The 48,059-nt window shown below is 71.1% G+C and carries 41 protein-coding genes (1 of these 41 only partly in view); 8 read left to right on the top strand and 33 right to left on the bottom strand.

Going from position 1 to position 48,059, the window contains the following annotated elements; translation table 11 throughout:
- On the bottom strand, positions 1–1,632 hold the 5' portion of the coding sequence (gene leuA / locus ACFRMN_RS01820) for a 2-isopropylmalate synthase (protein ID WP_383011696.1). 129 nt of this gene lie to the left of the window's left edge; the window shows 1,632 of its 1,761 coding nt (coding positions 1–1,632); the start codon lies at positions 1,630–1,632; the stop codon falls past the left edge of the window.
- Positions 1,633–1,926: 294 nt separating this feature from the next.
- Here leuA and ACFRMN_RS01825 point away from each other — a divergent pair, with 294 nt between their 5' ends.
- A complete protein-coding gene (locus ACFRMN_RS01825; RefSeq protein WP_383011699.1) occupies positions 1,927–2,979 on the top strand; it encodes a M4 family metallopeptidase in 1,053 nt (350 codons plus the stop codon).
- 62 nt (positions 2,980–3,041) lie between these two features.
- Positions 3,042–3,308 (top strand): protealysin inhibitor emfourin, encoded by a 267-nt coding sequence (locus ACFRMN_RS01830; protein ID WP_383011702.1) that lies wholly within the window; start codon positions 3,042–3,044, stop codon positions 3,306–3,308.
- A gap of 29 nt (positions 3,309–3,337) precedes the next feature.
- Here the strand turns inward: ACFRMN_RS01830 and ACFRMN_RS01835 are convergent, their stop codons facing one another.
- From ACFRMN_RS01835 to hrcA, 19 genes are all read right to left on the bottom strand, one after another.
- Positions 3,338–4,582: a sensor histidine kinase gene (locus ACFRMN_RS01835; protein WP_383011705.1), complete on the bottom strand. Its 1,245-nt coding sequence runs from the start codon at positions 4,580–4,582 to the stop codon at positions 3,338–3,340.
- Positions 4,579–5,244 carry a response regulator transcription factor gene (locus tag ACFRMN_RS01840; protein WP_383011708.1) on the bottom strand — a complete coding sequence of 222 codons (666 nt, stop codon included), beginning with the start codon at positions 5,242–5,244 and terminating at the stop codon, positions 4,579–4,581. The genes ACFRMN_RS01835 and ACFRMN_RS01840 overlap by 4 nt, the downstream gene beginning before the upstream one ends.
- Before the next feature lie 115 nt (positions 5,245–5,359).
- Complete coding sequence (locus ACFRMN_RS01845) at positions 5,360–6,562, bottom strand: ABC transporter permease (protein WP_383011710.1); 1,203 nt, start codon at positions 6,560–6,562, stop codon at positions 5,360–5,362.
- Positions 6,559–7,269, bottom strand: a complete 711-nt coding sequence (locus tag ACFRMN_RS01850) for an ABC transporter ATP-binding protein (protein WP_383012039.1) — start codon at positions 7,267–7,269, stop codon at positions 6,559–6,561. Before ACFRMN_RS01850 ends, ACFRMN_RS01845 begins: the two co-directional genes overlap by 4 nt.
- 50 nt (positions 7,270–7,319) lie before the next feature.
- Positions 7,320–8,330 carry an efflux RND transporter periplasmic adaptor subunit gene (locus ACFRMN_RS01855; protein WP_383011713.1) on the bottom strand — a complete coding sequence of 337 codons (1,011 nt, stop codon included), beginning with the start codon at positions 8,328–8,330 and terminating at the stop codon, positions 7,320–7,322.
- Between the two features lie 125 nt (positions 8,331–8,455).
- A complete protein-coding gene (locus tag ACFRMN_RS01860; protein WP_383011716.1) occupies positions 8,456–8,809 on the bottom strand; it encodes a hypothetical protein in 354 nt (117 codons plus the stop codon).
- A 710-nt stretch (positions 8,810–9,519) separates the two neighbouring features.
- A complete protein-coding gene (gene era / locus ACFRMN_RS01865; protein WP_383011719.1) occupies positions 9,520–10,491 on the bottom strand; it encodes a GTPase Era in 972 nt (323 codons plus the stop codon).
- 97 nt (positions 10,492–10,588) lie between these two features.
- Complete coding sequence (locus ACFRMN_RS01870) at positions 10,589–10,954, bottom strand: cytidine deaminase (RefSeq protein ID WP_383011722.1); 366 nt, start codon at positions 10,952–10,954, stop codon at positions 10,589–10,591.
- Between the two features lie 109 nt (positions 10,955–11,063).
- Positions 11,064–11,423, bottom strand: a complete 360-nt coding sequence (locus ACFRMN_RS01875; RefSeq protein WP_383011724.1) for an MmcQ/YjbR family DNA-binding protein — start codon at positions 11,421–11,423, stop codon at positions 11,064–11,066.
- Complete coding sequence (locus ACFRMN_RS01880) at positions 11,420–12,709, bottom strand: hemolysin family protein (RefSeq protein WP_383011727.1); 1,290 nt, start codon at positions 12,707–12,709, stop codon at positions 11,420–11,422. The genes ACFRMN_RS01875 and ACFRMN_RS01880 overlap by 4 nt, the downstream gene beginning before the upstream one ends.
- Entirely contained in the window at positions 12,706–13,203 is a 498-nt protein-coding gene (ybeY, locus tag ACFRMN_RS01885) for an rRNA maturation RNase YbeY (RefSeq protein ID WP_383011729.1), read from the bottom strand. The genes ACFRMN_RS01880 and ybeY overlap by 4 nt, the downstream gene beginning before the upstream one ends.
- Positions 13,204–13,217: 14 nt before the next feature.
- On the bottom strand, positions 13,218–14,237 hold the full coding sequence (locus ACFRMN_RS01890) for a PhoH family protein (RefSeq protein ID WP_383011732.1): 1,020 nt from the start codon (positions 14,235–14,237) through the stop codon (positions 13,218–13,220).
- A 232-nt stretch (positions 14,238–14,469) separates the two neighbouring features.
- Positions 14,470–15,582: a carbohydrate kinase family protein gene (locus tag ACFRMN_RS01895; protein ID WP_383011735.1), complete on the bottom strand. Its 1,113-nt coding sequence runs from the start codon at positions 15,580–15,582 to the stop codon at positions 14,470–14,472.
- 86 nt (positions 15,583–15,668) lie between these two features.
- Positions 15,669–16,577: a ribonuclease Z gene (locus ACFRMN_RS01900; protein ID WP_383011738.1), complete on the bottom strand. Its 909-nt coding sequence runs from the start codon at positions 16,575–16,577 to the stop codon at positions 15,669–15,671.
- 5 nt (positions 16,578–16,582) lie between these two features.
- Entirely contained in the window at positions 16,583–16,942 is a 360-nt protein-coding gene (locus tag ACFRMN_RS01905) for a histidine triad nucleotide-binding protein (protein ID WP_383012042.1), read from the bottom strand.
- Between the two features lie 152 nt (positions 16,943–17,094).
- Positions 17,095–17,832 (bottom strand): 16S rRNA (uracil(1498)-N(3))-methyltransferase, encoded by a 738-nt coding sequence (locus ACFRMN_RS01910; protein WP_383011742.1) that lies wholly within the window; start codon positions 17,830–17,832, stop codon positions 17,095–17,097.
- Positions 17,829–18,908, bottom strand: coding sequence for a nitronate monooxygenase (locus ACFRMN_RS01915; protein ID WP_383011745.1), 1,080 nt, complete (start codon positions 18,906–18,908; stop codon positions 17,829–17,831). Before ACFRMN_RS01915 ends, ACFRMN_RS01910 begins: the two co-directional genes overlap by 4 nt.
- A gap of 155 nt (positions 18,909–19,063) precedes the next feature.
- Positions 19,064–20,200, bottom strand: coding sequence for a molecular chaperone DnaJ (gene dnaJ, locus ACFRMN_RS01920; protein WP_383011747.1), 1,137 nt, complete (start codon positions 20,198–20,200; stop codon positions 19,064–19,066).
- Complete coding sequence (gene hrcA / locus ACFRMN_RS01925; protein WP_249949309.1) at positions 20,201–21,217, bottom strand: heat-inducible transcriptional repressor HrcA; 1,017 nt, start codon at positions 21,215–21,217, stop codon at positions 20,201–20,203.
- Positions 21,218–21,389: 172 nt separating this feature from the next.
- Between hrcA and ACFRMN_RS01930 the strand changes: the two genes are divergently transcribed.
- A complete protein-coding gene (locus tag ACFRMN_RS01930) occupies positions 21,390–22,109 on the top strand; it encodes an MBL fold metallo-hydrolase (RefSeq protein WP_383011750.1) in 720 nt (239 codons plus the stop codon).
- Positions 22,110–22,218: 109 nt separating this feature from the next.
- On the top strand, positions 22,219–23,043 hold the full coding sequence (locus tag ACFRMN_RS01935) for a DUF3097 domain-containing protein (RefSeq protein WP_383011753.1): 825 nt from the start codon (positions 22,219–22,221) through the stop codon (positions 23,041–23,043).
- Here the strand turns inward: ACFRMN_RS01935 and ACFRMN_RS01940 are convergent.
- The 3 genes from ACFRMN_RS01940 to ACFRMN_RS01950 all read right to left on the bottom strand — a co-directional run bounded on the left by ACFRMN_RS01940 (position 23,021) and on the right by ACFRMN_RS01950 (position 27,115).
- Positions 23,021–23,608 (bottom strand): Uma2 family endonuclease, encoded by a 588-nt coding sequence (locus tag ACFRMN_RS01940; RefSeq protein WP_383011756.1) that lies wholly within the window; start codon positions 23,606–23,608, stop codon positions 23,021–23,023. The two genes, ACFRMN_RS01935 and ACFRMN_RS01940, sit on opposite strands and share 23 nt — an antisense overlap.
- 101 nt (positions 23,609–23,709) lie before the next feature.
- Entirely contained in the window at positions 23,710–24,942 is a 1,233-nt protein-coding gene (gene hemW / locus ACFRMN_RS01945; protein ID WP_383011759.1) for a radical SAM family heme chaperone HemW, read from the bottom strand.
- A gap of 76 nt (positions 24,943–25,018) precedes the next feature.
- Positions 25,019–27,115, bottom strand: a complete 2,097-nt coding sequence (locus tag ACFRMN_RS01950) for a SpoIIE family protein phosphatase (RefSeq protein WP_383011762.1) — start codon at positions 27,113–27,115, stop codon at positions 25,019–25,021.
- A 271-nt stretch (positions 27,116–27,386) separates the two neighbouring features.
- On the opposite strand from ACFRMN_RS01950, the gene ACFRMN_RS01955 reads away from it, so the two are divergent.
- Positions 27,387–27,971, top strand: a complete 585-nt coding sequence (locus tag ACFRMN_RS01955) for a two-component system response regulator (protein WP_383011765.1) — start codon at positions 27,387–27,389, stop codon at positions 27,969–27,971.
- 63 nt (positions 27,972–28,034) lie between these two features.
- Here the strand turns inward: ACFRMN_RS01955 and ACFRMN_RS01960 are convergent, their stop codons facing one another.
- The gene (locus ACFRMN_RS01960; protein WP_383011768.1) at positions 28,035–29,924 is read right to left on the bottom strand and encodes an AMP-dependent synthetase/ligase; all 1,890 of its coding nucleotides are present in this window, start codon (positions 29,922–29,924) and stop codon (positions 28,035–28,037) included.
- 229 nt (positions 29,925–30,153) lie between these two features.
- Positions 30,154–32,022, bottom strand: coding sequence for a translation elongation factor 4 (lepA, locus tag ACFRMN_RS01965; RefSeq protein ID WP_383011771.1), 1,869 nt, complete (start codon positions 32,020–32,022; stop codon positions 30,154–30,156).
- Positions 32,023–32,225: 203 nt separating this feature from the next.
- Between lepA and rpsT the strand changes: the two genes are divergently transcribed.
- Positions 32,226–32,492 carry a 30S ribosomal protein S20 gene (gene rpsT / locus ACFRMN_RS01970; RefSeq protein ID WP_030352331.1) on the top strand — a complete coding sequence of 89 codons (267 nt, stop codon included), beginning with the start codon at positions 32,226–32,228 and terminating at the stop codon, positions 32,490–32,492.
- 280 nt (positions 32,493–32,772) lie between these two features.
- Here the strand turns inward: rpsT and holA are convergent, their stop codons facing one another.
- From holA to leuS, 8 genes are all read right to left on the bottom strand, one after another.
- On the bottom strand, positions 32,773–33,759 hold the full coding sequence (gene holA / locus ACFRMN_RS01975) for a DNA polymerase III subunit delta (RefSeq protein WP_383011774.1): 987 nt from the start codon (positions 33,757–33,759) through the stop codon (positions 32,773–32,775).
- Positions 33,760–33,837: 78 nt separating this feature from the next.
- On the bottom strand, positions 33,838–34,083 hold the full coding sequence (locus tag ACFRMN_RS01980; protein ID WP_383011777.1) for a hypothetical protein: 246 nt from the start codon (positions 34,081–34,083) through the stop codon (positions 33,838–33,840).
- 20 nt (positions 34,084–34,103) lie between these two features.
- Entirely contained in the window at positions 34,104–35,006 is a 903-nt protein-coding gene (locus ACFRMN_RS01985; protein WP_383011780.1) for a YceI family protein, read from the bottom strand.
- A 180-nt stretch (positions 35,007–35,186) separates the two neighbouring features.
- Positions 35,187–37,781 (bottom strand): ComEC/Rec2 family competence protein, encoded by a 2,595-nt coding sequence (locus ACFRMN_RS01990; RefSeq protein WP_383011783.1) that lies wholly within the window; start codon positions 37,779–37,781, stop codon positions 35,187–35,189.
- Complete coding sequence (locus ACFRMN_RS01995; RefSeq protein WP_383011786.1) at positions 37,778–38,860, bottom strand: helix-hairpin-helix domain-containing protein; 1,083 nt, start codon at positions 38,858–38,860, stop codon at positions 37,778–37,780. The genes ACFRMN_RS01990 and ACFRMN_RS01995 overlap by 4 nt, the downstream gene beginning before the upstream one ends.
- Before the next feature lie 214 nt (positions 38,861–39,074).
- Complete coding sequence (locus ACFRMN_RS02000) at positions 39,075–39,920, bottom strand: DegV family protein (protein ID WP_383011789.1); 846 nt, start codon at positions 39,918–39,920, stop codon at positions 39,075–39,077.
- A gap of 198 nt (positions 39,921–40,118) precedes the next feature.
- Positions 40,119–40,865, bottom strand: coding sequence for a hypothetical protein (locus ACFRMN_RS02005; RefSeq protein ID WP_383011792.1), 747 nt, complete (start codon positions 40,863–40,865; stop codon positions 40,119–40,121).
- Between the two features lie 212 nt (positions 40,866–41,077).
- A complete protein-coding gene (gene leuS / locus ACFRMN_RS02010) occupies positions 41,078–43,978 on the bottom strand; it encodes a leucine--tRNA ligase (protein WP_383011795.1) in 2,901 nt (966 codons plus the stop codon).
- Positions 43,979–44,582: 604 nt separating this feature from the next.
- Here leuS and ACFRMN_RS02015 point away from each other — a divergent pair.
- Both ACFRMN_RS02015 and ACFRMN_RS02020 read left to right on the top strand, forming a co-directional pair.
- On the top strand, positions 44,583–46,259 hold the full coding sequence (locus ACFRMN_RS02015) for a hypothetical protein (RefSeq protein ID WP_383011798.1): 1,677 nt from the start codon (positions 44,583–44,585) through the stop codon (positions 46,257–46,259).
- Positions 46,256–47,851: an NADH-ubiquinone oxidoreductase-F iron-sulfur binding region domain-containing protein gene (locus ACFRMN_RS02020; RefSeq protein WP_383011800.1), complete on the top strand. Its 1,596-nt coding sequence runs from the start codon at positions 46,256–46,258 to the stop codon at positions 47,849–47,851. The genes ACFRMN_RS02015 and ACFRMN_RS02020 overlap by 4 nt, the downstream gene beginning before the upstream one ends.
- Positions 47,852–48,059: the final 208 nt, after the last annotated feature.

The following is a 48,059-nucleotide window of genomic DNA, read 5'->3' on the forward strand; positions in this document are numbered from 1 at the left end:
GCTCGCGCCCTCACTCATGGTGTGCTCCTGGTAGTCCAGCAGCCGGGCGTCCACCCCGACCGCCGCCAGAGCCTCGAAGAAGGCCGAAATCGGACCGTTGCCGGTACCGGTGAGCACGGTCTCCGTACCGTCCACGACGGCCTGGACGGTCAGCGTGTCCTTGCCGTCCGTGTCGGTCGTGGTCTGGCCGGAGCGCAGCTGGAGCCTGCCCCACGCGTTGTCCGGGTTGGGCAGGTACTCGTCCCGGAAGACCGACCAGATCTGGCCGGGCGTGACCTCGCCGCCCTCGGCGTCGGTCTTGGCCTGGATGATCCGGGAGAACTCGATCTGCATCCGGCGCGGCAGGTCCAGCTTGTGGTCGTTCTTCAGTACGTACGCGATCCCGCCCTTGCCGGACTGCGAGTTGACCCGGATGACCGCCTCGTACGAACGGCCCACGTCCTTCGGGTCGATCGGCAGATACGGCACGGCCCACTCGATCTCGTCGACCGGCTTGCCCTGCGCGGCGGCGTCGGCCTCACGCGCGTCGAATCCCTTCTTGATGGCGTCCTGGTGGGAGCCGGAGAAGGAGGTATAGACCAGATCGCCCGCGTAGGGGTGGCGCGGGTGGATCTCCATCTGGTTGCAGTACTCGCTGGTACGACGGATCTCGTCGATCTGCGAGAAGTCGATCTGCGGGTCGACGCCCTGCGAGAAGAGGTTCATGCCCAGCGTCACCAGGTCGACGTTGCCGGTGCGCTCGCCCTGCCCGAACAGACAGCCCTCGATACGGTCCGCCCCGGCCATGAGCGCCAGTTCGGCGGCGGCGACGGCCGTACCGCGGTCGTTGTGCGGGTGCACGGACAGGCACACGTTCTCGCGGCGGGAGAGATGGCGCGACATCCACTCGAAGCGGTCCGCGTGCGTGGACGGGGTCGAACGCTCCACCGTGGCGGGCAGGTTGAGGATGATCTCGCGGCCGGCCTCGGGCTGCCAGACGTCCATGACGCCTTCACAGACCTCCAGCGCGAAGTCCAGCTCGGTGTCGGTGAAGATCTCCGGGCTGTACTGGTAGCCGAAGACGGTCTCAGGGCCGAGGATCTTCTCCGCGTACTCCATCACCAGCCGGGTGCCGTCCACGGCGATCTGCTTGACCTGCTCCTTCGTACCGCGGAAGACGACCTTGCGGAAGGTGGGAGCGGTGGCGTTGTACAGATGGACGGTCGCGCGGTGGGCGCCGCGCAGCGCCTCGACGGTGCGCTCGATCAGCTCCTCGCGGGACTGGGTCAGGACGGAGATCGTCACGTCCTCGGGGATCGCGCCCTCTTCGATGATCGACCGTACGAACGCGAAGTCGGTCTCACCGGAGGACGGGAAGCCGACCTCGATCTCCTTGTAGCCCATGCGGACCAGCAGATCGAACATCTCGCGCTTGCGGACCGGTGACATGGGGTCGATCAGGGCCTGGTTGCCGTCGCGCAGATCGGTGGAGAGCCAGCGGGGGGCGACGGTGATCCGGTTGTCCGGCCAGGTGCGGTCGGGGATCTCCACCGCCTCGTAGCGGCCGTACTTGTGGATCGGCATCCCGGACGGCCGCTGGGTGTGGGTCGCGTTGGTGATGGGCGTGGCGCGACCGACGGAAGAATCAGACATTGCGCAGGGCTCCTCGTGTGTCCACTGGGGGTGGCCGACGGGCGTGATCGCCGCAACGCCAGACTCCGCGGGGAGGGGGTCGGCCTACGACTACAGACCCTCGCCGCGGCAGCTAAGGAGAAGCAGCCCGAAACGCATGATGTGAGGCAGCCTAGCCGAGCGGTGCCGGACGCGCGGGTCCGTATCAGAATGCGGGATCGGATAAGTAAAGACCGAACCGCCGCGAATCACTCCATCTCAGCAATTCCTGTCGCGATGAGTGACAGAGGGGTGACGCACTGCCACCGTGCTCGTATGAACGCCATCGCTCCCGTCTTCTGCACCATTGTGCCGCCCCATGTCCTCGACAAGCTCGCCCAGGCCGAGGACCCCCGTCTCTCCGGGCCCGCCCGCCGCACGCTGGAGGTGGACTCCGCCCACCGCACCCGCCGCCGGATCACCGGTCTCCGCGCCATCGACCCGCCCACGGCCGCCGCCACCGGAAACCCGCACCGCACCCTCCACGACTGCGAGCACCGCACCACGCTGCCGGGAAGGAAGGTGCGCGGCGAGGGCGACGCGCCCGGCCGCGACGCCACGGTCAACCGCGCGTACAGCGGTCTCGGCGCCACGTTCGAGCTGCTGCGGTCGGCGTACGGACGCGACTCGCTCGACGGCGCCGGGCTGCCACTGGTCGCCAGCGTCCACTACGACGAGGGGTACGCGAACGCCTTCTGGGACGGCGAACAGATGGTCTTCGGCGATGGTGACGGCGAGGTCTTCCTCGATTTCACGCTGCCCGTCGATGTGATCGGCCACGAGCTGGCGCACGGCCTCACCCAGTACACCGCCAACCTCGACTACCAGGGGCAGCCGGGCGCCCTCAACGAGTCCGTCTCGGACGTCTTCGGCTCGCTGGTCAAGCAGTACACCCTGGACCAGACCGCCGACCGGGCCGACTGGCTGATCGGCGCGGGCCTGCTCGCTCCCGGGGTCACCGGAGAGGCGCTGCGCTCCATGAAGGCGCCGGGCACCGCGTACGACGACGATGTCCTCGGCAAGGACCCGCAGCCCGCCACCATGGCCGGCTTCGTACGGACGAACCAGGACAACGGCGGGGTCCACATCAACTCCGGCATCCCCAATCACGCCTTCTATCTGCTGGCCGCGGCGCTCGGCGGAAAGGCGTGGGAGCGGGCGGGACAGATCTGGTTCGACGTGCTGACCGGCGGCGAGCTGGCGGCCGACGCGCAGTTCGCGGAGTTTGCCCGGCTGACCGTCGCGGCGGCGCGTTCCCGCTTCGGGGACGGCGCGGAGCTGGAGGCGGTGACCAAGGCGTGGTCCCAGGTCGGGGTCCCCGCGGTGTGAAGCACCAGGTGTGGCACGAGCGGCGGCTACCGCCGCCGCCCGTCACGTACTAGACAGGACCCATGCGTATCCAAGTACGGCGCACAGGCGGCTTCGCGGGCATCGAGCGCAGGGCCGAGATCGATACCTCGGGCCTGCGCGATGCCGGTGACTGGCGGGAACTGGCCGAGCGGGCGACGGCGGACGGCGCGGACACACCGTCCCCCGGCGTACCGGACGGCTACCACTACGTGATCACCATCGATGACCACGCGGTCCATTGCGCGGACCCGGGGCTGACGGACGCGCAGCGCGCGCTGATCTCGCGGGTGCTCAAGGAAGGCGCTTAGGCCGCGCTCAGGCAGCGCTTGGGCCGCGCTCAGGCCCTGTCCGGACGAGAGCCTGTCGTCCGGATCACGCCGGGCAGGTCGACCGACACCTCCAGCCCGCCCGGTTCGAGCGGCGCCGCGCCGAGCGTGCCGTTGTGGGCGCGGACGATGGACTGGACGATGGCGAGACCGAGGCCGTATCCGGCCGGACGGCCGGCGGAACCCCCCTTCCGGGTGTCCAGGCGGTGGAAGGGCTCGAAGGCGCGGTCGACCGCGCCCTGGTCCAGACGCGGACCGGAGTTGCGTACGGTGAGGGTCACCCGGCCGTCCTCCGGCCGCTCCAGGGTGAGCGTCGCGGTGCCACCGCGGTGGTTGTGTCTGAGGGCGTTGTCGATCAGGTTGCCGATGAGTTGCCGCAGCAGGGTCCGGTCTCCCCTCACCGGGGCCTCGCCGATCGGCCCGGTGAGGTCCACACCGGCCTCGCGCGCCTGCGGGCCGGCCTGGACGCAGAGTTCCCGCGCCATCTCACCCAGGTCGACCGGCTCCTGGGCGATCGCTCCGTGATCGGCCCGGGCCAGGGTCAGCAGGGCCTCGGTGATCTCGGTGGAGCGCTTGTTGAGGATGAGCAGCCGGTCCCCGGCGGCCCGCAACTCGTCCGGTTCCGGTGAGGCGAGCGCCACTTGGAGGATGGTCCGCATGCTCGCCAGCGGGGTGCGCAGCTCGTGCGAGGCGTTCGCCGCGAACCGCCGCTGGGCCTGGAACGCCTGGTCGAGGCGGCGCAGCATGGAGTTGAAGGTGCCGGCGAGTTCCCTGATCTCGTCCTGCGGTCCGGCCAGGACGATGCGCTCGTGCAGCGTGGAGTCGGCGATGCCCCGCGCCGTGGCCGTGATCTGCTGGAGCGGCGCCAGCATCCGGCCGGCGACGAACCAGCCGACGACGACGGAGAGCAGCAGCACGAGCAGAAAGAGGACGGCGCTGAAGACAAGGAGCGCCTGGAGGAAGTCGGCCTTCGTGGCCACCCGCATCGACAGCAGACCTTGGGTGGGCTTGGCGTCGTACGAGACGGTGCCCGCCGAATCCGGGGTGGGGGGGACGGGTTTCACCGGCGGGTTGAAGGCGCTGTCGAATGTCTCGCCGACCGTCGAGGTCAGGGGTATGGAGTAGCTCGGGCCGTACCTCATGAAGAAGTACAACAGCCCGACCATGACCACGGCCGATGCCGCGAACAGTGCCGCGTACGTGAAGGTGAGCCGGGCGCGCATGGTCACCCGGGCACGGGTGGGGAAGATCTTCACAAGGAATGCCCCAGGTAGTAGCCGGCCCCGGTCCGGTTGTGGAGGAGGGCCGGCTCGCCGAGTTTGCGGCGCAGGGTGGACACGGTGACGCGCACCGCCTGGGTGAAGGGGTCCGCGTGCTGGTCCCACGCCTTCTCCAGCAGCGTCTCGGCGCTCACCACACCTCCTTGAGCGGTCATGAGCAGGTGGAGGACGGCGAATTCCTTGCGGGTCAGCCGCAGATACCGGCCGTCGCGGTACGCCTCACGGCGGAAGGGGTCCAGCCGTATGCCGCAGTGGTCGAGTACGGGCGGCGGCGGTGCGCCCGACCTGCGGTGCAGGGCGTGCAGCCGGGCGACGAGTTCGGGGAAGTCGAACGGCTTGGGAAGGTAGTCGTCCGCGCCCAGGCGCAGTCCGTCGACGCGGTCGTCGAGGGAGGACGCGGCGGTCAGCATGAGGACCCGTACGGAGCGGTGGTCCTCGGTGATGCGCCGGCACACCTCGTCGCCGTGCACACCGGGCAGGTCACGGTCCAGGACGACCAGGTCGTAGTCGTGACACCTGAGCTGCTCCAGGGCCGTCTCCCCGTCGGCCGCGTGGTCGACGGCTATGGCCTCCCGGCGCAGACCGGTCACCAGAGCCTGCGCCATGAACGACTCGTCCTCGACAATCAGCACACGCACGTGCGCTCCTCCCTGTACCGCCCCCGATGTGGTGATGTGCGTCGGGCGGCAGCGGCCCGAGTCCGGATGTCCTCACGGCGACCCTCATGAGGAAGGGCCGCCGGGGCAGTGTTGGTTATGGGGCGGCCAGGGCGACCGTCGGAGGGGTGCGTGCCGCCCGCAGGGCCGGATACAGCCCCGCCACCGCTCCGATAAGGGCTGTCGCGCCGACACCCGCGGCCAGTGCGGCGAAAGGAACCGCGGTGGGCCAGCCCTGGCTCAGAGCATAACCCGCGGTCACGACCGTGCCGAGGGCCGCTCCGCCCAGCCCGCCGAGGCAGGACAGGAGCAGTGCCTCCACGAGGAACTGCCGGGAGATGTGCCGCCGCGCCGCGCCCAGCGCGCGTCGCAGCCCGATCTCGCCACGTCGTTCCATGACCGCGATGACCATGGTGTTGGCCACGCCGATCCCGCCGACGAGCAGGGCCACCGCCCCCAGACCGACGAGCAGCCCGGTGAACGAGGAGTCCGCGGCCTGTCGGGCCTTCAGCGCGTCCGACGGCCGGCTGACGGTGACGTACTGGGGGTTCTCCGGGTTGGCGGCGCGCGGCAGCAGCCTGCGTACCTTCTCCACGATCTCGTCGGCGGAGCGCTCGTACACCATGGTGGGACGGCCGTCGAAGCCCAGCAGGCGTGCGGCCGCGGTGTTGTTGACGAGCACGGCCGTGTCGAGCTCGGGGGCCAGGGGTACCGGATCGAGGACGCCGAGCACGGTGAAGTACCGGTCGCCGACCCATACGCGTTCACCGGCGTCCGTGACTCCCAGCCGGGACGCCGCGCGGTGGCCGAGGACGGTCGTCGGATAGCGGTCGGGGGCCCGGTTCAGCCAGCCTCCCCGGCCCATGGTCGCCTTCAGGGTTCTGAGCAGCCGGGTGTCGGTGGCGAGTACGGCCAGTTCGTTCGTCTCCGCAGGATCGACACGTGGATTGCGATAGGCGTCCACGTCCTCAAGCTTTCCCGTTCCGCTGACGGAGTCCACGCCGTCGGCGCGGGCCATGGTCGGCACCGCGGTCACGGGCAGCGGGACGATTTTTCCTGTTTCGGGGTCCTGGCCCGGCTCCACCGTCAGCATGTTGGTGCCGAGCTTGTCCAGTTGAGCGTCGAGATAGGCCCGGCTGGAGGCGGAGATGCCGATGACGGCGATCATCGCGGCGATACCGATGGCGATACCGGCGGCGGAGAGCACGGCGCGCAGCGGCCGGGTACTGAGTCCGTTGGCACCGAGCCGCAGCAGATCCCCGCCCCGCAGGCGCGAGCGTCCGGTGGCGTCGCGGTTCATCCGAGCTCCTTGGCCGGTCGTGGTTGGATCGCGGGGGCTGCGGCGTCCTCCACGAGCCGTCCGTCGCGCATGACCAGCCGGCGCGGCAGGCTCGCCGCCAGCTCGGTGTCGTGGGTGATGACCACGACGGTGGTACCGGAGTCGTGCAACTCGCGCAGCAGTCGAACGACCATGGCGCCGGAACGGGTGTCCAGTGCCCCGGTCGGCTCGTCCGCCAGCAGGATCGCCGGATCGCCCACCACGGCGCGGGCTATGGCCACCCGCTGCCGTTCGCCGCCGGACAGCTCGTGGGGCCGGTGATGCAGGCGGTGGCCGAGACCGACCCGGTGCAGGGCGGCGGCGGCGCGCTCCCGGCGTCGGCGCCGGGGCAGGCCCGTGTACAGCAGGCCGTCGGCGACGTTGTCCAGGGCCCGGGTGCCGTTGGAGAGGTGGAACTGCTGGAAGACGAAGCCGATGCGATGCGCGCGCAGCGCCGACAGCCGGCGGTCGTCGAGCCGGTCCACCCGCTTCCCGTCCACCACGACGCGGCCCGAGGTGGGACGGTCCAGGGTGCCGATCAGATTGAGCAGGGTCGACTTGCCGGAACCGGAGGGTCCGACGACGGCGACCAGTTCACCGGGCGCGATGGCCGTCGTCACCCCCGTCAGCGCGTGCACCCGGTGCGGTCCTTTGCCGTAGGAGCGGCCGGCCTCGGTCAGGCTCACCACGGGAACCGGTGAGCCGGTCGCGAGCCGCCCGTCGTCCTGGAGAAGGGCGGTCACAGCCTGGGCACCCCCACACGCACGCCTTCCTCGATGCCGGGGCCGCTGACCTCTGCCCGTCCGTTCCCGAACGCTCCCGTCGTCACCGCGACCCGGCGCGTCCTGCCGTCCTTCACCAGCTGCACCGAGTAGCCGCCGCCGTCAGCCGGAATGAGTGCCGTGACCGGTACGGAGAGTACGTCCTCGGCCTCCGTCCGCGTCAGCAGCACCACGACGTCCGCGCTCTGAAGCTTCTCAAGCGTCTTCGCGGAATCCGGCTCCACGGTGATCGGGACGACCTTCTTGTTCTCCTCGGCGACCTTCTCGGCGCCGACGGAGGAGACGGTTCCCTTCATCCGTCTGCCGTCGAGGAGTTCGATCTCCGCCTTCGCGCCCTTGACGGCCAGATCCTGTTCCTCGGAAGGAACCTCCGCCGACACCCGCTGACGGAATCCGGTGACCCGCAGCACCTCCTGGTCGGGCGCGACCGAGTCACCCGACCGCGCCGTGGTGCTCGCGATCCGCAGCGGCCCCGGGGCGAAGACCACCCGGCCCAGCTCGATCTCGCCGCTCTGCTTCAGACCGTTGTTCTTCTGCCAGCGTTTCACCGCGGCCTCGGTCTTCTCGGTGAACTCCTCGTCCACGGTGAAATCGGTGTAGCCGAGTTCCGCGAGGTTCTCCTCCAGCATGCGGACGTCTTCACCGTCCGGCATGGCCGACTTGAAGGCCCGCCATGCCGGGAGGGAGCCGCGCAGCAGGAACACGGGGGTGTCGTTGACGGCATAGAGGCGCTTCCCCTGTGTGACGAGGGTGTTCGCCGACGGCACCCATGTGACGATGCCCTTGAGATGGTTCTTGACGGCGCGGGAGCCGGAGAACTGCACCGAGCCCGTCGCGCGCACCTCGGAGACCAGATCACCCCGGGTGATCCTCTCCGTGCTGGGAGGCAGCCGCTCCCTCGGCGGCGGGGACTGTTCGGGGGCGGTGGCCCGTACGTAGGCCACGCCGGCGAGCGACGTCGCCAGCACGGCTCCCACCGCGACGGCGACGAGAACCCCGCGGCGCCGGCCTCCGCGACGCCTCCGACGTGGTGGTCCGTCGTCCGCCCCGGCGGGGAGCAGCGGCGGGACGGCCGTGCCGGGACCCTCCCGCGTCACTGACCCATCACCCCCTCGACGTAATCGTCGAGGGCCTTGCCAGTCGGCTTGCAGGCCTTCTTGGCCTTGTTGAGTACGGGGTTGTTCAACTCGGGAGTGACCGCGATGTTGTCGCCCTTGGGCTTCTTCATCTCCCAGCCGTTCTCGCGCAGGCACTTCTGGTTCTTGAGAAAGAGCTCCTGGAACTTGGGGTCGTCCTTGAACTCACCACCACCGGCCCGCGCCTGCGAACCGGGCGCCTCGCCGCATTCCTTCTTGGCCTTGTCCAGGACGGACCGCGGGACTCCGGTCGGCAGCTGCGGTACCCCACCCGGCTCCGGGTCCGCGACATCGACACCGTTCTTCCGCATGCACCCCGCGTACGTGACACCGGATGCCCCGGAGGATCCGTCAGCCGCGGACGACCCGTCCGATCCAGAAGATCCAGAAGATCCGGACGACCCGGATGACCCCGAAGACGCGGAATCCCCCGTCGAGCTCCCGCCCGCGGCGGGCTTCTCCTGACCGCCGCAGGCAACCGCGCCCGCCCCCAGCAGCACAACCGCCGCTGTGGTGGCGAAGCCACGGCGCCAGGCGTGAACCGACGATTTCATGAGCGCCTCCATGAGCAGGCTCCTCTCCGGGAGCCGCGAAGTGAGAAGTTGGCGCGACCGGTACCGGGCCGCCGGGGGGAAAGCGAGCGCCCGGCAACCGGTCACGAGCGCAATTCCAGCGGATCACCCATTGCGTGCTGGTGAGGGATTTTCCTTACCTTTACGCAACATGCCCCCAGGCGTGGTCGAGGAGGCTCTCGACCACGCCCGGGGGCATGGGTACGGGAAGGAGGTCACCGGGCAGCGCGTCGCTTGTGCGGGCGGTGAAGGGGGGCGCGCAGGGGGGCGTGTCCGGGACGCAGAGCGTGATTTGTGGCGCGCGACCGCCCGTTTCCTGACTGTGGCCCGTTACGCGCCGTAAATCATGCGGTCCCCGGCGCGAGCCCGGAGCGCCACCCGGCGACAACCCGCACCGCACCACCGGCCCCAGCCGAAACGCACCCCGGGCAACGCGAGTGAGGCGCCGGTCAGAACCCGAGCTTGCGCAGCTGCTTCGGGTCGCGCTGCCAGTCCTTGGCGACCTTCACATGCAGGTCGAGGTAGACGGGGGTGCCGAGCAGCGCCTCGATGTGCTTGCGGGACTTCGTCCCGACCTCCTTGAGACGCTTGCCCTTCGGGCCGATGATGATGCCCTTCTGGCTGGGGCGCTCGATATAGACGTTCGCGTGGATGTCCAGCAGCGGCTTGTCCGCCGGGCGGTCCTCGCGCGGCAGCATCTCCTCGACGACGACCGCGATCGAGTGCGGCAGCTCGTCCCGTACGCCTTCCAGCGCGGCCTCGCGGATCAGCTCGGCGACCATGACCTGCTCGGGCTCGTCGGTGAGGTCGCCCTCCGGGTAGAGCGGCGGGCTCTCCGGGAGGAGCGGGACGAGCAGATCGGCGAGCAGGCCGACCTGCTGGTCGCCGACCGCCGAGACCGGGACGATCTCCGCCCACTCCAGGCCGAGTTCCTTGCCGAGCTGGTCGATCGCGATGAGCTGTTCGGCCAGCGTCTTGGAGTCGACAAGGTCCGTCTTGGTGACGACGGCGACCTTCGGCGTCTTCTTGATCGCGGCCAGTTCCTTGGCGATGAACCGGTCGCCGGGGCCGAGCTTCTGGTCGGCGGGCAGACAGAAGCCGATCACGTCGACCTCGGCCCAGGTCGTCCGTACGACATCGTTGAGACGCTCACCGAGCAGCGTGCGCGGCTTGTGCAGGCCCGGGGTGTCGACCAGGATCAGCTGCGCCTCGGGCCGGTGCACGATGCCGCGCACGGTGTGGCGCGTGGTCTGCGGCCGGTTGGAGGTGATGGCCACCTTCTGGCCGACCAGAGCGTTCGTGAGGGTGGACTTGCCCGCGTTGGGGCGGCCGACGAAGCAGGCGAAGCCGGCCCGGTGGGGGGCTTCGGTTGCCTCGGGTGAAGTCTCGGGCGAAGAGGTACGAGCGCTCATGGCGCCCATTGTCCCCGATCGTTTACCTCGCGCCGACCAGACAGCCCCACACGGCCGCTGTGCCGCCACTTTCCACGCACTGATCGCGCGCCCGGGGGCCCGCCGCTCAGCCGGCCGTAACGGTCACCCGGAGCGTGCCGTCCGGCCCCGCCACCAGGACCGGGGTCGCGGGCCCGCCGAGGTCGCGTACGGCCGCGCGGTCCTCGTCCGACACGCTCTGCTCCGCCGTGACCACGGCCGCCGCCTCCAGCGAGGTGGCACCACTGGCCACGGCCATCGCGACCGCCGTACGCAGCGCGCTGAGCTTGAGCGAGTCCAGCCGCACGCTGCCGGCGACATACGTACGCCCGGTCTCGTCCCGTACCGCCGCGCCCTCGGGCACGCCGTTACGCGCGCGGGCGCTGCGGGCGAGCGTAATGATCTTGCGGTCCTCGGCGGAGACGCCGGTGCCGGGGTCGGTGCTCTCAGTCATACGCCGAGCATAGGCATCACGGCCACCACGCCCTTCAACGGGCTATGCCAGGGCGCGGTCTTCGGGAACGGCCCGGGAACGGACGCCCGCAGGTCCTGGGCCGTCGCGGTCAGGGCCGGTCCAGTCTGAGTCGTTCCCGCTTCGGGAGGCCCGCCACCACCAGGTCGTACGAGTCCTCGATCAGCTCCCGCACCATCCGGGCCGGCAGCGGGCCGACCGTCACCGTGTTCCAGTGGCGTTTGTTGAGGTGCCAGCCCGGGACGATTTCCGGGTGGGTCTCGCGGAGGCGGATCGCTTCCTCCGGGTCGCACTTGAGGGAGACCTTCAGCGGGCGGTCCTCCAGGGAGCAGATCGCGAAGATCTTCGCGGCGACCCTGAAGACGGTGATACCCGGGTTGCGCGGGAACGGGACGTCCGAGGATGTTCCGTTCAGTGCCAGGCAGCACGACGTCAGCTCCGCCGGGGTCACGACGTCTGGGCTTCCTTCCGCACCGGTTCCGCGAGGACCGTGACGATCTTGTTCCGGCGGCCGGCCGGGGATTCGGCCGTGAGCCGGAGCGTGCGGCCGTCCGGCAGGTCGACGCTGGCTGTGGCGCCGGCGATCGGGACGCGGCCCAGGGCCTTCGCCAGGAGGCCGCCGACGGTCTCCACGTCCTCGTCGTCGTACTCGTCCAGCCCGAACAGCTCCCCGAGGTCACCGATGTCCAGCCGGGCCGTGACGCGGTACGAGCCGTCGCCCAGCTCCTCGACCGGCGGGAGCTCGCGGTCGTACTCGTCGGTGATCTCGCCGACGATCTCCTCCAGGATGTCCTCGATCGTGACGATGCCGGCCGTGCCGCCGTACTCGTCGATCACGACCGCCACATGGCTGCGCTCCTGCTGCATCTCGCGCAGCAGATCGCCCGCGTTCTTCGTGTCGGGCACGAAGGCGGCGGGGCGCATCGCCGTGGAGACCAGATCGGCTTCGGAGTCCCGGTTGATATGGGTTTTCCTGACCAGGTCCTTGAGGTAGACGATGCCGACGATGTCGTCCTCGTTCTCCCCCGTCACCGGGATACGGGAGAAGCCGGAGCGCAGCGCCAGCGTGAGCGCCTGACGGATCGTCTTGTACCGCTCGATGCAGACCAGGTCCGTACGCGGGACCATGACCTCCCGTACGAGGGTGTCGCCCAGCTCGAAGACGGAGTGCACCATCCGGCGCTCGTCGTCCTCGATAAGGGACTCCGACTCGGCGAGGTCGACCATCGCCCGCAGTTCGGCCTCGCTGGCGAACGGTCCCTTGCGGAAGCCCTTGCCGGGGGTGAGCGCGTTGCCCAGCAGGATCAGCAGCTGGGGGATCGGGCCCATGATCCTGGCGAGCGGCAGCAGCACATACGCCGAGGCCGTCGCCGTGTTCAGCGGATGCTGGCGGCCGATCGTACGGGGCGAGACTCCCACCGCGACGTACGAGACGAGCACCATCACGCCGATGGCGACGACCAGCGCCGCCCAGGTCTCCTTGAACTCCTTCAGGCAGACGTAGGTGACAAGCACCCCGGCCGCCATCTCGCAGGCGACCCGTACCAGCAGGGCCACATTCAGATAGCGCGTCGGGTCGGCGGCGACCTGTGCCAGCTTGGCCGCGCCCCGGCGCCCCGAGCGGACGGCCTCGGCCGCCCGGAAGCCGGCGACCCGGGCGAGGCCCGCCTCGGCGGAGGCCGCCAGCCAGGCCACGACGACCAGGGCGACCGCTCCGACGATCAGTTGCGCGGTCATGAGACGGTCGGCGCGGGCGACGGGCCCGTGAGCCCCTGCTCGGACCGCCAGCCGTCGACGATGGCCGCCTGGAGGCCGAACATCTCGGCGCGCTCGTCCGGCACTTCGTGGTCGTAGCCGAGGAGATGCAGCACACCGTGGACGGTGAGCAGTTGAAGCTCCTCGTCCATGGAGTGCTGCGTCGGGGCCTCCTCGCCCTGCTTCTTCGCCACCTCGGGACAGAGCACGATGTCACCGAGGAGGCCCTGCGGGGGCTCCTCGTCGTCCTTGACCGGCGGACGCAGCTCGTCCATCGGGAAGGACATGACATCCGTCGGGCCCGGCAGATCCATCCACTGGATGTGCAGCTGTTCCATCGCGGCCTCGTCCACCACGATCACCGACAGTTCGGAGAGCGGGTGGATACGCATCCTCGTGAGCGCGTAGCGGGCGACGTCGAGGATCGCCTGCTCGTCGACCTCGGTGCCTGACTCGTTGTTGACGTCGATCGACATGGTGCGCGGTCGCTCTACTTCCCGTTTTGGCTGTCGTACTGTTCGTACGCGTCGACGATACGGCCGACGAGCTTGTGCCGTACGACATCCTGGGATGTGAGCCGGGAGAAGTGAATGTCGTCGACGCCGTCCAGGATGTCCTGGACCTGGCGCAGACCGCTCTTCGTGCCGCCCGGCAAGTCGACCTGGGTGATGTCGCCGGTGATGACGATCTTCGAATCGAAGCCGAGCCGGGTCAGGAACATCTTCATCTGCTCGGTGCTGGTGTTCTGCGCCTCGTCGAGGATGATGAACGCGTCATTGAGCGTCCTTCCCCTCATATACGCCAGCGGCGCCACCTCGATCGTGCCCGCCGCCATCAGACGCGGGATCGAATCGGGGTCGAGCATGTCGTGCAGCGCGTCGTAGAGCGGCCGCAGATACGGGTCGATCTTCTCGTAGAGCGTGCCGGGCAGGAAACCGAGCCGCTCGCCCGCCTCGACCGCGGGCCTGGTCAGGATGATCCGCGTGACCTGCTTGGACTGCAGGGCCTGGACCGCCTTGGCCATGGCGAGATAGGTCTTGCCGGTACCGGCGGGACCGATGCCGAAGACGATCGTGTGCTTGTCGATCGCGTCGACATACCGCTTCTGGTTGAGGGTCTTGGGGCGGATCGTCCGGCCGCGGCTGGACAGGATGTTCTGGGTGAGCACCTCGGCGGGCGTCTCGGGACCGTCCGCTCCGCCGTTCTCGCTCGCCCTGAGCATGGCGATCGAACGTTCCACTGCGTCCTCCGTCATCGGCTGACCGGTGCGGAGCACCAGCATCATTTCGTCGAACAGGCGTTGGACCATCGCGACATCCGCCGCGCTGCCGGTCGCACTGATCTCGTTTCCCCGGACATGGATGTCCGCGGCCGGGAACGCCTTCTCGATCACCCGCAGGAGGGTGTCTCCGGAGCCCAGGACCGTCACCATGGGGTGCTTGGCCGGAACGGTCCACTGGGCACGTGCCTGCCCCGACGCGGGGGTTTGGACTGTAGGTGTCTGAGTCATGGGCCGGCGCTGTGGCCTGCACATACCTCCCGTTGCAGGGTTCTCGCTGCTCGACAACCTCTGGGGTACCAGCGTACGACCCCGCACTGACAAGGCCCTAGGGCTTTTCCATGTGCCGTTGGCAAAGCCCGCGGGTCCGGCCGGCGAACCCGTCGGTGCCGCCGACGAAACACGCCCGGCGAAGCACGCCCGGCTCGGACCCGGCTCGGACCCCGGCTCGGACCCGCCCGGCTCAGGCCGAGCGGCCGAAGCCGATGGTCGGTACGGCCCTGCGCAGCGGCCACGGCCTGCTCGGCGCGGGCAGCAGCTCCTCCAGGAAGGCGTAGCGCCGCAGCGCCGCCGGGTCCTGGTCCGGGGAGGTCCGTACGTACTGCCACCAGGTCGCGACCTCCGACCAGCCGGGCGCGGAGAGCGAGCCGCCGAACTCCTGGACCGAGAGCGCGGCGGTCAGCCCCGCGAAGGCCAGCCGGTCCGCGAGCGGCCAGCCGGCGAGCGTGCCGGTGACGAATCCGGCCACGAAGACATCGCCCGCGCCCGTCGGATCAAGGGCCTCCACCGCGATCGCCGGGACCTCGGCGGTCTCCCCGGTGGCGCCGTCCACCGCGTACGCGCCGTCCCCGCCGAGCGTGACGACGGCCAACGGCACCCGCTCGGCGAGCACGCGCGCGGCGGCCCTGGGGCAGTCGGTACGGGTGTAGCGCATCGCCTCCTCGGCGTTGGGCAGGAACGCCTCGCAGTGCTCCAGATCGGCCAGTCCCGCCAGATCCCAGCGGCCGGTCTCGTCCCAGCCGACATCGGCGAAGATGCGCGCTCCGTGGCGGGCGGCGCGGGCGATCCACTCGTCGCGGCGGCCGGGGGTGAGCGCGGCGACGGCGGCGCGGGCGCGCGGCGGGCACTCGGGCAGGGCCCCTTCGGGCGGCGGGGCCTCGTGGCCGTGCGAGACCATCGTGCGCTCGTCCTCGTACGCCATCGAGACGGTGACCGGCGAGTGCCAGCCGGGGACCGTCCGTGACCGGGACAGATCGATGCCCTCGCCCTGCTCCAGCGCGTCCCAGCAGTACTCGCCGTAGTGGTCGTCGCCGAAGGCCGCCGCGAGTGAGGTGTGCAGGCCGAGGCGGGCCAGGGCGGTGGCCATATTGGCGATCCCGCCGGGGCTCGACCCCATGCCCCGCGCCCAGGACTCCGTGCCGCGTACGGGCGCGCTGTCCAGCCCGGTGAAGATGATGTCGAGGAAGACCGTGCCCGTCAGATACACATCGCAGTCGGGATCGTCCGGGGCGCGCACGGCGCGCAGCGGGTCGATATGGGCGGAGTGTTCCTGCGGGTCTCCGTTGGATGTGATCACGGCGGGCTCCCGGTCGCGTGCGGATCCGGACAGTCTGCCCGATCGGCCGGGCGCGGGCGGGCGGTCCCGCCGCGGCGGAGCGGTTCTCAGCGGGAACGCTTGGGCAGCGGTACCCGTACGAGGTCGGCCGCGACCGTCAGTTCGCCCTCGAATCCCGCCGCGCGTGCCTGCCGCTCGAACTCGTCCGGGTCGCCGTAGCGCTGCGAGAAGTGTGTGAGCACCAGATGCCCCACGCCCGCGTCCCGCGCGGCCCGCGCCGCCTGGCCGGCGGTGAGATGGCCGTGGTCGGTGGCCAGCCGCTCGTCGCCGTCGAGGAAGGTCGACTCGATGACCAGCAGATCGCACCCCTCGGCCAGCGCGTGCACGCCGTCGCAGAGCCGGGTGTCCATGACGAAGGCGAACCGCTGTCCCCGGCGCGTCTCACTGACCTCCGCCAGCGTGACGCCGTTCAGCACGCCCTCGCGCTGGAGCCGGCCGATGTCCGGGCCCGCGATGCCGTGCGCGGCCAGCCGCGCCGGGTCCATGCGGCGCCCGTCGGGCTCGGTGAGGCGGTAGCCGTACGACTCGACGGGGTGGGAGAGCTTGTGCGCCTCCAAGGTGTACGCGGGGGTACGCGCGAGCACGCCGTCGCCGGTGACCGGCGCTTCGGTCAGCTCGACGGACTCGCGGTAGGCCGTGGCGTACCGCAGCCGTTCGAAGAAGCCCTGCCCGCTCGCCGGGTAGTGCGCCGTGATCTCGTGCGGCACCTGGTCGAGATTGATGCGCTGGATGACCCCGGCCAGTCCGAGTGAGTGATCGCCGTGGAAGTGCGTGACACAGATGCGGTTGATGTCGTGCGCGGCGACCCCGGCGCGCAGCATCTGGCGCTGGGTGCCCTCGCCCGGGTCGAAGAGCAGGCCCTCGCCGTCCCAGCGCAGCAGATAGCCGTTGTGGTTGCGATGGCGGGTGGGCACCTGGCTCGCGGTGCCCAGCACGACCAGTTCCCGTACGGACAAGACGCCTACCCGGGGGGCCAGTTGAAGCCGCGTCCGCCCAGGACATGGGCGTGCGCGTGGAAGACGGTCTGGCCCGCGCCCGCGCCCGTGTTGAAGACGATCCGGTAGCCGCTGCCGTCGGTCTTGTCGCCGACGGCGACCGCGGCGGCCTCGCGCAGCACATCGGCGGCGATCGTGGGCTCCGCCGCGGCGAGGGTGCCCGCGTCCGGGGAGTGCACCCGCGGGATGACCAGGACATGGGTCGGGGCCTGCGGGTTGATGTCACGGAAGGCGAGGGTGGTCTCGGTCTCGCGGACGACGGTGGCCGGTACGTCCCCCGAGACGATCTTGCAGAACAGGCAGTCGGCCTGTGGTTCTCCCGCCATGGTCCGGGCCTCCTCGACACCACTGGTGATCAGTTGAGTACGTCGCATGCTATCCGGTGCGGTCGGGGCCCGAGGCCGTCACCACCCACGGCCCGGCGGCCCGTCACCATCCATGGCCAGGCGGCCCGTCACCGCCCATGCCAGGCGGCCCGTCAGGACCAGCGGCCGGTGCGGCCGAGCAGGAGCGCCGTGGCCGCCGTCCCCGCGGTGGAGGTGCGCAGTACGCTGCGGCCCAGCCGGTACGGCCGCGCGCCCGCCTCCGCGAAAGCCGTCAACTCCTGCGGGGACACGCCCCCTTCCGGCCCCACGACCAGCACGATCCGGCCCTCCGTGGGCAGCGGCGCGGTGGCCAGCGGCTCGCTGCCTTCCTCGTGCAGTACGGCGGCGAAGTCCGCGTCCGCGAGCAGCGCCGCGACCTGCTTGGCCGACAGCGCGTCGGTGACCTCGGGGAAGCGGAGCCTGCGCGACTGCTTGCCCGCCTCGCGCGCCGTGGCCCGCCACTTGGCGAGCGCCTTGGCGCCGCGCTCGCCCTTCCACTGCGTGATGCAGCGCGCGGCCTGCCAGGGCACGATCGCGTCGACACCGGTCTCGGTCATCGTCTCGACGGCCAGTTCCCCGCGATCGCCCTTGGGCAGCGCCTGGACGACGGTGATCAGGGGCGTGGGCTCCGGCTCGGTGCGTACCTCGGTGACGGCGACGTCCAGCCGGTCCTTGCCCTCGACCGCCGCGACCGTCCCGTGGGCGCCGGTGCCCGCGCCGTCCGTCAGGACGATCTCCTCGCCGACGCGCAGCCGCCGTACGGAGACGGCGTGCCGCCCCTCGGGGCCGTCCAGCGTGACCGTACCGGCCCGCAGTCGGCCGCCCTCTACGACGAAGACAGGAGCGGTCACGAGACGTTGCCCAGACCCGGCATCAACGAGGCGCGGGTCGCTTCGAGTTCACCGTTCAGCACCTCGACCAGCTGTCCGGCCGGCAGATCGCGGGCCATCCGGTGGCCCTGTCCCGCCCAGAGCGCCATGCCCTGCGCGTCGCCCACCTTGGCGGCGGCCTTGCGCAGCCCGGAGGTGAGGTGGTGGATCTCCGGGTAGGCGGGCGGGGCGTACGGGCCGTGCTCACGCATGAAGCGGTTCACGAGGCCGCGCGCGGGGCGCCCGGAGAACGCCCGGGTCAGCTCGGTCCGTACGAACAGCGGATTGGTCATGGCCTGCTTGTGCAGTGCGTTCGCCCCGGACTCCGGGCACACCAGGAACGCCGTACCGAGCTGCGCCGCGTCCGCGCCCGCCGCGAGCACCGCCGCGATCTGGGCCCCGCGCATCAGCCCGCCGGCGGCGATCACCGGGAGCTCCACGGCCTCCTTGACCTGGGTCACCAGCGAGAGCAGCCCGATCCCCGCGCCGTCGGTGGCCGGATCGTCGCGGTGCGTGCCCTGGTGGCCGCCGGCCTCGATGCCTTGGACGCAGATGGCGTCGGCGCCGGACCACTGCGCGGTCTGGGCCTCCTCGGGGGTGGTGACCGTGACCACGGTGTACGTTCCGGCCTGGGCGAAGGCGTCGAGTGTCGTCCTGGTCGGGCAGCCGAACGTGAACGACACGACGGGCACCGGGTCGTCGAGCAGTATCGCCAGCTTCGCCTCGTAGCCGTCGTCCCGTCCGGCGTCGGGATCGCCGAGGGGCGTCTCGTACCAGGTCGCCTCACCGGCGAGCTGGTTGCGGTAGACCTCCACGGCCGCGTGGTCGGCGTAGCGCGGCTGCGGCATGAAGAGGTTGATGCCGAAGGGCCGGCCGGTCAGCCCGCGCAACTGTTTGACCTCTTCGTACATGCCGTCCGCCGTTTTGTACCCGGCGGCGAGGAACCCGAGACCGCCGGCCTCGGAGACGGCCGCGGCCAGCTGCGGGCAGGAGGCGCCGCCCGCCATGGGGGCCTGCACGATCGGATACCGGCAGAGATCGGTCAGTGCGGAGGACATGCAGGCATCGTGCCATGCCTTGTATGACAGCTACGAATCGGTGCCGCGTCGGGCATGTGACAGAGGAATGCGCGGCGGATCACGGGCGTCACGCCGGGGGACAACGCGAATGGCCCGGGGAGCGGTCCCCGGGCCATTCACCGAAACCCGTACCGTCAGCGGCCGTTGAAGGCGTCCTTCAGCCGCGAGAACAGCCCCTGCTGCCCCGGCTGGAACTGGCCCGTGGGCCGTTCCTCGCCGCGCATCTTCGCCAGCTCCCGCAGCAGCCGCTCCTGCTCGGGGTCCAGCTTCGACGGGGTCATCACCTCGACGTGCACGATCAGGTCGCCCCGGCCGCCGCCCCGCAGATGCGTGATGCCCCGGCCGTGCAGCGGAATCGACTGGCCCGACTGCGTGCCAGGACGTACGTCGATCTCCTCCAGGCCGTCCAGCGTCTCCAGCGGACACTTCGTGCCGAGCGAGGCCGCGGTCATCGGGATCGTGACCGTGCAGTGCAGATCGTCGCCGCGCCGCTGGAACACCGCGTGCGGCAGCTCGTGGATCTCGACATACAGATCACCGGCGGGGCCGCCGCCGGGGCCGACCTCGCCCTCGCCCGCGAGCTGGATGCGCGTGCCGTTGTCGACCCCGGCCGGGATCTTGACGGTGAGCGTCCTGCGGGACCGGATCCGGCCGTCGCCCGCGCACTCGGGGCACGGCGTCGGCACGACCGTACCGAAGCCCTGGCACTGCGGGCACGGCCGCGAGGTCATGACCTGGCCCAGGAAGGACCGGGTGACCTGCGAGACCTCGCCGCGGCCTCGGCACATGTCACAGGTCTGCGCCGAGGTGCCCGGCGCCGCGCCCTCGCCCGAACACGTCGTACAGACCACGGCCGTGTCGACCTGGATGTCCTTGGTCGTGCCGAAGGCCGACTCGTTGAGGTCGATCTCCAGCCGGATCATCGCGTCCTGGCCGCGCCGCGTCCGCGACCGCGGGCCGCGCTGCGACGCCGTACCGAAGAACGCGTCCATGATGTCGGAGAAGTTGCCGAAGCCACCGGCCCCGAATCCGCCCGCGCCCCCGCCACCGCTCTGCGAGAGGGGGTCCCCACCGAGGTCGTAGACCTGCTTCTTCTGCGGGTCCGACAACACCTCGTAGGCGGCGTTGATCTCCTTGAAGCGCTCTTGCGTCTTGGGATCGGGATTGACATCCGGATGCAGCTCGCGCGCGAGTCTGCGGAATGCCTTCTTGATCTCGTCCTGAGATGCGTCGCGGCGCACGCCGAGTACGGCGTAGTAGTCCGTGGCCACTTACGACTCCGCCAGGATCTGTCCGACGTAACGTGCCACTGCGCGTACCGCTCCCATCGTTCCGGGGTAGTCCATGCGGGTCGGTCCGACCACGCCGAGTTTGGCGACTGCCTCGTCGCCCGAACCGTAGCCGACCGCGACGACGGACGTGGAGTTGAGGCCCTCATGGGCGTTCTCGTGCCCGATACGTACGGTCATGCCGGGGTCCTTGGCCTCGCCGAGCAGCTTGAGGAGCACCACATGCTCCTCCAGCGCCTCAAGCACCGGCCGGATGGTCAACGGGAAATCGTGTCCGAAGCGGGTGATGTTGGCGGTACCGCCGATCATCAGCCGCTCCTCGGTCTCCTCGACCAGGGTTTCGAGCAGGGTCGCGAGCACCGTGGTGACGGTCCCCCGGTCCTCCTGCTCGAAGGAATCGGGCAGGTCCTGCACCAGCTGCGGGACATCCGCGAAGCGGCGCCCGACCACCCGGCTGTTGAGCCGGGCCCTCAGGTCCGCGAGCGAGGTCTCGCCGAACGGCGCGGGACAGTCGATCATGCGCTGCTCGACCCGTCCGGTGTCCGTGATCAGAACGAGCATCAGCCGCGCGGGCGCCAGCGCCAGCAGCTCCACGTGCCGCACCGTCGAGCGGGTCAGCGAGGGGTACTGGACGACGGCGACCTGCCGGGTGAGCTGCGCCAGCAGCCGTACCGTACGGCCCACGACATCGTCGAGGTCGACGGCTCCGTCCAGGAAGTTCTGGATGGCGCGGCGCTCCGGCGAGGACAGGGGTTTGACCCCCGCCAGCTTGTCGACGAAGAGCCGGTATCCCTTGTCCGTCGGGATGCGGCCCGCGCTGGTGTGCGGCTGGGCGATGAAGCCCTCGTCCTCCAGCACCGCCATGTCGTTGCGTACGGTCGCCGGGGAGACACCGAGCTTGTGCCGCTCGGTGAGCGCCTTGGAGCCGACGGGCTCTTCCGTCCCGACATAGTCCTGGACGATGGCGCGCAGCACCTCCAGCCTGCGTTCGCTGAGCATCGCACACCTCCAGCTCTCGTCCGTCGTTCCGGCCTTGGCACTCGCTCTGGAGGAGTGCCAGCACTCCCCCTGCCAGTGTACGGCCGTGGGGTACACCGCTAGCAAGAGCAGCCGACCACGCTACCCCGCGATCGCGCTGGTCGTTGCCGATAGCGTCCCGTAGCGTCCCGGTATGAACGTCTGGGAAGAGTCCGGGTGGGAGCGGCTGGCTCCAGGAGTGGGGCGGCTGCGGCTGCCGGGGTGGGACGCGACGACCGGACTGGCCGTCGGCTCCGACGGGGCACTGCTGTACGACACGGGCTCCACGCTCCGCGAGGGCGCGGGAATCCGGGCACGGACGCGGACGCCGCTCGGCGGCCGTCGTGTGACCCATATCGCGCTGAGCCACCCGCACTTCGACCATGTGCTGGGGACGGCCGCGTTCGCGGGGGCGGAGGTGTACGGGGCCGTGGGCATGGCGGAGCTGTTCGCCCGGGACGCGGCGGGCCTGTACGAGGACGCCGTACGCCACGGGGTCGCCGCCGCGGAGGCCGCCGAGGCGGTGGACGTCCTGGTGGCGCCCCGGCACGCGGTGTCCGGGGAGGTGACGCTGGACCTGGGTGGCCTCCGGGTCCTTCTCGCGAACGCCGGGCCCGGTCATACCGCCCACGATCTCGCGATGCTGGTGCCCGGCTCCCCGGCGGTGGTCTTCTGCGGCGATCTGGTGGAGGAGTCCGGGGAGCCGCAGGCGGGCCCCGACGCGGTCCCCGCGCGCTGGCCGGCGGCCCTGGACCGGCTGCTGGCGCTGGGCGGCGAGGACGCGCTGTACGTGCCGGGGCACGGGGCGGTGGTGGACGCGGCGTTCGTACGGGCGCAGCGCGACGCGCTGGCAGCGCGCGCCGGGGCGTCGTGACCGGAGGGGCGCGGTGGCGCGTGCCGGGGCGTCGTAACGGGAGGGGGCGTAACCGCGTGTGCCGGGGCGTCGTAGCCGGGGCGCCGCGCTCCGGCCTATCGTCGTGCGCATGCGCAGCTACAGCCCTGATCTGACGCCCCCGTGGAAGAAGTCCACGCCCGCGCCGGAGGTCCCCGCCGAACCGGATCTGGTGGTCGAGGAGGTGTCAACGGGCTTCTGCGGCGCGGTGATCCGCTGTGAGAAGACCGCCGAGGGGCCGACGGTCACTCTGGAGGACCGCTTCGGTAAACACCGGGTCTTCCCACTGCTGCCGGGCGGCTTCCTCCTGGAGGGTCGGCCGGTGACCCTGATCCGCCCGGCGACGGCGGGCTCCTTCCGCCCGTCCCGTACCGCCTCCGGCTCGCTCGCCGTCCCCGGGGTCCGCGCGCGCGTCGCCAGGGCGGGCCGCATCTATGTGGAGGGCCGGCACGACGCGGAGCTGGTCGAGAAGGTGTGGGGCGACGATCTGCGTATCGAGGGCGTGGTCGTGGAGTACCTGGGCGGCATCGACGATCTCCCCGCCGTCGTCGGTGAGTTCGCCCCGGCCCCGGACGCGCGGCTGGGCGTCCTGGTCGATCATCTGGTGCCGGGCTCGAAGGAGTCGCGCATCGCGTCCGCGGTGACGAGCGCCGACGTCCTGGTGGTGGGCCACCCCTATATCGACGTCTGGGAGGCGGTGAAGCCGTCGTCGGTGGGGATCACGGCGTGGCCGGCGGTGCCGAGGGGCGAGGACTGGAAGACGGGCGTGTGCCGCGCGCTGGGCTGGCCGGAGAACACGGGGGCGGCGTGGCAGCACATCCTGTCCCGCGTGCACTCCTACCGGGACCTGGAACCCGCGCTGCTGGGCAGGGTGGAGGAACTGATCGACTTCGTCACGGTCGGCGGTGCCGTTTGACGGGGGGAAGGGTCCCGAACTCGCTGGTGTCGAGCTCGATGCCGAGCACTTCGAGCGGCATGGAGTCCCCGAACTTGACGGTCCGCTTCACCTGGTAGTCCGCATCCTCCCCACTGCCCACCGGCACGGTGAGCAGCACGCATTGGGCCTCCGGCGGATCGGCGATCAGATAAGCGGGCACTCGGCCCGCCGCGTAGATGGAACGCTTGACGCCGTAATCACGGTCAATGCTGCTCTTGGAGACAACCTCCAGCACCAGGGTGACCGCGGGGGCGGGGACCAGACGTCCTGGGCCGTCGAAGGCGTCGTGCTCAACCACGACAAGGTCCGGCTGTGGCTGCGTCGACTCGCCCGGAATCGCCAGGTCCTGTGTCTGAACCGGATACCAGCGATCAAGAGGAATCTGCCTCAGCACAAACAGAACGATCAGGTTGTGCACCCAGTCGGGCCCAGCCGTCATGACAATTTCTCCGCGGAGGAGTTCGGCCTTGAATCCTTCGGGGACCTCAAGGCCCTCGTAGATCTCGGCGTCGTCGGTGATCAGTCGCTCATCCACAGCGGTCATCTCCGTGAACCTCCACATTCCGCCGCTTCTGTTAGCGGCAGACCAAGAATCAGCGCAAGCAGATTCGCCCCGAATCCGCTCGGATTCACACCGGCGAGTGATCAGTCCACCAGGTCCCTGACGACCGCGTCCGCCAGCAGCCGCCCCCGCAGCGTCAGGACCGCACGCCCCTCGTCGTACGGCCGCTGCCGGAGCAGGCCGTCGGCCAGCGCGCGGCGGGAGGCCGCCAGGCCGTCCGGCCGCAGCAACGACAGCTCGCAGCCGTCGGAGAGCCGTAGCTCCAGCAGGATGCGCTCCACCCTGCGGTCCTCCGCCGTCAGGATCTCCCGCCCCGCGCCCGGCGACCGTCCCGACGCCAGCGCCGCCGCGTACGCGCCCGGGTGCTTCACGTTCCACCAGCGCACGCCCCCCACGTGGCTGTGGGCGCCCGGACCCGCGCCCCACCAGTCCGCGCCGCGCCAGTACAGCTCGTTGTGCAGGCAGCGGGCCGCCTCCGAGGTCGCCCAGTTGGACACCTCGTACCAGGAGAAGCCCGCCGCCGCCAGCGCCTCGTCCGCGATCAGATACCGGTCCGCGTGCTCGTCGTCGTCCGTCATCGGGACCTCGCCGCGTCTGATGCGCCGGGCCAGCTGGGTGCCCTCCTCCACGATCAGCGCGTACGCGGAGACATGGTCGGGCCCCGCCCCGACCGCCGCCGCGAGCGATGCGCGCCAGTCGTCGTCGGTCTCCCCCGGCGTGCCGTAGATCAGATCGAGGTTCACATGCTCGAAGCCCGCCGCACGGGCCTCCGCGACGCACGCCTCGGGCCGCCCGGGGGTGTGCGTACGGTCCAGGACCTTCAGTACGTGCTGTTTCGCGCTCTGCATCCCGAAGGAGATCCGGTTGAAGCCGCCTTCCCGCAGGGCCGCCAGATACGCCGGATCCACGGATTCCGGATTCGCCTCCGTGGTGATCTCGGCATCGTCCGCGAGCCCGAACTCGTCGCGGATCGCCCCGAGCATCCGTACGAGATCGGCCGCGGCGAGCAGTGTCGGCGTACCGCCGCCGACGAACACCGTACGGACCTTCCTCGGGTCGTCGCCGAGCACCTTCCTGGCCAGCCGTACCTCGTCGGCGAGGGTGTCCGCGTAGTTGTCGCGGGAGGCCAGGACACCGCCCGAGCCACGCAGCTCGGTCGCCGTGTAGGTGTTGAAGTCGCAGTAGCCGCAGCGGCTGGCGCAGTACGGAACGTGCAGGTAGAAGCCGAGGGGCCGGTCCGCCGCGCCCGCGAGGGCGTGCGGGGGCAGCGCGCCGGTCTCGGGCATGGGGTCGCCGTCGGGCAGTGCGGAAGGCATGCCCCCAGTGTCCCGTACGCGACGGGTGGACCGGGCCGGCGCCGGTCCACCCGGGTCCGGGCGGGTACGGCTCCGCTCAGGTCGCCTGGAGCACCAGCAGCGCCACGTCGTCCTCCGGCGGCGTCTCGTCGAAGTCGTGGACCACCTGCCGTATCCGCTCCGCGACGCCCTGCGCCGTCAGCCCCACACACCCCGCCATGGCCCGCGCGAGGCCGTCGCCGTCGTCGAGCATCCGCCGGCCGGAGCGGCGCTCCGTGACGCCGTCGGTGACGCAGAGCAGCGTGTCACCGGGCTCCAGGTCGAAGGTGCTGCTCTCGTACGCGACCTTCTCTACGACCCCGAGGAGCAGCTGCGGCTCCCCCGCCGCGCGTACCGTCCCGTCCGGCCGCAGAAGCAGCGGCAGTGGATGGCCGGCGCTGGCGAGGGTGCACCGTACGGCGCCGCCCGCGCCCGGCAACGGCATCAGCTCGCCGTACAGCAGGGACAGGAAGCGGGCCTGGCCGCCCTCGGACGGTGACGACGACGGGGGCGCGGACGCGGCGGACACGGCGGACGCCAGGGACGTGGACGACGCGGCGGTCGCGGCGGCCATCAGGGACGCGGAGTCGGCGGCCTCCGTCGCGTTGTCCAGGAGCAGCCGGTTCAGCCGGTCGAGGACCGCGCCGACGCGGTAGCCCTCGCGGGCGAGCAGACGCAGCCAGGGGCGGGCCAGGCCGGTGACGACGGCGGCCTCGGGACCACTGCCCTGGACGTCGCCGAGCATGAAGCACCAGCGGTCGCCCGGCGGGCACGGGAAGACGTCGTAGAAGTCGCCGCCGGCCAGACCGTCGTCGCTCGGCTCGTACACCAGCGAGCTGGCGATGCCGGGGATGCGCGCCACCTGGCTGGGCAGCAGTCCGCGTTGCAGGACGCGGCTGATGGTGACCTGACGGGTATAGCGGCGGGCCGCGCCGATCGCGAGGCCGACGCGGCGCGCGAAGTCCTCGATGAGCCCGGTCACTTCGTCGGGGACGGGGCCCTGCCCCGGCCTGCCGAGCATCAGCGTGCCGAGCGCGCGCCCGTTCGCGACCAGCCGGCAGGCGAGCGCCGCACCGGAGCCGGAGCCGAGGCCGGCATCGGTCCCCGCCCCGGACCCGGGGCCCGCGCCTTCGCCCCCGCCCGAGCCCTCCCCCGAGCCCTCGCCCGAGCCCTCCCCCGGCCAGGGCACCCGCACCGGGCCGCCCCTCGGCGAGACCGGAAGCCGTGGCGGCTCCTTCGCCAGGATCCGGCGCAGCGGCTCGATCCTCGCCTCGTCCGCGTGCCAGACCCGCGCCAGCCGGGGCGTCGCGCCGTGCTGGCCGCCCTCGCCGTCCAGCCAGACCGCGCACCACTCCGCGAGCCGTGGCACCAGCAGCTGTCCGGCGAGCGCCGCGACAAGATCCTCGTCCAGCTGCCCGGCGAGCAGTTCGGACGCCTCGGCGAGGAACGAGAGGGCGCCCCGGCCGGTCCACTCGGGGTCGTCGCGCGCCGTACGCCGGGTCGTCGGCGCGAGGATCTCGGCGGCGCGCAGCCCGCGCCGCAGGGCCGGCTCGGTCCCCTGGTCCCGCCCCGGGTCCCGGCCTTCGAGCGGGAGGCGGGCCCAGACGGTCTTGAGCCCGGAGCGATAGGTGATGCCCCAGCGTTCGGCGAGCGCGGCGACCAGTTGCAGCCCGCGCCCGTACTCGGGTGTACCGGCCGGTGCCTGCCCCGCCGCGTCGCTCTGTATGGCGCGGGCGGGATGGTGGTCGGAGACTTCGAGGACCACGGCCGCGGGCTCCTCAGCGTCCCCTGCCGGGCTCCCGGACGCGTCCTCACCGGGGTCTTCGAGCCTGCAAAGCAACTCGACGGTGGTGCCCGCGTGCACCACCGCGTTGGTGACGAGTTCGTCGACGATCAGCACCGCGTCGTCCGCGAGCAGATCGGTGCTGTGTTCCCCCGGGGAACAGCCCTCGTCCCCCTGGCAGAAGGTACAGGTGGTGAGCAGCCCGAGACTGGTCCAGTCCGCCAGCGCCGCGCGGGTGAAGCGGCGGGCTGCGGACGGGGCCAGCGGGTTGCCCGGCAGGCTGGTACGTGATGTCGACCGCGTGTCCCTCCGTAACGGCACCTGGGGTGCCGGGAGATGAAGGGTCTCGCGCGGGATCGGAATGCGCCCCACTGCGGCTCCTGATCCGGTTCTGGCGTTGTGCCGCTTACGATCCCGACAGAGTGACAGACGGAGCCCGCTCATACACGCCTAGTCATGGAAGTGGACAAGATTTGACCATGAACCGGAAGCACACCGGCCGTATCCGCGGTGGCACGGCGGGGAGCACTGCCGGCGCGGTGGCGACACGGGGCCAAACCGCCGGAAGGACGTGCCAAAACGCTTCGCACAGAGCATCCTTGCCTCCCCGGCCGGAACACGGGGGCCGGACAGGGGGAGCGGGATGAGCAGGACAACAGCCACCACGGACCGCGCGAGCATCCTTCTCGTCGATGACCTGGAGGACAACCTCGACGCACTGGAAGCGGTCCTCGCCTCGCTGGACGAGCCGCTCGTACGGGCCCGTTCGGGCGAGGAGGCGGTGCGGGCGCTGCTGCGGGAGCCGTTCGCGCTGATTCTGCTGGACGTCCGGATGCCCGGCATGGACGGCTTCGAGACCGCCGGCCGGATCAAGCGCCTCGACGGGGCCAAGGACATCCCGATCATCTTCCTGAACGGTCCGGAGTCCGGCAGCGGTTATGCCTTCCGTGGCTACGCGTCGGGCGCGGCGGACTTTCTGACCAAGCCCTTCGACCCGTGGATGCTCCGTGCCAAGGTCAGCGTCTTCCTCGATCTGCACCGCAAGAACCGCCAGTTGGAACGGCTGCTGGCCCGGGAGCAGGAGCATCTGGGCGAGATCACGGACCGGCTGGCCTCGATCGAGGACGAGTTACGCGCGGGCGTCCCCGGCGACCTCGACTCGGTGGGGAAGCAACTGGCCCGAATAGAGGAGACGCTGGACGAACTGCGGCGCGGCCGGGGCCAGTAGACCCCGGCCCACTGGCCGCCCGTGAGCCGCCCGTTGGCCTCCCTCAGGCCTCTCAGGCCTCTCTCAGGCCTCCCGGGAGCCCTCGTACATCTCCTCGATCAGGTCCTTGTACGTCCGCTCCACCACCGGCCTCTTGAGCTTGAGGCTCGGTGTCAGCTCGCCGTGCTCGATGTCCAGATCGCGCGGCAGCAGCCGGAACTTCTTGATGGTCTGCCAGCGCTGAAGGCCCTCGTTGAGCCGCTTCACATAGCCGGCGATGAGCCGCTCGGTCGCCGGGGAGGCGACCACCTCGGCGTATGTCCTGCCCGCCAGGCCGTTCTCGGCGGCCCAGCCGAGGATGGCCGGCTCGTCGAGCGCGATCAGCGCCGTACAGAAGTTACGGTCCGCGCCGTGCACCAGGATGTTGGAGACGAACGGGCACACCGCCTTGAACTGGCCCTCGACCTCGGCGGGGGCGATGTACTTGCCGCCCGACGTCTTGATGAGGTCCTTCTTGCGGTCGGTGATCCGCAGATAGCCGTCGGGGGACAGCTCGCCGATGTCCCCCGTGTGGAACCATCCGTCGGGCTCAAGCACCTCCGCCGTCTTCTCCGGCAGCCCGTGATATCCGGCCATGATCCCCGGGCCGCGCAGCAGGATCTCGCCGTCGTCGGCGATCCGTACCTCGGTGCCGGGCAGCGGCTTGCCAACCGTGCCGGTGCGGTACGCCTCCCCCGGGTTGACGAAGCTGGCGGCGCTGGACTCGGTCAGTCCGTAGCCCTCCAGGATGTGGATCCCGGCGCCGGAGAAGAAGTAGCCGATGTCGGGCGCGAGCGCGGCGGAGCCGGAGACCGCGGCGCGCAGCCGGCCGCCGAACGCCTCGCGCAGCTTGGCGTAGACGAGCGCGTCGGCGGCCTTGTGCTTGGCGCCGAGGGCGAACGGTACGGAGGCCGTGCCCGTACGCCGGAAGTTGTCCTGGGAGACCTTGGCGTACTCGCGGGCGACCCCCGCCGCCCACTGGAAGATCTTGTACTTGGCGGCGCCGCCGGCCCGCGCCTTGGCCGCGACCCCGTTGTAGACCTTCTCGAAGATCCGCGGCACGGCCGCCATATAGGTCGGCTGGACCACCGGCAGATTCTCGATGATCTTGTCGACGCGCCCGTCCACGGCGGTGACATGCCCGACCTCGATCTGGCCGGAGGTCAGCACCTTGCCGAAGACATGGGCGAGCGGCAGCCACAGGTACTGGACGTCGTCCTTGGTGATCAGTCCGGTGCCGGCGGTGGCCTTGGCCATGTACGACCAGTTGTCGTGGGGCAGCCGCACGCCCTTGGGCCGGCCGGTGGTGCCGGAGGTGTAGATCAGCGTGGCGAGCTGGGTGGCCGTGATGGCCGCGACCCGCTCCTTGACCGCTTCCGGATACGTGCGCAGATACTCCGTGCCACGCGCCTCCAGATCGGCCAGCGAGAGCACCCAGCCGTCCGGATCACCCTCGGCGGGGAGCGCGTCGGCGGCGTCGATCACGACCACATGGCTGAGATGCGGCAGCTCGGTCCGGCGTTCGTGCGCCTTGGCGAGCTGGGCGGCGTCCTCGGCGATCAGCACCCGGCTCTCGGAGTCGGCGAGGATGAACGCGGACTCCTCGGTGTTGGTCGAGGGGTAGACCGTGGTGGTCGCGGCGCCCGCGCACATCACTCCGAGGTCGGCGAGGATCCACTCGACGCGGGTGGACGAGGCGAGCGCGACGCGCTCCTCGGGCCGTACGCCCAGCGCGATCAGGCCCGCGGCGATGGCGTACACCCGCTGGGCCGCCTCGCTCCAGCTCAGGGAGCGCCACTCGTCGGGGCCCTGGCCGGCCGGCGCGGGTACGGGAAAGCGGTAGGCCTCCGCGTCCGGCGTGGCGCTCACGCGCTCAATGAAGAGGGTCGCCACGGAGGGCGGCCGGTTCTCGATCAAGTTCTGTGTGTCGCTCACGACATCCTCCGGGCCCGCGGCAGCGCTGCGTGACTGACCTGATTGTGTGACTGACGAGTAACTAACCGACGAGTAACTAGGATCAGTGATCAGACTAGATGCCACCCGCCCGGTACGTAAGGGGCAGCGACACGCCGCTTCATAACGAACCGCCCCAGGGGGCACGGACTACGCGAACGGGCCCCTGCGCCGCGGCGCGGGGCCCGTCCTGTCCGTGGATCACACTCTGCTACTTCTTCGCCTTACCGCCGGACTCGTCGCTGGAGAGCACCGCGATGAAGGCCTCCTGCGGGACCTCCACGCTGCCGACCATCTTCATCCGCTTCTTGCCCTCCTTCTGCTTCTCCAGCAGCTTCCGCTTCCGGGAGATGTCACCGCCGTAGCACTTGGCGAGGACGTCCTTGCGGATGGCGCGGATGGTCTCGCGAGCGATGACCCGGGAGCCGATGGCCGCCTGGATGGGCACCTCGAAGGCCTGGCGCGGGATCAGCTCGCGCAGCTTGGCGACCAGTCGCACGCCGTACGCGTACGCCTGGTCCCGGTGGGTGATGGCGGAGAAGGCGTCCACCTTGTCGCCGTGCAGCAGGATGTCGACCTTGACGAGCTGGGCGGTCTGCTCGCCGGTGGGCTCGTAGTCGAGCGAGGCGTAGCCCCGGGTCTTGGACTTCAGCTGGTCGAAGAAGTCGAAGACGATCTCGGCGAGCGGCAGCGTGTAGCGGATCTCGACCCGGTCCTCGGAGAGGTAGTCCATGCCGAGCAGGGTGCCGCGGCGGGCCTGGCACAGCTCCATGATCGAGCCGATGAACTCGCTCGGGGCGAGGATCGTGGCCCGTACCACCGGCTCGTGCACCGAGTCGATCTTGCCCTCGGGGAACTCGCTCGGGTTGGTGACCGTGTGCTCCTTGCCGTCCTCCATCAGCACGCGGTAGACCACGTTGGGGGCGGTGGCGATCAGATCGAGCCCGAACTCGCGCTCCAGGCGCTCCCGGATCACATCGAGGTGCAGCAGCCCGAGGAAGCCGACGCGGAAGCCGAAGCCGAGGGCCGCGGAGGTCTCCGGCTCGTAGACCAGGGCCGCGTCATTGAGCTGGAGCTTGTCGAGGGCGTCGCGCAGCTCGGGGTAGTCAGAGCCGTCCAGCGGATAGAGGCCGGAGAACACCATCGGCTTGGGGTCCTTGTAGCCGCCGAGCGCCTCGGTCGCCCCCTTGTTGAGGGTGGTGATCGTGTCACCGACCTTGGACTGCCGTACGTCCTTCACGCCGGTGATGATGTAGCCCACCTCACCGACGCCGAGGCCGTCCGCCGGGGTCATCTCCGGCGAGGAGACACCGATCTCCAGCAGCTCGTGGGTGGCGCCGGTGGACATCATCCGGATCCGCTCACGCTTGTTGAGCTGGCCGTCGATGACACGTACGTAGGTGACGACACCGCGGTAGGAGTCATAGACGGAGTCGAAGATCATCGCGCGGGCGGGCGCGTCCGCGACACCGACCGGCGGCGGTACGTCCTTGACCACCCGGTCGAGCAGCACGTCCACGCCGACGCCGGTCTTCGCCGAGACCCTGAGCACGTCCTCCGGCTGGCAGCCGATGAGGTTCGCCAGCTCCTCGGAGAACTTCTCCGGCTGGGCGGCCGGCAGATCGATCTTGTTGAGCACCGGGACGATGGTGAGATCGTTCTCCATCGCCAGATAGAGGTTCGCGAGGGTCTGCGCCTCGATGCCCTGGGCGGCGTCCACCAGCAGGATCGTGCCCTCACAGGCCGCGAGGGAACGGGACACCTCATAGGTGAAGTCCACGTGGCCCGGCGTGTCGATCATATTGAGGACATGCGTCGTGCCCTCGCCCTCACCCGTACGGGGAGCCCAGGGCAGCCGGACCGCCTGGGACTTGATCGTGATGCCGCGCTCGCGCTCGATGTCCATCCGGTCGAGATACTGAGCGCGCATCTGCCGCTGGTCGACCACTCCGGTCAGCTGGAGCATCCGGTCGGCGAGCGTCGACTTGCCGTGGTCGATGTGCGCGATGATGCAGAAGTTGCGGAGCAGCGCCGGGTCCGTACGGCTCGGCTCGGGCACGTGGAGAGGGGTCGCGGGCACGCAGGGTCCTGATTCTTGAGACGCGCGGCGTCTCGTCTCGGGTCGACTCGGATCGATACGTAGGCTCCATGGTCCCATGGGTACGGGACTGCGCCCGGTTTGGGCCGGTCGGAGGGTGACTGGTAGCCTGAACAGCTGTGTCTCGTGCCGTCTCGGCGCGAGGCGGCTCAGTCAAGATTCACCGAACCTGAAAAGGCTCTTTCGTGGCGAACATCAAGTCCCAGATCAAGCGGAACAAGACCAACGAGAAGGCACGCCTGCGCAACAAGGCTGTCAAGTCGTCGCTCAAGACCGCGATCCGCAAGGCCCGTGAGGCCGCTGCCGCGGGCGACGTCGAGAAGGCCTCGCTGGCCGCTCGTGAGGCGTCCCGCAAGCTCGACAAGGCTGCCTCGAAGGGTGTCATCCACAAGAACGCCGCCGCCAACAAGAAGTCGGCGCTGGCTGCCAAGGTTGCCTCCCTCCAGGGCTGAGCGCTCTCTTGATTTGACCGCCGGACGGGACTCAGCGGGCCCTCTCTACCGCTCCTGACCGGCGTCCCCGAGCTCGCACGCGACTGCGTTCGCCACGCGGGTGCGAGCTCACCAGGTTTGACGTCGAGGCCCCGGCCCCGTCCTCCCCAGGACGGATCACCGGGGCCTTCGGCGTACCCGCTCGCCCGTGGTGGCCGCCCACGGTCGAGCGGACAGGACCTGACGGTTGGAGCGGGCGGCTAACGGTTGGAGCGGGCGGGCTAACGGTTGGAGTGGGCTGCTAACGGTTGGAGCGGGCTGCGCGAGCGATCGCGACGACCGCCTTCTCCAGCGCGTACTCCGGGTCGTCACCGCCGCCCTTGACGCCGGCGTCGGCGGCGGCGACCGCCCGCAGCGCCGTCGCCACACCGTCCGGGGTCCAGCCGCGCATCTGCTGGCGCACGCGGTCGATCTTCCACGGGGGCATCCCCAGCTCCCGCGCGAGATCGGCGGGCCGGCCGCCGCGCGCGGAGGAGAGCTTCCCGATGGCCCGCACCCCCTGGGCGAGGGCGCTGGTGATCAGTACGGGCGCCACTCCGGTCGACAGCGACCAGCGCAGCGCTTCCAGGGCCTCGGCGGTCCTGCCCTCCACGGCGCGGTCGGCGACATTGAAGCTGGACGCCTCCGCGCGGCCCGTGTAGTAACGGCCCACGACCGCTTCGTCGATCGTGCCCTCGACATCCGCCGCGAGCTGGGAGACGGCGCTCGCCAGCTCCCGCAGATCGCTGCCGATCGAGTCGACCAGCGCCTGGCAGGCTTCGGGTGTGGCCGAGCGGCCCAGCGCGCGGAACTCCGAACGTACGAAGGTGAGCCGCTCCGCCGGCTTGGTCGTCTTGGGGCAGGCGACCTCACGGGCCCCCGCCTTCCGGGCGGCGTCCAGCAGCCCCTTGCCCTTGGCGCCTCCGGCGTGCAGCAGGACGAGCGTGATCTCCTCGGCCGGGGCGTCGAGATACGCCTTGACGTCCTTGATCGTGTCGGCGGAGAGATCCTGCGCGTTCCGTACGACGACGACCTTGCGCTCGGCGAAGAGCGACGGGCTGGTCAGCTCGGCGAGGGTGCCGGGCTGGAGCTGGTCGGAGGTGAGGTCGCGTACGTCCGTATCGGCGTCGGAGGCGCGGGCCGCCGCCACGACCTGCTGCACGGCGCGGTCGAGCAGCAGATCCTCCTGGCCCACGGCGAGCGTGAGCGGGGCGAGCGGGTCGTCGGGGGAAGCTTTTTTGGTGGCCATCGTGATCCAGGGTCGCACGGCCCACTGACACCCGGACGCATGGCTGTCGCCGTAAGGTCACCGGGCCACGAAGCGCGGCTACGGCGCCTCCAGCCAGCCTCCCCACTCGGCGGCGAACGCGTCAAGCGCGAGCGTGTCCATCCGCGCCTCCGGGTCCTCCACGACCACCAGCCACTGGGCGTCCTCCGCGTCGTCCTCCCCGGCCAGGGCGTCCCGCAGCAGCTGGGGCGCCTGGGTCACGGCGAACCGGTCCCCCAGCTGTTCCGCCGCGTCCTCGGCCGCGTCACGGTCGGGGAGCACAAGCAGGTGTCTCACATCGCTCACGGACCCATTATCGGCTGTCGTCACTTGTACTTCAGCTGCGTGTCCTTGGGCACGATCTGGATGTCGAGCTCGATCCTGATGTTGGAGCCGACGACGGCGATGCCACGGGCCAGCATCGTCTGCCAGTTGACGGTGTAGTCCTCACGGTGCAGTTCGGTGGTGGCGACGACGGCCGCTCGGGTCTCGCCCTCCATACCGACGCGCATACCGCCGTAGTTGGCGTCGAGGGTCACCGTGCGGGTGACGCCGTGCAGCGTGAGCCCGCCGGTGATCGCCCAGGTGGTGCCACCGCGGTGCACGAAGCGGTCGCTGTAGAACTCCATCGTCGGGTACTTCTCCACGTCGAGGAAGTCCGCCGAGCGCAGATGGTCGTCGCGCATCCGCACATTGGTGTTGATCGAAGCGGCGTCGATGACGACATGCATCGCCGAGTTCTCGACGGTGTCGCCGATCCGGATCGCCCCGGCGAAGTTGTCGAACCGGCCGTGGACGCGGGCGAGTCCGATGTGGCGGGCGGCGAAGCCCACCCGCGTGTGGGCCTGTTCGATCTCCCAGTCGCCGGAGGTGGGCAGCGGAAGCGACGGGGCCACCTGGAGCACGATGTCCCCGAGACCGCTGGGCTCCGCGCCGTCGGCGAGCGACACATTGCCCCGGTACGGGGCGAAGCTCTCGGCCGAGATGGCGAGCCGGTACTCCCCGAAGGGCACCATCGCCACGATCATCCCGAAGGGGTCGGTCTCACCGCTCACGATCTTACGGCCGGCGCTGTCACTCACCGTGAACTCGGCCTGCCCCACAGGCTCGTTGACAGGGTCGAGGACCCGGCAGGTGAGCGGCCCCGCGCCGGAGGGCACAGAGAGCGCGGCGAGCGGATTGTTTCGCTGATGAGCGGCCGTCCGTCGGCCGAGAAGGCGGCTGATCATGGTGTACGTACCCCTGTGCGTTCGGGCTCTGCGGGGCCGCGCACGGGAGACGTCATCGTCGAGGGCGGCGACCCATGACGAATAGGCATTCGATCACCCTTGCTTTGTCGGAGGCAAACGTACCCACTGGTACTGGACTTCGCGGGGTCGATTGTCACCCGTTGTTAAGCAGCCGCCTTGTCAAAGAGTCGCCGCCGGATCGCCGCGCGCGTCGAAGCCGACGGGGCGGTGACTGTGGCCGCCGGGACCAGCTCCCCGCGCCTGGGACAAGGTCCGGCCCCGGGGCACGGCCCGTAGCCCGGCCCCGGTCCCCACCACCGCGATCGCTCCGTCCGTATCCGTACGGAGCACCGCCGCTCCCCCGGCACGGAGCGCGTCGACGGTACGGGGCGAGGGGTGTCCGTACGGGTTGTCCCGGCCCACCGAGATGAGGGCCAGCCGGGGGCGTACGTCGCGCAGGAGCCCCGGGTGCTGGAAGGGCGAGCCGTGGTGGGCCACCTTGAGCACATCCACCGGTGGCAGCGTCGGAGAGTCGCGCAGCAGGCCCCGTTGAGCAGGTGGTTCGAGATCGCCGAGGAGCAGCAGCGTCGGCCCCCGGGCGATCCGTACGAACAGGGTGACGCTGGAGTCGTTCGGCCCCCCGGCCGCCGGGGCCGTCCCCGCCCCCGGCCACAGCACCCGCCAGGTCAGCGGTCCGATCCGCCGCTGCTCGCCCGGCCGCGCACGGACGACGGGCACGCGCGCCCCGGCCGCCGTTCTCCGTACGAACGCGGCCTGTTCCGGGGGGTCTTCGAAGACCGTCGTCTGGATCGCGCCGATCGCCCGGCCCCGCAGGACGCCGGGCAGCCCCGCGACATGATCGGCGTGGAAGTGGGTGAGCACCAGCAGCGGGACACGCGTCACGCCGAGGTCCCGCAGACAGCGGTCGGCGGGCCCGGGGTCGGGTCCCGCGTCCACGACCACGGCCGTGGAGTCGCCCGCCGCGAGCACGGTCGCGTCGCCCTGCCCGACGTCGCACATCGCGAACGTCCATCCCGGCGGCGGCCATCCGGTGACGATCCGGGTGAGCGGCGGCGGCCGGAGGACCGCGAGCAGCAGCAGTACGGCGCAGACCGCGGCCGTCCAGGGATGGCGCGGGACACGCCGTAGGGCGAGCAGGACGAGGACCGTCACCACGGCGAGCAGCAGGCCACCACGCCAGCCGCCGGGCCAGGCGGCCTCCGCGCCCGGCAGAGCCGCGCCACCGCGCGCGACGGACGCGATCCATCCCGCCGGCCAGCCCGCGCAGTGGGCCAGCGCCTCGGCCACGGGCATCGCCACGGGCGCCACGGCGAGCGCGGCGAAGCCGAGGACCGTGGCCGGGGCGACCGCCAGTTCGGCGAAGAGGTTGCAGGGGATCGCCACCAGCCCGACCCTGGCCGCGAACACGGCCACCACGGGCGCGCACACCGCCTGCGCCGCGCCGGCCGCGGCCAGCACCTCCGCGAGCCGAGGCGGCACCCCGCGCCGCACCAGCGCCGCGCTCCACCGCGGCCCGAGGGTGAGCAGGGCGCCGGTGGCCAGTACGGAGAGGAGGAAGCCGTAGCTCCGGGCCAGCCAGGGGTCGTAGAGCACCAGCAGCAGTACGGCGGCGGCCAGCGCCGGAAGCAGGGATCTGCGGCGGCCCGTGCCGATGGCGAGGAGAGTGATCGCCCCGCAGGCCGCGGCCCGCAGCACACTGGGCTCCGGCCGGCAGACGATCACGAAGGCGAGCGTGAGCACCCCTCCGAGCAGCGCCGTCGACCGCAGTGAGATCCCCAGACGCGGGGCGAGCCCGCGCCGTTCGGCTCTGATGGCCAGCCCGGCCGGCCCGATCAGCAGAGCGAGGACAATCGTCAGATTGCTTCCGGAGACCGCCATCAGATGCAGCAGATCGGTCGCCGCGAACGCGTCGTGCAGCTCGGGCGGGACGCGTGAGGTGTCGCCGACGACCAGCCCCGGCAGCAGGGCGCGGGCATCGGGCGGCAGCCCCTCGGTGGCCTCACGCAGCCCGGCACGCAGCTCTCCGGCCCTGCGCTGTACGGGCGTCGGCGCGCCGATGACCAGCGGCGGGCCCGTCCCCTCCACCCGTAACGCCGCGGCGTAGCGGTCGTCCTCACGGAGGGGAGGCGCGAGCTTCCCGGTCAGCCGCAGCCGCGTGGAAGGCAGCAGCAGCCGCCACCGGCCGGAGTGCTCACCGGGCGCGACGATGACGAGGACGGGCGTCCGGCCCGTGGTGGTCCCGGCCCGGGGCGTCCTCACCCGGGTGAGGTCCGCGTCCAGGACGAACCCACCACCCGCGATCCGATCCCCGCGGACCCTGGGACGCGTGGGCCGGGGGTCGGAGGTCACCGTCAACTCCGTGGTGACGCGGGCGTACCGCTCCGCGAGGCCCGGTACGGGGCCCCGGTGCAGATCGGCGGCGTGCAGCCCGGCGGACGCCGCTCCGGCGGCGGCGCAGAGCAGCACCCCCGCGACGGCCACACCGTTGAGCCTTCGCTTGAGCCGCTGCTTGAGCCGTCGCTTGAGCCGTCGCTTCGGCCCGGAATCCGGCCACACCAGCAGCAGACCCGCGCCGAGCAGACAGGCGAGCACGCCAACGGCGGTCCAGCGCCCTGGGGTTCCCAGCGCCAGGGCCGCCGCGCCCCACGCCGCCAGGGCGAGCGGGACCAGCCGGAGGTCGGCCGGTGCCTCCTGGCGGGGGTTGGCGGACCCCGGGCCGTGCCCGGCCGTCGGGTGAACCACCGGGCGCGTCATGGCCGTACCAGGGACTGGAGGTCCGCGAACCTGCGCTCCCCGATGCCGTTGACCTCGCGCAATTCATCGACGGACCGGAAACCGCCGTGCCTGCCGCGGTAGTCGATGATGTGCTGGGCGAGCACCGGACCGACCCCGGGAAGCGTGTCGAGCTGTTCGGGCGTGGCCGCGTTGAGGCTCACCGGCCCCGCGGCGGCCCGGGCACCGTCGGCCGCGCCAGCGCCGACGCCCGCGCCGACGCCCGCTCCCGGTGGAGCGGGGCCGCCCACCAGGACCTGTTCGCCGTCCATCAGCACCCGCGCCCGGTTGAGCCCGGTCAGATCCGCACCGGGCTTCGCTCCCCCGGCGGCACGCAGCGCGTCGGCGACCCGTGATCCGGCGGGCAGCCGCAGGACTCCGGGCCGCCGCACCTTCCCGCTCACATCGACGACGACACGAGCCGACCATGACGGCGAGGGCGAGGTCTCCGGCCGTACCCCGGGGATCACGGCCTCCGCGCTGACAGCCTCCGCGCCGACGGTCTCCGGAGCCTTGACGGTCTCCGGCCGACCGCTCCAGAAGTGATGACCGGCCAGGATCACGCCCACCACCAGGACCACCGCGAGCGCCGCGAGTGTCCGGGGCTCCAGACCGCATCTGAGCTGCACCCACAGGGGAAGCCGCTCGCGCAGCGCGGACACCGCCCACGCGCGCCCGCGCCCCGCCCGGGCCGCGTCCGGCGCCACAACCGCCTCTGCCGCCACAGCGGCGCCCGGCGCCACACCCCCGTCTGCCCCGCGCGTCGTGCCGCCGTCCCCGCCACCCGTCCCGGGCGTCCCACCGGCGAAGAGCGCTTCCGCGCGACGGCGCACGTCCGTTCGGGCAGGGGGTGGGTCTGGGGCAGGTGCCGGGGTGCTGATCGGGGCCGGAGCCGTACCGTCCGCGCCGACGACGCGCGGCAGCGCCGTACGCGGGCTGGTCCGTACGCCGCCGGGACGGCCGTGACGCCCATGACGGGCCCGGCCGTCGGAGCCCGGGGCACGGCCGGGGCCGCTGGTGACAGAGGTTGCGGAGGTTACGGAGCGTGTTCGGAGAGCCATGACACAAGACGGTAGGCACCTCCGCCCGACCCCGCTGAGCAGGCCGAATTCTCGTGGACAACAAGCGAGTTGTGGATAACTCGGTCACCCCTACGAGTGGTCACACCCCCACCGAAGTGGTCACATCCCCGCCGAAGTGGTCACATCCCCGCCGAAGTGGTCACACCCCCGCCGAGCCGCGACCGGCCGCCGAGCCGCCGCCCGGCCGCCCCAGTCAGCGCGGGGAGATCACAGCCCCCAGCAGCCCCGGCCCGGTATGCGCCCCGATCACCGCGCCCACCTCGCTGACATGCAGATCCACCAGCCCCGGCACCCGCTCACGCAGCCGCTCGGCCAGCGTCAACGCCCTTTCGGGTGCGGCCAGATGGTGCACGGCGATGTCCACCTCGCTCGTGCCCGCCCGTTCGGCGACGATCTCCTCCAGCCGCGCGATCGCCTTCGACGCCGTACGCACCTTCTCCAGCAGCTCGATACGCCCGCCGTCCAGTTGGAGCAGCGGCTTCACCGCGAGCGCGGAGCCCAGCAGCGCCTGGGCGGCGCCGATCCGGCCGCCCCGCCGCAGATAGTCCAGCGTGTCCACATAGAAGTACGCGGAGGTCCCGGCGGCCCGCTTCTCGGCGGCGGCCACCGCCTCGTCGAGCGTGCCGTCCCCCTCCACCGCCTCGGCCGCCGCCAGCGCGCAGAACCCGAGCGCCATCGCCACCATGCCGGTGTCCACCACACGTACCGGCACGGGCGCGTCCTTCGCCGCGAGCACGGCGGCGTCGTACGTCCCGGAGAACTCGGCCGACAGATGAAGGGAGACGATCCCGGTCGCACCGGCTTCCGCCGCCTCGCGGTACGCGGCGGCGAAGACATCCGGGCTCGGCCGGGACGTGGTCACGGAGCGTCGCTTCTGAAGCGCCACGGCGAGCGAACGCGCCGAGATCTCCGTGCCCTCCTCCAGCGCGCGGTCGCCCAGCACGACGGTCAGCGGCACCGCTGTGATGCCGTGCCGCTCCATCGTCTGCGGCGGCAGGTAGGCCGTGGAATCGGTGACGATCGCGACATGGCGGGACATGAGCGGGAGGTTACCCGTCATCGCCCATGGTCGGCAGCCCGCCCCCATGTCAGTGATCGTTTCCGCCTCCGCACATGCCGTGATCCCGCATCGGACCGTGGTCCCGGACGGGCAGCCGTCCGTGGCCCCGCACCATCAGTCCGTGGCCCCGCACCATCAGTCCATGGCCCCGGACCACCAAGTCACGGTCTCGGACTGTCAAGTCGTCGTCTCGGGCCTGGTCCGCCCGGGCGCCTTCTGCCAGGGATACGTCTGCTGCCGCCGAGGATCGGGCGGCTCGATCGCCTCCGGCCCGCCCTGGTCGCCGGTCGCGGGGCCGGCCCGCTCCGCCCCGGCGGCCCCGGCCCCGGAGCCCTCCGGCTCCGGCCACACCATCGGCTCCCGCTCCGGCCGTTCCTCCGCCGTCGACCAGTGCCGGAGCGCCCCCGACTCCACATCGATCTGCGCGCTCAGCGACGACAGGTCGTCCTCCGCGAACTTCCGGGCCCGGTCCCGCGCCGCCCAGCGCAGTGAGTCCGCCGCGTGCGTGATCCGTTCCGTACGCTCGCGCACATCCTGAAGCCGCTCCGCGACCCTCACCCGGTCCGGATCCCGCTCCAGCTGCCGCAGCTCGTCGTCCAGCTCATGGCCGTGCGCGCTCAGCCGCTGGAAGAGCTCGATCGACTCCGACAGCGAGGCGTCCTCCGCCACACCGGACTGGAGCGCGTCCTGCGTCGACCGCATCGAGGTCCGCAGACTCAGCCGCAGCTGCGCCAGCTCCCCCGCCGCGCCCGTCTGACCGATGCTTCTGGCGCGCAGCGTGGTGTCCTCGACGGTCCGGCGGGCCTGCGAGATCGTACGGTCCACGCTCCGCTTGGCCGCGCGCACCGCCTTCACGCTCACAAACACTCCCAGCGCCACAAAGGCGACGAAGAGCAGCGCCACGATCAGGATCACGACGTCCATGGGCGCCCCTTCGCGTTCGGGTCATGTTCGGAGCGGCTTTCCGCGGGCCGCTTCCTCCACCGTAAACGCAACAGGCAGGCCGAGGGTTCCGTAGGAAACCCTCAACCTGCCCGTAGGGGAAAGCCCTGTGCCCGCGAAGCGGCACCAAAGGCGCCCACCGACCGAGATAACGCCCGGAAACACCGGGAGCACCGAGGTGCTACGCCCAGGAACTACGCGGGAACGATGTTCACCAGCTTCGGCGCCCGCACGATCACCTTCCGGATGCCCCCGCCGTCCAGCGCCGCGACCACCGCCGCGTCCCCCAGCGCCAGCGCCTCCAGCTCCTCGTCCGAGATCGACGGGGAGACCTCCAGCCGCGCCTTGACCTTGCCCTTGATCTGCACCACGCAGGTCACGGTCTCGTCGACCACATACGCCGGGTCCGCGACCGGGAAGTCCTGGTGCACCACCGAGTCGGAGTGGCCCAGCCTGCGCCACAGCTCCTCGGCGATATGCGGGGCCAGCGGCGCGACCAGCAGCACCAGCCGCTCGGCGACCGAGCGCGGGACCGGGCCGTCCGTCTTGGTCAGGTGGTTGTTCAGCTCGGTCATCTTCGCGATGGCCGTGTTGAACCGCAGCCCCGCCATGTCCTGCGAGACCCCGTCGATCGCCTTGTGCAGCGCGCGCAGCGTGTCCTCGTCGATGTCGGCGTCCGCCGTGTCCACGACGGTGACCTCGCCGGTCGTCTCGTCCACCACATTGCGCCACAACCGCTGCAGCAGCCGGTACTGGCCGACGACCGCGCGGGTGTCCCACGGCCGCGAGACATCCAGCGGGCCCATGGCCATCTCGTACAGCCGCAGCGTGTCCGCGCCGTACTCGGCGCAGATCTCGTCCGGAGTGACCGCGTTCTTCAGGGACTTGCCCATCTTGCCCAGGACGCGGCTGACCTTCGCGCCCTGGTACCAGTGCGCGCCGTCCCGCTCCTCGACCTCGGCGGCCGGCACCGCGATGCCACGGCTGTCCCGGTAGACGAACGCCTGGATCATGCCCTGGTTGTACAGCTTGTGGAACGGCTCGACCGAGGAGATGTGCCCCAGGTCGAATAGCACCTTGGACCAGAAACGCGCGTACAGCAGATGCAGTACGGCGTGCTCCTGACCACCCACGTACAGATCGACACCGCCGTGCGGCTGCCCTTCGCGGGGGCCCATCCAGTACTGCTCGATGGCCGGGTCGACCAGCTTCTCGCTGTTGTGCGGGTCCAGGTAGCGCAGCTCGTACCAGCACGAACCGGCCCAGTTCGGCATGGTGTTGGTCTCCCGGCGGTAGCGCTTGACGCCCTCGCCCTGCCCCAGGTCCAGCTCGACATCGACCCAGTCCGCGTTCCGTGACAGCGGCGTCTCCGGCTGCGTGTCCGCGTCGTCCGGGTCAAACGTGCGTGGCGAGTAGTCGTCGACCTCCGGCAGCTCCAGCGGCAGCATCGACTCGGGCAGGGCGTGCGCCGTGCCGTCCTCGTCGTAGACGATCGGGAACGGCTCGCCCCAGTACCGCTGCCGGCTGAACAGCCAGTCGCGCAGCCGGAAGTTGACGGTCCCCTCGCCGATACCGCGCGCGGCCAGCCACTCCGTGATCCGCGTCTTGGCCTCGGTGACGCCCAGACCGTCCAGCGAGATGTCCTCGCCGGCCGAGTTGATGAGACGCGCGTCGTACGAGGCGAACGCGTCGTCCCACTCGGCGGGGTCGGTGGAACGGCCGTCCGAGGGCTCGACCACACAGCGCATCGGCAGCTCGAAGGCGCGCGCGAACGCGAAGTCACGGCTGTCGTGCGCCGGTACGGCCATGATCGCGCCTGTGCCGTACCCCATCAGCACATAGTCGGCGATGAAGACGGGTACGCGGTCACCGCTGACCGGGTTGGTGGCGTACACGCCGGTGAAGACACCGGTCTTGTCCTTCGCCTCGGCCTGCCGCTCGACGTCGGACTTCGACGCCGCCTGCTTGCGGTACGCGTCGACGGCCTCGGCGGGGGTGGCGTGGCCCCCCGTCCATACGTCGTGCGTGCCCTCGGGCCAGGCGGCCGGAACGACCTTCTCGACCAGGTCGTGCTCCGGCGCCAGCACCATGTACGTGGCGCCGAACAGCGTGTCCTGGCGCGTGGTGAAGACGGTGATGGCGTCCATGTGACCGTCGTCACCGACATGGACGGGGAAGTCGACGCGCGCGCCCTCGCTGCGCCCGATCCAGTTGCGCTGCTGCAGCTTGATGGCCTCGGGCCAGTCCAGCGCGTCCAGATCGTTCAGCAGCCGGTCCGCGTAGGCGGTGATCCGCATGTTCCACTGGCGCAGCTTCGCCTTGAACACGGGGAAGTTGCCGCGCTCGGAGCGGCCGTCCGCGGTGACTTCCTCATTGGCCAGGACGGTGCCCAGGCCGGGAGCCCAGTTGACCGGTGCGTCGGAGGCGTACGCCAGCCGGTACTCGCCCAGGACATCGGCGCGCTCAGCAGCGTTCAGCGCGCTCCAGGGGCGCCCGTCGGGCGTCGTGCGCTCCCCGCTCTCGAACTGCGCCACCAGCGCCTCGATCGGGCGCGCCTTGTCCGCGTCCTTGTCGTACCAGGAGTTGAAGATCTGTACGAAGATCCACTGGGTCCACTTGTAGTAGTCCGGGTCGATGGTCGCCACGGACCGGCGCTTGTCGTGGCCCAGACCCAGTCGGCGCAGCTGGACCTTCATGTTGTCCATGGCCGCCTCGGTCGACACGCGGGGGTGCGTGCCGGTGGCGACCGCGTGCTGCTCGGCCGGCAGGCCGAAGGCGTCGAAACCCAGCGTGTGCAGCACGTTGTGCCCGGTCATGCGCTGGTGGCGGGCGAACGCGTCGGTGGCGATATAGCCCAGGGGATGACCGACGTGCAGCCCCGTGCCCGACGGGTACGGGAACATGTCCATGATGAACTTCTTGGGCTTCGCGACCAGCTCCGGGTCGCCGGCCAGATCACCCGTGGGGTTCGGCGCCTCGTACGTGCCCTCGGCGTCCCAGAAGTCCTGCCAGCGTGCCTCGATGTCGGCGGCCATGGCCGCCGTGTAGCGGTGCGGCGCCACGGGCTCGGCGGCAGCGGAATTCGTCTCGCTCATGATTCTCTGAAGCTCCATCGATCGTCTCTGCCAGCGGATTCGGCCGTGCCATTCGGCGAATGGTGGCGCCGGTCGGTGAACGAAAAAGCCCCTCACACAGGAGGGGACGCCGCGCTGATTCCGACCGGATCTCTGTCATCCGTCGGGACTGATCAGCGCGGCCCGCTAAGCAGAAGGCGTACGGCACGCATGGCGTCAGGGTACCGCAGCGTCCGACGGCCCGCACCGACGTATCACGCGGGGCCACCTCCGACCAAAGTCATGACCGAGGGGCGCCCCGGAGGGGGAGAGTCCGGGGAGACGGCGGGGAGGAGACGGGGAGGGCCCGGGGAGGGTGTGCGCAGAGCACGGGTGAGAGTGAGCGAAAGGGTTGACAGAAGGGCTTGACAGGGAAACGGCGTTGGGCATGTCGCGGGCCCCCGCGAAACCGCCGGGGCGAGCGCCGCACCCGGCTTACTCCGCGTATCAGCCCCTATCCGGGCAACCGCGGAGTCGGATAACTCACCTCTCCCCGGCTAAACCCGCAAACCCGGTACTGCCCGGTATGGCTCCACCTAGCATGCGGCCACGGGACCGCTTTCCCGAGCCATTCGGAGTTGCCCCCATGAACCCTCAACGCAAGCCCAGTTCATCGCTCAACCTGGATCCCGACAAGAGCCGGCAGATACAGGGCGGAGTATCCGTCGCCGCACTGGTACTGGTGCCGCTACTCGCCGTCGCGGGAGGTGACGATTTCCGTGACTTCCTCGATTTCGGCGCCGGCGTGCTGTCGCTGCTGTCCCTGTCCGGGGCCGTCGTCTGGGGCCTGATAGCCACCGACCGGTTATTGCTCTCCCCACGGCACCGGCTGCTGGCTCAAGGCGTCCACCGGGCGACCGCGGTGGCCTCGCTCGGCTTTCTGCTGCTGCATGTCACCGTCAAGGTGTCGCTCGGACATGTGGCGCTGATCGGCGCCCTGGTGCCGTTCGGCCTCGGTATCAACGGCGCCAACGGCCTCATCGGCTTCGGTTCGCTCGCCGGACTGCTGATGATCATCGCGGCCACGACCGGCGCGATGCGCAGCGCCTTCGCCCTCCCCGGCCGGTTCGCGGGGCGCTGGCGGGCGGTGCACATGCTGGCCTACCCGGCCTGGTGCTTCGCTCTGGTGCACGGCCTCTTCGCGGGCCGCCCCGCGGCCACCTATGTCACCACGCTGTACTGCCTCACCCTGGCCGGGGTGGCCGCCGCCGTGTCCGTACGGCTCTTCCCACGCCCGCTCAAGCGCCGGATCGCCGACAAGATCGTGTCGCTGACCGGCGCGAACGGGGTGAACGGGGTGAACGGAGTGAACGGAGTGAACGGAGTGAACGGCGCGAACGAGGCCGCCCATGAGACGGCGGAGACCGAGCCGTCCCGGCGCGATCCCGCCTCGGACCCGCTCCCGGGCGCGACGGGCGTTCCCCCGCGGCCCCGGTACACGGGGCGCCTCCAGCGCGAGCCCGCCGTGCCCGGCCCGTCGCTGGGAACGCCGCTCGACCCGCCCCGTACGCCGCCACGGCTCGCCGCCCCTTCCCCGCCGTTGTACGAGGCGCCCCGGCCTCCGGGCGATCCCTTCCCGGCCGTCGACCCCCTGGCCGACACCTTCATCGCCCCTCGCGCCGGCGCGTACCAGGGCCTCGGCGCCGATCCGCTGTCGGACACCGGTACGGGCATCTCCGCCGGCTACCGCGCGGTCTCGCTGGGGACGCCGGGGACCGAAGCCACCACGCGGATGCCGGTGCCGCCCCCGCCCCCGGAACCGCCCCCCGGCGGGATACCGCTCGCCGAGCGGATACCGATGACCGAGGAGATCCCGGTCGTCCCCGAAGAGCCCCCGGGCAGGACGGGCGGCTGGCCCGCCCCTTCCCCGCCCCGGCCGCCGCAGGCTTTCGCCCCGCCCGCACCGCCCCCGTACGACCCGCCCCCGTACGACGCGGGCCCCACCTCGGCCTACGGCCCGACGGGAGCCTCCCCGTACGGCACGGGCTCCTACGACACCGGTTCCGTCCCCGCGTACGGGACGGGCGTCGTTCCCCCGTACGACACCGGCCCCACCCCCGCCTACGACGGCGGGTCCTACGCCGGCGGGCCCTATACCGGGCAGGCGTCGGCGTTCCCCGGCCCGGCCACACCCGGCCCGGGCACACCCGGCCCGGCCTCCCCAGGGCAGGACACGCCCGGTCCCGCCGATCCGCCGCCCGGCCCCCTCTATCCGCCCCCGGCCGGGGAACCCTGGCACGCACCCGCAGGAGACCGACCGTGAACACCCCGCTCCCCGATGTCCCCGAAGTCCGTGTCGTCGGCCTCCCCCAGCTGACCCAGGGATTCGACCTGGTCGAACGCCTCGATCTGCCCATGCATCTCAAGGTGCACGGCCCGCTGGAGCCGATGACCGGCGAGCGGCTGGCACAGCTCGCCGAGAACATCTCCCTGACGGGCCGCGGCGGCGCCGGCTTCCCGTTCGGCAAGAAGCTGCGGGCGGTAGCCAAGGCCGCGATCCGCCGCGGCGTACGGCCGGTCGTCGTGATCAACGGCAGCGAGGGCGAGCCCCCCTGCCGCAAGGACACGGTCCTGATCAACCGAGCCCCGCATCTCATACTCGACGGCGCGCTGCTGGCCGCCGAGGCGCTTGGCGCCCGCACCCTGGTCGTCGCCGTCACCCGCAACTCCACCGAGGTCTCGATCCGCGCGGCCCTCGCCGAACGCGGACTGTCCGACCGGCGCGGCCAGGCGCTGCGCGCGCGGGTGATCCGTACCCCCGAGCGCATGGTCTCGGGCGAGGCCTCGTCCGTGATCCGTGCCATCGGCGGCGGGCCCGCCCTGCCGCCCGGCCGCCGCGAGCGCGCCGCCGAGTCCGGGGTGGCCGGTCTTCCGACGCTGCTGTCGAACGCCGAGACCTTCGCCCAGCTGGCCGTCGCCGCCCGTATCGGCGCCCGCCGTTACGGTCACACCGGGCTCGACAGCGAGCCGGGCACGGTCCTGCTCACCATTTCCGGCGCGGTCGCCCGTCCCATGGTGGTCGAGGCGCCGTCGGGGGTGCCGCTGCGGTACGTCCTCCAGATGGCCGGCGCCCCGCCGATGCCCCAGGGCGTGCTGACCGGCGGCTACCACGGCAACTGGATCGACGCGATGGCCGCCCATGAGGCCGTCATCTCCAAGGAGTCCTTCGCGTCCTTCGGCGGCGCGCTGGGCGCGGGCGCGATTCTGCCGATCGGCCCCGAGACCTGTCCGCTGGGTGAGGCGCTACGGGTCGCCAACTGGCTGGCGGCCGAGACGGCGGGGCAGTGCGGCCCCTGCAAGCTCGGGCTGCCCGCGGCGGCGGGCGGCCTCTCCGATGTCATCAACGGCGGCGGCCAGGCCGCGCTGGAGGCGCTGCGCGCGGTGACCCAGGCGGTCAAGGGCCGGGGCGCCTGCAAGCACCCCGACGGTTCCGCGCGGTTCTTCGCCTCCACCCTGTCGGCGTTCACCGACGACCTCGCCGCGCATGTGCTGGACGGCGGCTGCGGGCGCGAGACGACGGGGGTGCTGCCGCTGCCGGGACCGGGCTACCAGGAGGCGGAGGAGTCCATTCCGAGCGGGGAGAAGCTCGCGGTGGACTGGACGCTGTGCCAGGGCCACGGTCTCTGCGCGGACATCGTCCCCGAGCTGATCCGGATGGGACCCGACGGCTATCCGGCGCTCGCGGACGCGTCGGTTCCGATGCATCTGCGCGGGCGTGCGCAGCGCGCGGTGCGCCGCTGCCCCGCGCTCGCGCTCCGTATCGAACAGCCCGCGCCGGTGCGCCCCGAACGGTCCGCGCGCGCGGCGCTGCCGCCCAGCGGAGGCCGCAAGGCCCTGGGCCCCGGGCGCGGTTGAGACATACGGCCGGCGGGTGCCCACCACGGGCGCCCGCCGGCCCACGGCCCCATGGACACAAGTGCACAGCGGACAGCACACAGCACACAGACGAGAAGCGGGGGGGGCCCGGGGGGGGGGGCGGGCGCGGGACGCCAAGCCGGAAGAGGGGTTGGGGGGGGGGGGCGGCACTGCGGTGGGGGGCAGGTGGGTTGTCGTCGGGCGCGCG

The organism is Streptomyces sp. NPDC056835 (assembly GCF_042789485.1).
Taxonomy (GTDB): domain Bacteria; phylum Actinomycetota; class Actinomycetes; order Streptomycetales; family Streptomycetaceae; genus Streptomyces.

What these genes read in the sequence shown, in the direction of transcription:
- ACFRMN_RS01825 (WP_383011699.1), top strand. Translation starts at nt 1,927, where the DNA reads ATGAACGCCATCGCTCCCGTCTTCTGCACCATTGTGCCGCCCCATGTC.
- ACFRMN_RS01830 (WP_383011702.1), top strand. Translation starts at nt 3,042, where the DNA reads ATGCGTATCCAAGTACGGCGCACAGGCGGCTTCGCGGGCATCGAGCGC.
- ACFRMN_RS01845 (WP_383011710.1), bottom strand. Translation starts at nt 6,562, where the DNA reads ATGAACCGCGACGCCACCGGACGCTCGCGCCTGCGGGGCGGGGATCTG.
- ACFRMN_RS01860 (WP_383011716.1), bottom strand. Translation starts at nt 8,809, where the DNA reads ATGCGGAAGAACGGTGTCGATGTCGCGGACCCGGAGCCGGGTGGGGTA.
- era (WP_383011719.1), bottom strand. Translation starts at nt 10,491, where the DNA reads ATGGGCGCCATGAGCGCTCGTACCTCTTCGCCCGAGACTTCACCCGAG.
- ACFRMN_RS01870 (WP_383011722.1), bottom strand. Translation starts at nt 10,954, where the DNA reads ATGACTGAGAGCACCGACCCCGGCACCGGCGTCTCCGCCGAGGACCGC.
- ACFRMN_RS01880 (WP_383011727.1), bottom strand. Translation starts at nt 12,709, where the DNA reads ATGACCGCGCAACTGATCGTCGGAGCGGTCGCCCTGGTCGTCGTGGCC.
- ybeY (WP_383011729.1), bottom strand. Translation starts at nt 13,203, where the DNA reads ATGTCGATCGACGTCAACAACGAGTCAGGCACCGAGGTCGACGAGCAG.
- ACFRMN_RS01890 (WP_383011732.1), bottom strand. Translation starts at nt 14,237, where the DNA reads ATGACTCAGACACCTACAGTCCAAACCCCCGCGTCGGGGCAGGCACGT.
- ACFRMN_RS01905 (WP_383012042.1), bottom strand. Translation starts at nt 16,942, where the DNA reads ATGGCGGGAGAACCACAGGCCGACTGCCTGTTCTGCAAGATCGTCTCG.
- ACFRMN_RS01915 (WP_383011745.1), bottom strand. Translation starts at nt 18,908, where the DNA reads ATGTCCTCCGCACTGACCGATCTCTGCCGGTATCCGATCGTGCAGGCC.
- hrcA (WP_249949309.1), bottom strand. Translation starts at nt 21,217, where the DNA reads ATGCTCAGCGAACGCAGGCTGGAGGTGCTGCGCGCCATCGTCCAGGAC.
- ACFRMN_RS01930 (WP_383011750.1), top strand. Translation starts at nt 21,390, where the DNA reads ATGAACGTCTGGGAAGAGTCCGGGTGGGAGCGGCTGGCTCCAGGAGTG.
- ACFRMN_RS01935 (WP_383011753.1), top strand. Translation starts at nt 22,219, where the DNA reads ATGCGCAGCTACAGCCCTGATCTGACGCCCCCGTGGAAGAAGTCCACG.
- ACFRMN_RS01940 (WP_383011756.1), bottom strand. Translation starts at nt 23,608, where the DNA reads ATGACCGCTGTGGATGAGCGACTGATCACCGACGACGCCGAGATCTAC.
- hemW (WP_383011759.1), bottom strand. Translation starts at nt 24,942, where the DNA reads ATGCCTTCCGCACTGCCCGACGGCGACCCCATGCCCGAGACCGGCGCG.
- ACFRMN_RS01955 (WP_383011765.1), top strand. Translation starts at nt 27,387, where the DNA reads ATGAGCAGGACAACAGCCACCACGGACCGCGCGAGCATCCTTCTCGTC.
- holA (WP_383011774.1), bottom strand. Translation starts at nt 33,759, where the DNA reads ATGGCCACCAAAAAAGCTTCCCCCGACGACCCGCTCGCCCCGCTCACG.
- ACFRMN_RS01985 (WP_383011780.1), bottom strand. Translation starts at nt 35,006, where the DNA reads ATGATCAGCCGCCTTCTCGGCCGACGGACGGCCGCTCATCAGCGAAAC.
- ACFRMN_RS01990 (WP_383011783.1), bottom strand. Translation starts at nt 37,781, where the DNA reads ATGACGCGCCCGGTGGTTCACCCGACGGCCGGGCACGGCCCGGGGTCC.
- ACFRMN_RS01995 (WP_383011786.1), bottom strand. Translation starts at nt 38,860, where the DNA reads ATGGCTCTCCGAACACGCTCCGTAACCTCCGCAACCTCTGTCACCAGC.
- ACFRMN_RS02000 (WP_383011789.1), bottom strand. Translation starts at nt 39,920, where the DNA reads ATGTCCCGCCATGTCGCGATCGTCACCGATTCCACGGCCTACCTGCCG.
- ACFRMN_RS02005 (WP_383011792.1), bottom strand. Translation starts at nt 40,865, where the DNA reads ATGGACGTCGTGATCCTGATCGTGGCGCTGCTCTTCGTCGCCTTTGTG.
- leuS (WP_383011795.1), bottom strand. Translation starts at nt 43,978, where the DNA reads ATGAGCGAGACGAATTCCGCTGCCGCCGAGCCCGTGGCGCCGCACCGC.
- ACFRMN_RS02015 (WP_383011798.1), top strand. Translation starts at nt 44,583, where the DNA reads ATGAACCCTCAACGCAAGCCCAGTTCATCGCTCAACCTGGATCCCGAC.